Below are 54,908 nucleotides of genomic sequence, written 5' to 3' on the forward strand. Positions count from 1 at the left end.
GGATGTCGGTGAGGGTGGGCCCGGGCGGCGGCGGTTCGAGATCAGTAACGAACATATGTTCGACTATACACCATCTGAGCTGCGGAGACGGAAGGATCTGAACGGCCGGTGGGGTACTGGGGGAGGGAGGAGGCGCCCCAAGCTGTCGGACTACAGCGCCGGGAGTCCGACGAGGACGTCATGGCCACCCCGATCGACTTCGAGGTCTCCCACCAGCTCGGGCCCGGGTCGTCCTACACGCTGCGCGGCTTCCTCTACGAGCCCGCGGGCCAGGAGGGCTGCCGGACCTCGATCCTGCAGGAGTCGGGCATCTCCTTCCTGGCGCTGAACACGCTCGGCCACGGCCAGCCCGACCACCCGTACCGCAGCTCGGCCCGGCCCGACGGCTACCCGGTCACGGTCGAGGCGCTGGCCGACACCGGCCACCAGATCACCCAGCCGCTGCGCGCCGACGGCGACGAGCACGTCGGCCTGATCGGGCACTCCACGGGCAGCGAGGAGTCGGAGATGCACGCCGGGCTCGGGTCACCGAGGAGGCGATCGGTGCGAGCGTTCCGCGGAACACGGCCCCGGCCCATCGATCACCGAGCCGTAGCCCGTCCACGACGGCGGTGCCGGGCCGACAACGGTGCCGGGCCGACGACGGTGCCGGGCCGACGACGGGCACGCGGTCCCGGAGACCGTCGTCGGCCACCCAGACGGGGACCGGCGGCCGCGACCGGTCCACCGCCGCACCGGGGTCAGCCGGGGAGCTCCCCGGTGCACACCAGGTGTTCGGCGACCTCCACCAGCTTCACGTTCGCCGCCTGCGACGCCACCGAGAGCCGGGAGAACGCCGCGTCGGCGGTGAGCCGGTGCCGCTCGATGAGGATCCCCTTCGCCTGCCCGATCACGTCCCGCCGCCCCAGCGCCTCCCGCAGCTGCTCCTCCCGGCGGCTCTCCGCCATCGCCAGCACGGCCTGCGCGGCGACCGCCCTGGCGACGCTCGCGGCCCGGTCGTCGAACGCACCGGCCTCGGTCGCGTACAGGCTCAGCGCCCCCGGCCGGCGGGCGTCGAGGCGCAGCGGCAGGCACAGCATCGCGCCCACCCCCGCGGCGCGGGCCCCGGAGCGGAACTCCGGCCAGCGGTGGTCGGCCGACATGTCGTCGATGTGGACGGTGACCTGCCGGTGGGCGGAGGTGCGGCTGGGCCCGTGGCCGAGGCGCCGCTGCAGTTCGTCGAGCCCGAGGGGCACCGCCCCGGCCGCCGCCACCGGGGCGAGGTGCCGGTCGGTGCCGGCGACGGCGACGCCGGCGTGGGATGCGCCGGGGACGCACGCCACGGCGAGGGCGGGGATGGCCCCGAGTGCGCTGGACGGGTCGGTGGGTTCCGTCGTCGGCGGGCGGGGGACGCGGACCCGGTCCAGACCCGGGGGAGCGGTGAGCACCGCCGGTGGGTACCCGCTGCGGGATCCGGTATGCGTGCCCTGCACGGGTCCGCGACCTGGCCTACTGTCGGGTTCCGGCCCGCTGCCCCAGCGGCGCCACAGGTGCAGACAGGCGCCTCCCGCACGTCACCCTTGGAGCCGTCGTGCCCGCACAAAGCCCGCACGTCCGATGACCGCGCTCGTCGGGCCCGGCCCACGACCCGACCTCCGGCTGTTCCGGCCGCCGGGTGTCTACCGGGCGCAGAGCGACTCGGCGGTGCTCGCCGAGGTGATCCGCCGTGGCGGCCACGCGTCGGGCCGTCACGTGCTCGACGTGGGGACCGGCTCCGGCGCGCTCGCACTGGCCGCCTCGCGGGCGGGGGCGGCGTCGGTCACGGCGGTCGATCTGTCGCTGCGCTCGGTGCTGGCCACCCGGGTGAACTGCGCCCTGCACGGGGCCCGGGTCGCCGTGCGGCGCGGTGACCTCTTCGCCCCGGTCGCCGGTCGCCGGTTCGACCTGGTCGTGGCCAACCCGCCCTACGTCCCCGCCGAGACCGACGACCTGCCCCGGCACCGCAGCGCCCGCTGCTGGGACGGGGGCGTCGACGGGCGGCTGGTCGTCGACCGCATCTGCGCGGCCGTGGCCGACCACCTCTCCGCCGACGGGGTGCTGCTGATGGTGCACTCCGCGGTCAGCGGCCCGGGCGCCACGGTCGAACGGCTCGCGGCCGCGGGGATGACGGCCTCGGTGGTGCTGCGGACCTCGGTCCCCTACGGCCCGGTGATGCGCGAGCGGGCCGCCCTGCTGGAACGCCGCGGGCTCGCCGCACCGGGGGAGAGCGTCGAGGAGCTGGTCGTCGTGGAGGCCCGCCGTGCCCGCTGAGCGTCGCGAGGTCGTGCTGACCGAGGAGGGGCCGGTGCTGGTCTCCGGGCCCGTGGAGATCGTCCTGCCCGACGGGCGGCGCGTCACCGCCGACCGCCCCGTCAACGCGCTGTGCCTGTGCCGGCGCAGCCGCCGCTACCCGATCTGTGACACCAGCCACCGCACCCGGACCCGGGAGGACTCCTGATGCTCAGCGCCACCGTGCCGCCGCCCGTCACCTCCCCGTCGTTGCCCCGGCCGCGGGGGCCGGTCTCCGCCGCCGTCCTCGACGCGCTGCGCGGCGGCCCGGTGCGCGTCGACGTCTCCGGCGCCGACCCGTACGGCGACGACGTGCAGCTCGCGCTGCACTGCTGCTACGAGCTGCACTACCGCGGCTTCGACGGCGTCGACGACGACCTGGAGTGGGACCCCGCCCTGCTCGCGGTGCGCGGGGACCTGGAGCGGCTGTTCCTCGCCGCGTTGCGGGCCGACGTCGAGGCGGGGGCGGACGTGGCGGCCGAGGTCGACGCGCTGCTCGTCGAGCCGGTGGGCCCGGACGTCGGCGGGGTCTCCCACCACCTGCGCCGCGACGGCGAGCTGTGGCAGCTGCGCGAGTACGTCGTGCACCGCTCGATCTACCACCTCAAGGAGGCCGACCCGCAGGCCTGGGTGATCCCGCGCCTGCCAGGGCCGGCGAAGGCCGCGCTGGTCACCGTCGAGCACGACGAGTACGGCGGCGGCGACCCCGACCGCATGCACGCCCGCCTGTTCGCCGACATGATGCGCGAGCTCGGGCTCGACGACTCCTACGGGCACTACGTCGACTCGGTGCCCGCCGAGACGCTCGCCGAGGTCAACCTCATGTCGATGTGCGGGCTGCGGCGCAGCCTGCGCGGGGCGCTGGTCGGCCAGTTCGCCGCCGTCGAGCTGACGTCCTCGCCCGGCTCGCAGCGCCTGGTGCGGGCCATGCGGCGCCTGGGCTGCGGCCCGGCCGCGATCGCGTTCTACGACGAGCACGTGGAGGCCGACGCCGTGCACGAGCAGATCATCCGTCGCGGCGTGCTCGGCCCCCTGCTCGCCGCCGAGCCGGGTCTGGCCGCCGACGTCGTGTTCGGCATCCGCGCCTACCTGCACCTGGGCGACCGGCTCGGCGAGCGGCTGCTGGACTGCTGGTCCCGCGGCGCGTCGAGCCTGCGGGGGGATACCGTCGGGGCGTGATCGCCCGCTCCGTCGGCCTGTTCGTCGTCGCCGCGCTGTTGGAGATCGGCGGGGCCTGGCTGGTGTGGCAGGGCGTGCGCGAGAACCGGGGCTGGATCTGGATCGGGGCCGGGGTGATCGCACTGGGCGCCTACGGCTTCGTCGCCACCCTGCAGCCCGACGCGCACTTCGGCCGGATCCTGGCCGCCTACGGGGGCGTGTTCGTCGCCGGGTCGCTGGCCTGGGGGATGGTCGCGGACGGCTACCGCCCCGACCGTTACGACGTGGTCGGGGCGTTGGTGTGCCTGGCCGGGGTCGCGGTGATCATGTATGCACCGCGCCCCGGCTGACACCTCTCAGGCGCGCTGGGCCTGGTCGTTCGGCGCGACGGCGCGATCGGTGTCGGCGTCGTAGCTGCGGGCCAGCGCGGAGAGCTTCTCGGTGAAGTCGTGCGCGGCCACGGCGGGCTCGGCGGAGCGGCCGGCGGCCAGGCCGAGCAGGAACACCGTCTGCGCCGCGACGGCCCCGTCGACGTTGGTGCGGACGAGCGCGTCGAGCTCGGCCGCGGCGTCGAGGGCCTGCTGTCCCTCGGCGGCGTCCTCCAGGCCCAGCTCGGTGCGGGCGGCGGTGAGCCACTCGGCGGTGCGGGTCTCGGTCTCAGGCACGGGGTGCTCCCAGTTCGCGTTGGATGCCGTCGACGGTCTGGTTGCCGAGCTTCTCGAACTCCAGCTGCATCAACGGGCTGCCGAGCTTCGCGACGCCGTGCAGGACGACCGTCGCGTCGTAGGTGATCTCGGAGCCCTCCGCCGCGGGTCGGACGGTGATGACGTCGGTGGCGGTGGCGGTCTTGTTCTCCCCGACCAGCTCGATGCGCTCGGCGTCGAGGTGGGTCAGGCGGTACTCGAGCTCGGTGGTGGAACCGAGGATCTTCGAGGTGTTGTGCCAGGTCGCGCCGACCTGCACCGGGCCGGGGTCGACGCGCACGCAGGACTGCGTACCTGGGTCCCAGTCCTGCGCATGGGTGAAGTCGGCGAGGTAGTCGACGGCCCGGCGGGGGTCGGCGGTGACGGTGAACGTCCGTACGACGTGGACCATCAGGCCGTGCCGCTCGACGGCGCCGGCGGGGTGACCGACTGCGGGGCGGCGTCGACGTCGCCGCGCCAGCTGCCGCCGGTGCCGCCCGCCTCGATGAACTGCTTGAAGTTCTCCATGTCGCCCTTGATCCGGCGCTGCACGACGCCCAGCGCGTCCCCGGCCTTCTCGACGAGGCCCTCGGGCTCGTGGTCGAGCTGCAGGGTGACGCGGGTGGTGGTGTCGTCGAGGCGGTGGAAGGTGACGACGCCGGCCTGGTGCGTGCCGTTCTCGGTGGTCCAGGCGATGCGCTCGTCGGGGTGCTGCTCGGTGATCTCGGCGTCGAACTCGCGCTCGACCCCGGCGATGCGGGTCACCCAGTGGGTGCGGGTGTCGGTGAGCTGGTCGATGCGCTCGACCCCGTCCATGAACCGCGGGAACGACTCGAACTGGGTCCACTGGTCGTAGGCGGTGCGGACCGGGACGGAGGCGTCGATGCTGTGCGTGACATGAGTGCTCATGACGGTCGGTTGCCCGGGTGTCGACCGCGTCAAACCCGGTGCATCGCCGAACCGATGTGACGGGTCCGACGGCGTGGGGAGCCGGCCGGCCGCCGGTCCCACGACCCGTCCGCGCACCGCGGGGCCTACCGTGCGGGGGTGACCGGACCGGGATGGGTGCGACCGTGGGTGCAGCTCGTGGAGATCGCCTGTTCGGCACCGGTGGTGATCGCGTACCGGACCGTGGGCGTCGTGACCGGCGGCTGGCCGCCGAGTCCGGGGGCGCGGCGTGAGTACCGCCGGATGGTGCAGGAGAAGGCCGAGGGGTTCACCCGGGCCGCCGTGGTGGCGGTGACCACCCCGCCCGCCGACACCGCACGGTTCGCCGCCGCCGTCCTGGCCCCCGTCCACCGGCGGGTGGTGGCCAACCGCAGGCGGCTCACCCGGTAGCTACCGGCGTGGCGGCACCGGCACGCGCTGCAGGTCGTGCGCCACCACGACCTCCCCGTCGAACACCGCGGCGGCCTCCTCGCCGAAGCGGGCGGGGTCGGGGTAGCGCTGGGAGAAGTGGGTGAGCACGAGCGTGCGCACCCCCGCCCGCGCCGCGACCGCACCGGCCTGGCCCGCGGTGAGGTGGCCGTAGGCGTCGGCCAGGTCGGCGTCGGCGTCGAGGAAGGTCGACTCGATCACGAGCAGGTCGACGCCCGCGGCGAGCGCGTGCACGCCGTCGCACAGGCGCGTGTCCATCACGAACGCCACCTTCTGGCCCGGCCGCGGCTCGCTCACCTCCTCGAGCGTGACCGGACCGAGCGACCCGGTGCGCTGCAGCTCCCGGACGGCCGGGCCGTGCACGCCCGCGGCGGCGAGCCGGTCGGGCAGCATGCGGCGCCCGTCGGGCTCGACGAGCCGGTAGCCGTAGGACTCGATGCGGTGGTCGAGCCGGCGCACCTCCAGGTACGGGTCGGCGCAGACCGGCCCGTCGGCGGTGATCGGGTGCTCGCGCACGTCGAGGGTGTCGTGGAACGGGGTGGCGTGGCGCAGCCGGTCGAACCACACCCGTCCCGACGCCGGGAAGTGCGCGTGCACCGGGCGCGTCACGCGATCGAGCGAGAGGCGCTGCAGGACGCCGGGCAGGCCCAGGCAGTGGTCGCCGTGGAAGTGCGTCAGGCAGACGTGGGTGATCGCGCTGCTCGCGACCCCGGCCAGCGTCAGCTGCCGCTGGGTTCCCTCGCCCGGGTCGAACAGCAGGCCGTGGCCGTCCCAGCGCAGCAGGTAGCCGTTGTGGTTGCGGTGCCGTGTCGGCGCCTGGCTGGCGGTGCCCAGCACCACGAGCTCCCGCGCCGACACGGCGGTCACCCTAGCGACGCCCGGGGACCTCGCGCGCCGCGGCGAACCGCTCCGCGGCGTCGGCCCAGTTCACGACGTTCCACCAGGCGGCGACGTAGTCCGGCTTCACGTTCTTGTACTGCAGGTAGAACGCGTGCTCCCACATGTCGAGCATGACGATCGGCACGACGCCGACCGGCACGTTGGCCTGCTGGTCCCACAGCTGCAGGACGTGCAGGCGCTGCCCGAGCGGGTCGTAGGCGAGCACGCCCCAACCGGACCCCTGGATGGAGGTCGACGCGGCGGTGAACTGGGCCTGGAAGGCCTCGAACGAGCCGAAGGTGTCGTCGATCGCGGCCGCCAGGTCGCCCGTGGGCCTGCCGCCGCCGTCGGGGGAGAGATTCGTCCAGAACAGCGAGTGGTTGACGTGCCCGCCGAGGTGGAACGCCAGTGCCTTCTCCAGGCCCACGATCGCGCCGAACTCGCCGCTCCCACGGGCGGCGGCCAGCTTCTCCAGGGTCTCGTTGAGGCCGTTGACGTAGGTCTGGTGGTGCTTCGAGTGGTGCAGCTCCATGATCTCGCCCGCGATGTGCGGGGCCAGTGCGCCGTAGTCGTAGGGGAGGTCGGGAAGCGTGTAATCGGCCACAGAATTGCTCCTTCACATAGTTCTCCGGTGCCGCCATCTTGCAGTAAGGGGCGGATGCGCGCAGTGGCACCCGCCACGCCGGGTCGCGGTGTCCGGGCCGGGTGAGCAGACTGCCCGGATGAGCCGCTTCTCTGCGACCACTGAGTCGGAGGCCGTCGTCGCGGCCGAGCGTTCCCGGATCTGGGCGGTACTGACCGATCCCGTGCTGCTGCCGCGGCTCACGCCGCTGCTGAAGAAGATCGAGACCGACGGCGCGAGCTGGCGCTGGCACCTCGTCGGCCTCTCGGTGCTGGGGGTCGGGATCAGCCCGGTGTTCACCGAGAAGATGACCTTCGACGCCGGTGACGGCGACGGCCACCGCATCGACTACACCCACGCCCCGCCCCCCGGGGTGCGGGAGAGCACCGGTGCCGAGGGCTGGTACGTCCTGACCGACGAGCCCGGGGGCACGCGGCTGGCCATCAGCCTCGGGCTGAGCGTGGAGCTGCCGCTCCCGCGGCTGGCCGCCCCGGCCGTCACCGCGGTGATGAAGGAGACGATGCAGCGGATGGGCGACCGGTTCTCCGCCAACCTGCTCCGCCACCTCGGGGTGCCGGCCCGGTAGGTTGGCCGGGACGTGAACGGGCGCCGACGCCCCGCTGTCGGGAGGCGAGGTGCGTGGTGGCCGGGCTCCTCGCCGCGCTCGAACGGCGGATCGTCGGAGCCCTGCAGGTCGACGGGCGCGCGCCGTGGGAGCGGATCGCCGCGGTCCTCGGTGAGCCCGAGGGCGCCGTGGCCCGGCACGGTCCCGCGCTCCTCGCCGAGGGCGGGGTGCAGGTCGTCGGCGTGCCCGCCCCGCAGGCCGGCACCGTGGTGCACCTGCGCTGCGGGCCGGGCCAGGAGCGGGTGGCCGCCCTCGCGCTGGCCCGCCGCGCCGACACCCACTGGGTGCACCTGCTGGCCGGACCCGCCGGCGCGGTCGCCGAGATCGGCTGCCCGCCCGAACGCCTGGCGCGCCTGGTCGGCGACGAGCTGCCGCGTTTGCCCGGGCTCGTCGAGGCCGCCGCGAGCACGGTGCTGCGCCACGTCCGCACCGAGGACGAGTGGCGGCCCGGACTGCTGGGCCCCGAGGAGTCCGAGGCGCTGACCGAGCACCTGCCCCCGCCGGGGGACGCGCCGCTGGGCGAGGTCAAGACGCTGGGCCCGGCCGACCGCATGCTGCTCACCGCCCTGCAGTTCGACGCCCGGCGCGGCGACGACGAGCTGGCCGAGGTCACCGGGCTCTCGCGCAGCGCCGTCCCGCGGCGGATCGACCGGCTGCGCCGCGACGGACGGCTGCGCATCCGCGTCGTCGTCGACCCGGCCCGGCTCGGGTTCGGGGTGCGCGCCGTGCTCCGGGCGTCGGCCGCGCCGCGTGACGTCGCGGCCGTCGCCGCCGGGCTGCGCCGCGAGCCGTGGGTGCTGCGGGCGTGCCGGGTCACCGGTGACCGCCCGCTGCTGGCGGAGGTCGCCGTCCCCGGGGTCGACGCCCTGCACGACCTCACCACCGACGCCGCCTGGCTCGACCGCGTCACCGCCCTCGACACCGCCGTCGTGGTGGGCACGCTCAAGGACGGCGGCCTGTTCACCCCGCCGGACTGACGGGGTCGTCCGCTACTAGGTTCGTCGGCGATACCCAACTCACGGGGGAGTGCGGATGACGGACGCGGACACGCCGGTGGTGGAGGGGCGCGTGCACGTCGCCGCCCCGCCGGAGCGGGTGTGGGAGCTGGTCAGCGACATCCACCTCATCGCCTCGATCAGCTCCGAGCTGCAGGAGGTGTCCTGGCTCGGCGACGTGGCCGAACCGGCCGTGGGATGCCGGTTCCGGGGCCGCAGCCGGCACCCGGCCGTCGGCGAGTGGACCACCACCTCGCACGTCGTCGCCTGCGAAGCGCCGCGGGTGTTCGGCTGGGACGTCGGGCTGCCGGAGCGCCCGACCGCGAGCTGGTGCTTCGAGCTCACGGCCCGCGACGGCGGCACCGAGCTGCGCCAGTGGGCGCGGATGGGCCCCGGACCGTCGAACCTCGACGCGGCGATCGCGGCGATGCCGGAGAAGGCGGAGCGGATCGTCGCCGGGCGGCTGCGCGAATGGCAGGCCGGGATCGACGCGAACCTGGTGGCGATCAAGGAGCGGGCCGAGCGCCGGTGAGGACCGCGACGACGGTCGAGGCGTCGGGCGGCGACTGGCGCGAGACCGTCGAGTTCGTGGTGGAGGCCGAGCGCATCGGCCTCGACATGTGCTGGGTCGCCGAGGCGTGGGGGTCCGACGCGCCGTCCGCACTGGGGTACCTCGCCGCGCGCACGTCGCGGATCGGGCTCGGGTCCGGGGTCGTGCAGGTCGGCACGCGCAGTCCCGTGCTGCTCGCGCAGACCGCGCTGACGCTGGCCGACATGTCCGGCGGCCGGTTCGTCCTGGGCCTGGGCAGCTCCGGGCCGCAGGTGATCGAGGGGCTGCACGGCGTCCCGTTCGCGCACCCGCTGGGGCGCACCCGCGAGACCGTCGCGGTGATCCGGTCGGTGTTCGCGGGGGAGCGGGTGGCCCACGACGGGCGACACGTCCGCATCCCGCTGCCCGGCGGCGACGGGCGCCCGATGCGCACCTCCACGGCGCCGAACCCGGACATCCCGATCTACCTCGCCACGCTGTCGCCGCGGATGCTGGAGCTCACCGGGGAGGTCGCCGACGGGTGGCTGGGCACCAGCTTCGTGCCCGAGGGCGCCGCCGCCTACCTCGACCCGCTGCGCGCCGGGGCCGCCGCGGCCGGCCGGACCCTCGCCGACCTCGACCTCTGCCAGGGCGCGGAGGTGGCCTTCGCCGCCGACGAGCGCGAGCTGGCCGCGATGGTCGACGCCCGGCGCCCCGGCCTGGCCTTCAGCCTCGGCGGCATGGGCACGGCGACGTCGAACTTCTACTTCGACGCCTACCGCCGGCAGGGGTGGGGGGAGCGGGCCGACCGCGTCCGTGCGCTGTGGCTGGCCGGTGACCGCGCGGGCGCCGCCGCGGCCGTCGACGAGGAGATGGTGCTCGGCACCACGCTGATCGGCACCGAGGACGGCGTGCGCGCCCGGCTCGCGGCGTGGCGCGACGCCGGCGTCACCACGGTGCGGCTCTACCCCGCGGGCGACACCCTCGACGCCCGCCTGGAGACCCTCGGCCGGGCCGTCGACCTGGTGCGGGCGCTCTGACCGGTCCGCGACCCGGGACGGGGGACTCGCGCGCGGGGGACGGGGGACTCGCGCGCGTGGGACGGGGGACTCGTGGGGTCAGCGGCCGGGGTGCACCACGTGGATCTCGGCCCACGTCGCGCGGTCCGGCGGGGCGCCGGTGGGCACCCGGACCAGGCCGTCGGCGTCGGGGGCGGGCGGGTCGGGCGGGTGCGGGAGGCGGTCGGCCAGGCGCGCCAGCGCGGCCCGGTAGAAGCGGAGCTGGGTGTGCCGGCCGAACATCGAGAACCCGGCGCGGAAGAGCGGGTTGCGGATCTCGGACCGCCGCGAGTAGGCGTCGATGCGGAACTCGACGCGGCCCGTCGTCAGGTCCTTGACGATCTCGTAGGTCAACCGGCCCTGTTCCAGGTGCCCGTCCAGGGTCTGGTACGCCCACCCGACGACGCGCTCCGGACCGTCGGCGCCCGCCCGCACCTCGTCGAGCTCGGCGGTGATGCGCACGCCCATGTGGAACCGGAACATCGCGAACCTGCCCTGCAGCAGCATGTCGCGGCCCACCACGTCGGCCGGGTGGCGGTAGGCCGCGCGCAGCAGTGCGGGGTCGGTGAACTCGTAGCCGTTCACCAGCGCGTCGGCGGCCGCGACGATCCCGTCGGGCTCGGGTTCGCCGGGGGCCTCGTGCCCCAGCACCACCGTCCAGCGGTCCTGGTGCCAGCCGTCGGTGACGTGCGGGGGTGCGAGTGCCTCGTCGTAGTTCACGGAGCGGGTGGCCAGGTCGTCGACGACGGCCGCGAGGTCGGGGGCGTTCAGCGCGGGGCTCCGGTGGATCTCACGCGGAACGGGTACCCCGTACATCGTGTTCCTACTCGGCCGGCCCGCGCCCGGCACCCACCTGCACCGCGTCGACCATCTGCTGCGCTGGCCACTCGGTATCGCCCGGGTCCTGGCCTACCGGATCCCCGGCTACGGCCCCCCGCTGACCCGCACCGAGGCCGCGGGCGACGCCGGGGACCTGCCCGCCCCCGTGCCGCCGGAGGTCCGCGCCGCCGACGTCCAGTACGTGGCCGACGGGACGGGGGCGCTGCTGCACCGCCGCTACTCCGTGGTCGTCGACGGCGCCGACCGCGGTCCGGAGGTGCTGATGGCCGAGCTGTCGCGCGACCCGAACTGCGCGGTCCCCGACGCCGCGGTGTTCCAGCGCAGCGTGGGTGCCGACGGGCCGATGCGGCTGCGCGACGAGTGGCTGATCCGGATGCCCGCTCCCTGGGACGGGCCGGTGCGCGTCATCGCGGTGACCCCGTCGTCGTTCCGGTTCGCCACGCTGGAGGGGCACCTGGAGGCGGGCCAGATCGAGTTCCGGGCCGCGGTCCGCCCCGACGGCGCGCTGTCGTTCGAGATCGAGTCCTGGGCCCGCCCCGGTGACCTGGCGGCCCACCTGCTCTACAACCGGCTGCCGCTGGCCAAGGAGATCCAGCTGATGGTGTGGGCGCGCACCTGCACCGCGGTGGCCGAGCTGGTCGGCGGCACGCCGCGCGACGGGGTGACGGCGGCGACCCGCGTCGTCGACGGAGCGGCACTCGACGCGCTCCCGCCGGGGGTCTAGGGAAGGCTGGGGCCGTGCTCGCCACCGCTCTGGACACCCTGCTCGACCGCACCGTCGTCCCCGGCTACTCGCGGCTGGGCTACCTCGCCCGCTCGGCGACGTGGTCCGGTCCGCGGGCCGACCCGGCGCCCGGTGCCCTGGCCGGGCGCGTCGCACTGGTCACGGGCGGGGGCGGCGGGCTGGGGCTCGCCACCGTCACCGGGCTGGCGCGCCTGGGCGCCACCGTGCACCTGGTCGTGCGCGACGAGGGACGCGGCGCGGCCGCCCGCGACCGGGTCGAGGCCGCCGTGCCCGGGGCCGACCTGCACCTCACCCGGTGCGACGTCGCCGACCTCGACGACGTGCGCCGCGCCGCCGACGTGCTCGCCGCCGCCCGCCCCGACCTGCTGGTGCACAACGCCGGCGTGCTGCCGCCCGCGCGGACGGTGACCCCGCAGGGCCACGAGCTGTGCCTCGCCACGCACGTCCTGGGACCGCACCTGCTCACCCGGCGGCTCGCCGGGGCCCTGCGCGAGCGGGGCGGCCGGGTGCTGTGGATCTCCTCGGGCGGCATGTACGCCCAGCGGCTGAGGGCCGACGAGCCGGTGCCCTACGACGGCACCACCGCCTACGCCCGCACCAAGCGGATGCAGGTGGTGCTGTCCGGGCTCTGGGCGCGCGAGCTGGACTCCCACGCCGTGCACCCCGGCTGGGCCGACACCCCGGGGCTGGCCGAGTCGCTGCCCGCCTTCGGTCGGTTGCTCGGCCCGGTGCTGCGCACCGCGGAGCAGGGCGCCGACACCGCCGTCTGGCTGGCCGCGGCCCCCGCCGCCGTCGCGGGGACCGGGCGGTTCTGGCACGACCGCCGCCCGCGCCCGGAGCACTACGTGCCCTGGACGCGGGAGACCCCCGCGGACCGTGACGCCCTGTGGGCCCGCGTCGAGGCGCTCACCAGCTGAGCAGCAGCTCCTCCGGCCCGCGGACCAGCGCGCCCGTGCGCCACGGCACGTCGGCGGGGTCGACGGCCAGGCGCAGGTCGGGGAACGCGGCGAGCAGCGAGCCGACCGCCTCCTGCAGCTCCATGCGGGCCAGCTGGGCGCCCAGGCAGTGGTGCAGCCCGTGCCCGAACGCGACGTGGCGGTTCTCGGCGCGGTCGAGCACGAGCGTGTCGGGGTTCTCGAACGCCTCGGGGTCGCGGTTGGCCGCGGCGACCGACACCACCACGGCGTCGCCCGCGCGCACCGTGCCCCCGGCCAGCTCGACGTCCTCGGTCGCGATCCGCGGGAACCCCGCGGACGCGCCGAGGGGCAGGTAGCGCAGCAGCTCCTCGACCCCGCGGGCCACGGCACCGGGCCCGGACCGCAGCGCCTCCCCGCGGTCGGGGCGGGTGAGCAGCGCGAACACGATGTTGCCGATCATGTTCATGGTGGTCTCGTGCCCGGCGACGAGGATGCCGACGCCGAGCCCGACCAGCTCGCGCTCGCTGAGCGCGTCGCCGTCGTCGCGGGCGACGACCAGCGCGCCGAGCAGGTCGTCGGTCGGCTCCTCCCGGCGGCGGGCGACGAGCCCGGCCATGTAGGCGAGCAGCGCGTCGCGGGCCCGCGTGCGCTGCGCGGGCGACATGCCGGTCGTGGACAGCGCGGCGTCGGCCCCGGCGCGGAAGACGTCGCGGTCGGCCACCGGCACCCCGAGCAGCTCGCAGATGATGGTGACGGGCAGCGGGACCGACAGGTGCGCCACCAGGTCGGCCGGGGGCCCCGCGGCGCGCATGCCGTCGAGCAGCTCCGCGGTGAGCGCGGCCGCCCGCGGGCGCAGCGCCTCGACCCGGCGCACGGTGAACGCCCTGGCCACGAGCTTGCGCAACCGGGTGTGCTCGGGGGCGTCCATGTTGAGGATCGACGCCGGCTCGTGGTCGATCTCGGGACGCACGCGCGGCACGTCGGCCCCGACGGTCGCCGCGCGGCTGAACCGCGGGTCGGCCAGCACGGTGCGGACGTCGTCGAGGCGGGTGGCCAGCCAGGCCTCGCCGCCGTAGGGCAGGGCGACGCGGGCGAGCGGCTCCTCGCGCCGCAGGCGCGCGTAGCGCGGGTCGAACGTCAGGCCGTCGGGCTCGGCGAACGGGTAGGTCGTGGTCATCTCGCACCCCCGTAGTAAGCAGTCGCTTACTACGCAACGCTAACCATGTGGGGCCGGTGGGTCAACCGTCGAGCAGCGCGCGGGCCCCCCGCAGGACGTGGGCGACGACGGCCGCGTCCGAGGCGCCGATCTCCGCGCGGGTCTGGCTCAGCCCGAGCAGCCAGGCGAGCAGCAGCGAGGCGCGCAGCTCGGCCTCGACGGGGTCGGCGGTGCCCGCGAGGGCGGCGAACGCGGCCCGGTAGGCGGTGCCCAGCTCGGTGCGCACGGCCTCGGCCGCCCGCCCCTCCGAGCGCAGCACGGCGAAGAACATCGCCGAGCCGGGGGCGTCGTCGAACATCGTCGCGAGGATCCGCTCCAGCAACGTCTCCGGCGGGCCCTCCGACAGCGGGGCCAGCGCCTGCTCGGTGACGGCCTCGGCGAACAGCGCCTCCTTGTTGCCGAAGTAGCGGAACAGCAGCGCCTGGTTCACCCCGGCCCGGTCGGCCACGCCGCGCACGGTCGTGCCGTCGTAGCCGCGCTCGGCGAACAGCTCGCGCGCGGCGCGGAGCAGGGCTCCGCGGGTGGCGGCGGCGTCACGGGGGCGCGGGGCGGACGTCATCGGCGGCTCGCAGTCGTCGGGTCGGCCGATCAGACCACACCGGTGCCGCGTGTGGGCCACGGCTCCCCGGGGTAGGCACCCGCATGCCCGATTTCGACGACCAGTCCGCCGCCCCCGACCTGGGCGCCGCGGTGCAGCTCGACAACGCCGAGACCCTCGAGGGCGCCGCGGGCGGCCCCGACGCCCTCGACGCCGGGTACGTGCCGCCGGACCGTCCCTACGCCCTCGACGACGACGCCCACGAGACCCTCGACGAGCGCCTCGCCGCGGAGCGTCCCGAGGACTCCGCCGACGCCCAGGCCGACCGCACCGGGCGGCTGACCGCCGCGGCCGGGGGCGACGACACGGCCGCCACCGACGTCGGCGTCGACGGCGGCGCGGCGTCCGCGGAGGAGGCGGCGGTGCACGACGTCGCGGCCGACACCCGGGTCGACGGCGAGCCGTCGGTCGCGGCCGACCCGTCGCTCGTCGACCCCGAGGTGGACGCCGAGATCGCCGACGCCGAGGACGCGAGGGTCCGGCGCGAGGCCACCCGCGACGCCGCGGCCACGCTCGACGACGCCGCGGCCACGCTCGATGACGCCGTGGACGGGTCCGCCGTCGGGGCGTCGGGGCGCACGGACGCGGGCCCGTCCACCGGTCTGTGATTCCCGCCCGCGTCACGGCGCCGGGCCGCGCGGAGGAGGACGATGGGGTCATGACGATGCGCCGGCCCGGTCCGCTGTGGTGGCTCTGGTACGCCATGGGCGGCGGGCTGCCCACCCGGTACCGCGACTGGGTGCTGCACGACGTCTCGACGCGGACGTGGGCGCTGCGGCAGCTGGCGCGCTCGGTCGTGCAGGTGGTGCCCTTCGGCATCGTGCTGGTGCTGGTGGTGCCCGGGGAGCTGTGGGTCCGGCTGGTGGCCGTGCTCGGCGGGGCGCTGGTGGGGCTGATCTACGCGGCGTCGTTCGTCCATCTGACGACCGAGCACCGTTCGGTCAAGGCGGGCTGGGAGCCGGGCCGGGCCGAGGCGGAGCGGGAGCGGCGTACGGCCCCCGAGCGGGAGGCCGCGGCGCGGCGCTACGAGGAGCGCTACCGCTGACCTACTCGGCGTCGGCGGTGAGCTTGGCGATCTCCACGTCCAGGTCCATCCGGCCCTCCTCGTCACCGAACGCGACCAGCTCGTCGGTGGCCTCGACGAAGTGCCGCAGCAGGTCGCGGTCGACCTCCAGGACGGCGCGGCCGTCGGTGGAGCGGATCTCGATCTCGACGATGTCGTAGCCCTGCACCGTCTGCGGGCTCATCCGGATGTCGCCCTCTCCGGTGGCCTCGTCCAGCGCGTCGCGCACCAGGTCGCGCGCGACCAGCCACTCGACCCAGCGGTCGGCCCTGGTCCGGACGGCGAGGGTGACGGCGAACGGGTCGGCGGCGTCGTAGCTCCAGCGCGTCACGACGGGAGCGGGCTGGCCGTGGAGCACGGTGAACATGTCCTGCGAGACCGTGTCGATGGCGTCCATGGTGGCCCCCTGGGGTCCGGGTGTCCGCCGCTGCTGCGACGGTGTCAACGAACAGATCGCCGGTCGGGCCGCCGACGCTTCACTTCCGGCCGCTGTTCACCCGAACAAGTGAGCCGGTCGCCGTCCGTCACGCCGGGGTGTCGGCGGTGACCACCCAGATGCCGCCGGCGTCGGTGCGGCCGGGCTGCTCGACGGTCAGGACGTGGCGCGCCCCGCCGGGCCCGGTGACCTCGACGGAGCCGTCCGACGCGGTCGCCGTGGCGTCGGTCCAGCCCAGCGCCGCGGCGGCGTAGGAGCGCGCGACCTCGGCGGGGTCGAGCAGCCACGGCTGCGCCCCGCCGTCGGCGGCCTCCTGGAGGCCGGCGGCCTCCGCGTCGCTGCGGGCGGGCCACGGCAGTTCCACCGCGGCCGCCGGGGCTCCGGAGGGGGCGGGCGGTGCGGGCGGGGAGGTCGACGGGGCGGGGCCGGTGGGGGAGCCGCAGCCGGCCAGCAGGGCGCAGGCGGCCACCGACGTCACGAGGATGCGGCGCAGGATCACGGGCCGGACGCTAGCCCGGCGGGCCGTCCCGGCCGCCGGCGTCCGCGCGGCGCGTCCGGGTGGCCCCGGCCCTCCGGTGGGACGGGGAGCGGCCGCGTCCGCCGATCACCTAGGGTTCGTCACCGGCAGAGCGGCTACTTCACGAGGTGAGCAGATGACCGGGTCGGCAGAGGCCTTCTACGCGGCGCGCGCGTTCCTGCAGGAGCACCGGACCGACTACGACACGGCCTACCGCGACTTCGCCTGGCCGGAGATCGACGAGTTCAACTTCGCGCTCGACCACATCGACGCCGTCGCGGCCGACCCGCAGCGCGGGGCGCAGCGGGCGCTGTGGATCGTCGAGGGCGACGGGTCGGAGGCGCACTGGACCTTCGCGGAGCTCTCGGAGCGGTCGAACCGGGTGGCCAACTGGCTGCGCGCCCAGGGCGTGGCCCGCGGCGACCGGATCATCCTCATGCTCGGCAACCAGGTCGAGCTCTGGGAGACCATGCTCGCAGCCATGAAGCTGGGCGCCGTCGTCATCCCGGCCACGACGCTGCTCACGGCGTCGGACCTGCGCGACCGGCTCGACCGCGGCGCGGCCCGGCACGTCGTGGTGGGCGGGGCGGACGCGGCCAAGTTCGACGACGTCGAGGGCGACTACACGCGGATCGCCGTGCGCGGCGCACCCGAGGGCTGGCTCGACTACGCCGCCGCCGCGGACGCGCCCGCCGAATTCACCCCGGACGGGGTGACCCGGGGCAGCGACACGCTGCTGCTCTACTTCACCTCCGGCACCACCGCGAAGCCCAAGCTCGTCGAGCACACCCACGCCAGCTACCCCGTCGGGCACCTGTCCACGATGTACTGGATCGGGCTGGAGCCCGGCGACGTCCACCTCAACATCTCCTCGCCGGGCTGGGCCAAGCACGCGTGGAGCAACGTGTTCGCGCCGTGGATCGCCGAGTCCTGCGTGCTCGTCATGAACTACGCGAAGTTCGACGCCCAGAGCGTGCTCGACGTGCTCGACCGCTGCGGCGTCGACAGCTTCTGCGCCCCGCCCACCGTGTGGCGCATGCTCATCCAGGCCGACCTCTCGGGCCTGGCGAACCCGCCGCAGAAGGTCGTCGGCGCGGGGGAGCCCCTCAACCCCGAGGTGATCGAGCAGATCGAGAAGGCGTGGGGCGTCCGGATCCGCGACGGGTTCGGGCAGACCGAGTCGACCGTGCAGATCGGCAACCCGCCCGGGCAGACCGTCAAGCCCGGCTCGATGGGGCGCCCGATCCCCGGCTACCCGATCGTCCTGGTCGACCCGGCCACCGGCGAGGCGGGCGTCGAGGAGGGCGAGATCTGCATCGACCTGGCGCGGCGCCCGCTCGGGCTGATGGTCGGCTACGCCGGTGACCCGGAGCGCAACGCCGAGGCGATGGCCGGCGGGTACTACCACACCGGCGACGTCGGCTCCCGCGACGCGGACGGCTACATCACCTACGTCGGGCGCGCCGACGACGTGTTCAAGGCCTCGGACTACCGGATCTCGCCGTTCGAGCTGGAGAGCGTGCTCATCGAGCACCCGGCGGTGGCGGAGGCGGCGATCGTGCCGTCGCCCGACCCCGTCCGGCTCGCCGTCCCGAAGGCCTACGTGGTGCTGGCCGCGGGCTACGAGCCCACCGAGGAGACCGCGCGGGACATCCTGCAGTTCGCCCGCGAGTACCTGGCCCCCTACAAGCGGATCCGGCGCCTGGAGTTCTTCGAGCTGCCCAAGACGATCTCGGGCAAGATCCGCCGCGTCGAGCTGCGCGGGCGCGAGGGCGAGCTGCACGCCCAGGACGGCGCGACCCCACCCGGCGAGTTCACCCTCTAGTACGGGTACCCGCGGGAGCGGGAACCCGTCGGGCACGACACCATGGGACACGACCACTGAAACGGTTCCGGTACGCGGGGCGAACGCCCGGCGCCACCGGAACCGGCGGCGACGAGGGGGACTCGTGGACGTGACCCAGAAGTCCGGGCTGGCCGGCGAGATGGCCGCGATGCCGCACGTGTGGCGGCGGCTGCTCGCCGCCCACGTGCCCGACCGGCTGGGCCGCTGCACCTCGTGCCGGCACTCCAGCGGCTCGGGGGAGAAGTGGCCGTGCAACCTGCACCGGGTGGCCGCGGAGGCCGAGCGGCTCTACGACCTGCAGCTCGGTCAGGCGGTGGGTGCCGAGTAGTGCCCGGGCCAGTCCCGGTAGCGGATGCGGGTGATCTCCAGGAGCTCGCCGACGGTCGACCACTCGTCGCGGCCGAGGCGGGCCAGCGGGCGCAGCCGGTCGATCCGGGGCAGGCCGCCGTCGTGCGGGTCGCCGTCGAACACGTCGGTGCGCACCGAGGCGTGCACGACCCGGCCGATGACGACGGTCGAGTCCCCGAGCGTCAGGGCCTGCTCCAGGCGGCACTCCAGCGCCACCGGTGACTCCGCCACCCGCGGCGGTGCCACCCGCTCGCTCGGCTCGGCCGTCAGCCCCACCGCGGCGAACTCGCTGACGCCCGCCGGGAAGTCCGTGCCGGTGGCGTTGACCTGCTCGAACAGCGGCTCGGTCGCCAGGCACACGACGAACTCGCCGGTCTCGCGCGCGTTGGTCAGCGAGTCCTTCACCCCCACGCTGGTGAACTGGACCATCGGCGGGTCGACGCAGGCGACGGTGAAGAACGAGTGCGGGGCCAGGTTGTCGACGCCCGCGGCCGAGCGCGTGCTCACCCAGGCGATCGGGCGGGGCACGACCACGGAGGTCAACAGGCGGTAGAAGGGCCCGGCGCCCAGCTCGGTCGGGTCCAGGTCGGTGCGCATGCCCGCGATCATGCCCCGGACGCCGCGGCGCCGCGCGGCCCGTCGTAGGTTCGCGGCGTGAGATCGCGCGCAGCCGGGCTGCTGCTGGGGGTCCTGGCCGACGCCGCGTTCGGCGACCCGCGCCGCGGCCACCCCGTCGCCGGGTTCGGCACCGTCGCCGCGGCACTGGAGCGCCGGGTCTACGCCGACGGCCGCCTCGCCGGGGCCGGGTACACCGCGCTGCTGGTGGGGGCCGCGGCCGGGCTCGGGCTGCTCGCCGAGACCGCCGGGCGCCGGCGTCCGGTGCTCGGGGCCGCGCTGACGGGGGCGGCGACGTGGGCGGTCCTCGGGGGTGCGTCGCTGGCCGGGCACGGGGCGGCGCTGGCGCGGGAGCTGGGCGCCGGACCGTCGCCGGCCCACCGGGGCCCGGTGGGCCCGGGGCCGGACCTGGCCGCGGCGCGGCGGCGGCTGCCCTCGCTGTGCGGGCGCGACCCGGAGTCGCTCGACGCCGCCGGGATGGCCCGGGCCGGGGTGGAGTCGCTGGCCGAGAACACCTCCGACGCCGTGGTGGCCCCCCTGTTCTGGGGCGCGGTCGCCGGGGTGCCCGGACTGCTCGGGTACCGCGCCGTCAACACGCTGGACGCGATGGTCGGCTACCGGTCGCCGCGGTACCGGCGGTTCGGGTGGGCCGCGGCCCGGCTCGACGACGCCGCGAACCTCGTCCCGGCCCGGGTGTGCGCGGCGCTGTGCACGGTGCTGGCCCCCGCCGTCGGGGGCTCGCCGTCCGACGCCGTGGCCGCCTGGCGCCGGGACGCGGGCGGGCACCCGTCGCCCAACGCCGGACCGGTCGAGGCCGCCGCGGCCGGGGCGCTGGGCGTCGGGCTCGGGGGACGGACGGTGTACGCGCACGGGGTCGAGGAGCGGCCCCGACTCGGCTCCGGCCCGCCGCCCACCCCGGACGACCTGCACCGCGCGGCCCGCCTGTCCCGGCTGGTGGGCGCGGCGGCGGCGGCGGTGCTGGCGGTCGCGGTGGCCGCCCGGAACGGCCCCCGGACGCCGCGGCGACCGCTCAGCGGGCGAGCGGGGCCTCGTCGTCCTCGCCGGACAGGGCGCGGCGCAGGGCGGAGCGGTCGGGCCGGCCGCGGCGCTGCAGCAGCTCCAGGCGGATGAAGTAGCCGAGCGCGACCAGGGCGATGATGCCGAAGGTGATCCACTGCAGGGCGTAGGACAGGTTCGTGAACGGCGCGCCGCCGCTGGGGGGCAGCACCGGCAGCGGGGTGAGCACGCCCGGCTCGCCCGCGGCGAGCTGCAGCCGCCCCGGTTCGAGCGCGAGACCGGTGGCGGTGGCGAGCAGGCGCGAGTCGGCGACGTAGAGCTGCCGGAACCCGGCCTCGTCGAGCACGCGGCCCTCGGGGTCGGTCTGGTCGACGCGCAGCCGCCCGGTGAGCGTCACCTCGCCCGCGGGCGGTGGCGCGATCTCGGGGGTGACCGAGCCGCTGGAGGTCTCGACGGTGCCGCGCGCGACCGTCAGCAGGCGCCCGTCGGTGGTGCGGAACGGGGTGAGGACCTCGACGGCGGGGCGGCCGTCGACGACGCGGAGGCGGACCAGGCCCTGGTCGTCGGGCAGGTAGGTGCCGGTGACCTGCGCCTGGCGCCACTCGACGTCGGGGGTGACGCCGAACGGGGTGATCGTGCCGATCGGGGCAGGCGGGGTGGCGGAGGCGGCGTCGATGGCCTGCTGCTGGGCCTCCCGCTCGGCCTCCCGGCCGAACTGCCACGGCGCCAGGAACGTGTAGCAGGCCACCACGAACGCGAGCACCGCGAGGACGAGGGCCAGCCAGCCCGGACGCAGGAGGAACCGCACGCCCCTACGGTAGTCGGCGTGCGCGGAGGACTGCTGGTGGCCGGGACGACGTCGGACGCGGGCAAGAGCGCGCTCGTCGCCGGGATCTGCCGGGTGCTGGCCCGGCGTGGGGTGCGGGTCGCGCCGTTCAAGGCGCAGAACATGAGCAACAACTCAGTGGTGACCCCCGACGGCGGCGAGATCGGCCGGGCCCAGGCGATGCAGGCCCACGCCTGCGGGCTCGCGCCGAGCACGGCGTTCAACCCGGTGCTGCTCAAACCGGGCAGCGACCGCAGCTCCCAGGTGGTCGTGCTGGGCCGGGTCGACGGGACGGTGAGCGCCCGGTCCTACTACGACCGCAAGGCCGCGCTGCTCGACGTCGTCGTCGACACCCTCACCGACCTGCGGCGCCGCTACGACGTGGTGGTCTGCGAGGGCGCCGGCTCACCCGCGGAGATCAACCTGCGGGGCTCCGACATCGCCAACATGGGGCTGGCGCAGGCCGCCGACCTGCCGGTCGTCGTCGTCGGCGACATCGACCGCGGCGGGGTGCTCGCCCACCTGTTCGGCACCCTCGCCGTCCTCGACGCCGCCGACCAGGCCCGCATCGCCGGGTTCGTCATCAACAAGTTCCGCGGCGACCCGGGGCTGCTCGCGCCAGGGCTCGACCAGCTCCGCGCCCTCACCGGACGCCCGACGCTCGGCGTCGTCCCCTGGGCCGACGGGCTGTGGCTCGACGCCGAGGACTCGCTCTCGGTCGTCTCCGACGGCGTGCTCGGCCGTCCGGCCCCGCCGCACGGCGACGCCTGGCTGCGGGTCGCGGTCGTCCGGTTCCCGCGGATCTCCAACGCCACCGACGCCGAGGCGCTGGCCTGCGAGCCGGGTGTCGCGGTGCGCTACGTCACCGAGGCCTCGCGGCTGGCCGACGCCGACCTGGTCGTGCTGCCCGGCTCGAAGTCCACCGTCGCCGACCTCGCCTGGCTGCGCCGCACCGGGCTCGCCGACGCCGTCGCCGCGCACGCCCGCGCCGGGCGCCCGGTGCTCGGGATCTGCGGGGGCTACCAGATGCTCGGGCGGCGGATCGCCGACCCGCACGGCGTCGAGACCGGCGACGCCGTCGGGCTGGGGCTGCTCGACCTGGAGGTCGAGTTCGACGTCGACAAGCACCTGGGCAACCCCACCGGCACCGCATGGGGCGAGCCGGTGCGCGGGTACGAGATCCACCACGGGCGGGTGGTGCGGTCCGGGGACCCGGGGCTGGTCGGCCCCGAGGGGTCCGAGCGGGGACACGTGTGGGGCACCCACTGGCACGGCCTGCTGGAGAACGACGGCTTCCGGCGCCGGCTGCTGGAGCGGGTGGGCCGCGCGGGGTTCGTCGCGGCGCCCGACACCTGCTTCGCCGACGAGCGCGAACGCCAGCTCGACCTGCTCGGCGACCTCGTCGAGCAGCACGTCGACACCTGCACACTTGAGCATGTGATCAGTCACGGTGCGGGCCCGGACCTCCCGACGGTGACCTCCGGTCTGGCAGGGTCCCGTCCGTGACCCAGGTGCAGTTCCCGTTCTCCGCCGTCGTCGGCCACGACGACCTCCGTCTCGCGCTGCTGCTCAACGCCGTGCACCCGGGCGTCGGCGGGGTGCTCGTGCGGGGGGAGAAGGGCACCGCCAAGTCGACGGCCGTGCGTGCGCTGGCCGCGCTGCTCCCCGCGCTGGACGTGGTGCCGGGGTGCCGCTTCGGCTGCTCGCCGTCGGCGCCGGACCCCGGCTGCCCCGACGGCCCGCACGGCGGCGGGCCCGCGGAGACCCGCCCCGCGCGCCTGGTCGAGCTGCCCGTCGGCGCCACCGAGGACCGGCTCGTCGGCTCCCTGGACCTGGAGCGCGCGCTGTCCCACGGCGTCCGCGCCTACCAGCCGGGCCTGCTCGCCGACGCGCACCGCGGCGTGCTCTACGTCGACGAGGTCAACCTGCTGCACGACCACCTCGTCGACCTGCTCCTCGACGCCGCCGCGATGGGCCGCGCGCACGTCGAGCGCGACGGGGTGTCGGTGTCGCACGCGGCGCGGTTCCTGCTGGTCGGGACCATGAACCCGGAGGAGGGCGAGCTGCGGCCGCAGCTGCTGGACCGCTTCGGGCTCGCGGTCGAGGTGCGGGCGTCGCGCGAGGTCGGCACCCGGGTGGAGGTCGTGCGACGGCGGATGGCGTTCGAGGACGACCCGGCGGCCTTCGCCGCCGGGTGGAGCGCCGCCGAGGCGGAGACCGCGGCCCGGATCGTCGCGGCGCGCGCCCGGGTCGGCGCGGTCGCGCTGCCCGACGCCGAGCTGCGCCGCATCGCCGCGGTCTGCGCCGCGTTCGACGTCGACGGGATGCGCGCCGACCTGGTCATCGCCCGCGCCGCGGTGGCGCACGCCGCGTGGCGCGGGGCGGAGGCGGTGGAGGAGCAGGACGTGCGCGTCGCCGCCCGCCTGGCCCTGCCGCACCGCCGCCGTCGCGACCCGTTCGACGAGCCCGGCATGGACGAGAACGCCCTCGACGACGCGCTGCGCGACGCCGCCGGGCAGGACGGCCCCGGCCAGGACGACCCCGGGAACGGCGGCTCGGGCGATGGCGGCCCCGGCGATGGTGGCCCCGAGGACGGTGGCCCCGAGGACGGCGGCCCCGAGGACGGCGGCCCCGGCGATGGTGGCCCCGACGACGGCGGCCCCGACGACGACGGCCCCGGGGGCGGCGGCCCCGACGGGGGCGGGAGCCCGGATCCCGCCCGGGCGAACGGCACCGTCACCCGACCGGACCGGGCGAACGGCCCGCTCGCGCCGGCGCGGGAGGGCCCCGGCTCCCCGCACGCCGACGCGCCCGCCCCGCCGGCCACCGCGACGTTCCGGGCCCGCCGGCTCGAGGTCCCGGGCGTCGGCGAGGGCGCGCCGGGCCGGCGCTCGCGTGCCCGCACCGACGCCGGGCGGGTGGTCCGCGCGGGCGCCGGGGCACCCACCCGCGCCGCGGACGTCCACCTGGCCGCCACCCTCGCCGCCGCCGCGCCGCACCAGCGCTCCCGCGGTCGCCGCGGACCGGGCCTGGTCCTGCGCCCCACCGATCTGCGCCGCACCGTGCGGGAGGGGCGGGAGGGCAACCTCGTGCTCTTCGCCGTCGACGCGTCGGGCTCGATGGCGGCCCGGACGCGGATGTCGGCGGTGTCGGGGGCGGTGCTGTCGCTGCTGCGTGACGCCTACCAGCGCCGCGACAAGGTCGGCCTGGTCACCTTCCGCGCGGGCGGCGCCGAGCTGGTGCTGCCGCCGACCTCCAGCGTGCCCGCGGCGCATGCCCGGATGGCCGGGATGCGGACGGGCGGGCGCACCCCGCTGGCCGAGGGCCTGCTGCGCGCCCGCGAGGTGCTGCGCGTCGAGCGCCTGCGCGACCCGCGTCGCCGCCCGCTGCTCGTGCTGCTCACCGACGGGCGGGCGACCGTCGGCGTGTCCGGCGACCCGGTGGCCGACGCGTGCCGGGCCGCCGCCCTGCTCGCCGCCGACGGCGTCGCGACCGTCGTCGTCGACTGCGAGAGCGGGCCGGTCCGCCTCGGGCTCGCCGCCCGGATCGCGGCGGCCGCCGGGGGCGAGCTCGTCGGCATCGGAGAGCTGAGCGCCGACCGGGTCACCGGCGTCGTCCACGCGGCGAGGGCGGCCTGATGCCGCAGGGCAGGGTGGAGCACACCCCCGACGACGGGCTCACGACCCGCCAGCGCCGCAACCGGCCGCTGCTCGTCGTCCACACGGGGACGATGAAGGGCAAGTCGACCGCGGCGTTCGGGCTGGCGCTGCGCGGGTGGAGCCAGGGCTGGTCGATCGGGGTGTTCCAGTTCGTCAAGTCGGCGAAGTGGAAGGTCGGCGAGGAGGCGGCGTTCCGGGCGCTGGACCGCGTCCACGCCGAGACGGGCGAGGGCGGGCCCGTCGAGTGGCACAAGATGGGGGAGGGCTGGAGCTGGGCGCGCAAGCCCGGCACCGAGGCCGACCACGCGGCCGACGCGCTGGAGGGCTGGCGCGAGATCCGCCGGCGGATCGAGGCCCAGACCCACGAGGTCTACGTCCTCGACGAGTTCACCTACCCGCTCAAGTGGGGGTGGGTGGACGTGCACGAGGTCGTCGAGGTGCTGGCCGCGCGGCAGGGCCGCCAGCACGTGATCGTCACCGGGCGCGACGCGGCGCCGGAGCTGATCGCCGCCGCCGACCTCGTCATGGAGACGACGAAGATCAAACATCCGATGGACGCCGGCCAGAAGGGCCAGCGGGGAATCGAGTGGTGATGCAGCAGATCAGGTTGGGCAACACCGGGTTGCAGGTCTCGCGGATCTGCCTGGGGATGATGAGCTACGGGTCGCCGGACTGGCGCGACTGGGTGCTCGACCTCGACGCCTCGCGCCCGCTGGTGCGCGCCGCCGTCGACGCCGGGATCACCTTCTTCGACACCGCCGACATGTACTCGCTGGGCGCGAGCGAGGAGGTGACGGGCACGCTGCTGCGCGAGTGCTTCGCCGACCGCGAGGACTACGTGCTCGCCACGAAGGTGTTCATGCCGATGAGCGACCGCCCCAACGCCGGCGGCCTGTCGCGCAAGCACGTCCTCGCCTCGATCGACGCGTCGCTGCGCCGGCTGGGCACCGACCACGTCGACCTCTACCAGATCCACCGGTGGGACCCCGGGACCCCGATCGAGGAGACGATGGAGGCGCTGCACGACGTCGTGCGCGCCGGGAAGGCCCGCTACATCGGGGCGTCGAGCATGTACGCCTGGCAGTTCGCGAAGGCCCAGCACACCGCCGACCTCGGCGGCTGGACGCGGTTCGTCTCCATGCAGGACCACTACAACCTGATCTACCGCGAGGAGGAGCGGGAGATGCACCCGCTGTGCCTCGACCAGGGCGTCGGGGTGATCCCGTGGAGCCCGCTGGCCCGCGGGCGGCTGACGCGGCTGCCCGAGCAGGCCACCACCACCCGCGCCGGCAGCGACCCGATCGCCGACCGCATGTACGGCGAGGCCGACGACGCCGTGGTGCGCGCCGTCGCCGAGGTGGCGAAGGCCCGCGACCTGCCGATGGCGCGGGTGGCGCTGGCCTGGATGCTGCACCGCGAGACCGTCACCGCGCCGATCGTCGGAGCGACGAGGGCGGGACACATCGAGGACGCGGTCGCCGCGGTGGACGTGGAGCTGGGCGACGACGAGATCGCGGCGCTGGAGGCCCCGTACGTGCCGCACCCGGTGCTCGGGCACACGTGACCGTCGGGGTCCCCGGCCCCCGCCGGCCGTGACCGCGCGGGCGCTGGTCGTCGGGGCGCCGTCGTCGGGCTCGGGGAAGACCACCGTCGCGACCGGGCTGATGGCCGCGCTGCGGCGCCGGGGCACCGTCGTCGCGCCGTTCAAGGTCGGGCCCGACTACATCGACCCCGGCTACCACACGCTCGCCGCGGGCCGGCCCGGCCGCAACCTCGACCCGGTCCTCGTCGGCGAGGACCGGATCGCCCCACTGGCGCGGCACGGTGCGGCGGGGGCGCAGGTGGCCGTCGTCGAGGGCGTGATGGGCCTGTTCGACGGCCGCCTGGCCGACGGGGCCGGGTCCACCGCGCACGTCGCGGGGCTGCTCGGGGCTCCGGTCGTGCTGGTCGTCGACGTGCGGGGTCAGTCGCGCAGCCTCGCCGCCGTCCTGCACGGGTTCCGCTCGTTCGACCCGGGCGTGCGCGTCGCCGGGGTCGTGCTCAACCGGGTGGGGAGCCCGCGCCACGAGGACGTCCTGCGGGCCGCGGCCGAGGAGGTCGGGCTCCCGGTGCTCGGTGCCCTGCCGCGGCGCGACGCGCTGGCCGTCCCGTCGCGCCATCTCGGGCTGGTCACCGCCGCGGAGCACGGGGCCGCCGCGCACGGCGCCGTCGACGCGATGGCCGATCTGGTGGCCGCCCACGTCGACCTGGACGCGGTGCTCGCGCTGGCCACGCCGCTGCCGGCCGGGCCGGTGTGGGACCCGGTGACGGAGATCGGGGGACTCGCGGACGGAGAACGGGGGACTCGCGGGCGCAGGACGGGGGACTCGCGGGTGGTGGGGGTGTTCGGGGGCGCGGCGTTCACGTTCGGGTACGCCGAGCACGTCGAGCTGCTGGCCGCCGCGGGGGCCGAGGTGGTGGTGGTCGATCCGCTGCGCGAGGAGGCGTTGCCGCCGGGGACGGGTGCGCTCGTCGTCCCGGGCGGGTTCCCCGAGGAGCACGCCGCCGCCCTGGGCGCCAACGCCGCGCTGCGGGCGGCGGTCCGGGAGCTGGCCGCGTCCGGGGTGCCGGTGCACGCGGAGTGCGCGGGGCTGCTCTACCTGTGCGCCTCGCTCGACGGCGCCCCGATGTGCGGGGTCCTGCCGGCGACGGCGGCCATGACCGACCGGCTGACGCTGGGCTACCGCGACGCCGTCGCCCCCGGGGGATCGGTGCTGTGGGCGGCGGGGGAGCGGGTCACCGGGCACGAGTTCCACCGGTGCGCGGTGGCCCCGCGGGCGGGCGCGGACCCGGCATGGGTGTGGCGGGGCGCCGAGCCGGAGGGCTGGCTGGTCGGCGGGGTGCACGCCTCGTTCCTGCACACCCACCCGGCCGGCGATCCCGCGGCGGTCGGGCGATTCGTCTCCCGCTCACTCTCCGTGGGGGCTACTGTGGAGTAGGTCACTCGACGAGGAGGACGCATGGTGGAGCGACTGTCGCCGCTGGACTCCTCGTTCCTGTTCATGGAGGGGACCACCACCGCCATGCACGTGGGCGGGCTGATGACCTTCGAGCCCACGGGTGGCCACGGCCCGGCCGACTTCGACGCGTTCATCGGGCTGATCGGTGAGCGTCTGGCCGCGGTGCCGCGCTACCGGCAGAAGATCCGCGAGGTCCCCGGGCGGCTCGGGCTCCCGGTCTGGGTCGACGACCCCGACTTCGACCTCGGCTTCCACGTCCGCCGCTCCGCGCTGCCCGCGCCGGGCACGCCGGAGCAGCTGCGCGAGCTCGTGGGGCGGCTGCAGGGCCGCCAGCTCGACCGCTCCCGCCCGCTGTGGGAGATCTACCTGGTCGAGGGCCTGGAGGACGGCGGGTTCGCGATCGTCACCAAGACCCACCACGCCATGGTCGACGGCCTGTCCTCGATCGACATCGGCGCGGTGCTGCTCGACCTCACCCCCACCCCGCGCCCGTCCGAACCCGACGACTGGCGGCCGCGGCGCGAGCCGTCGTCGGTGGAGCTGGCCGTCGACGCCGTGCTCGACCAGCTCCGCCGCCCCCAGCACCTGCTGGGCACCGCGCGCCGCGCCGTCGCCGACGTGCGGACCGCGGCCACCGCCGTCGCGCAGACGGCGGGGGCGGTGCTCGCGACCGTCGGCACCACCCGGCCCGCACCCTCGCACCCGCTCAACGCCGCCATCGGCCAGCAGCGCCGCTACGGCACCACCGCCGGCCTGCTCGACGACCACAAGGCCATCCGCAAGGCGCACGGCGGCACCGTCAACGACGTGGTGCTGGCGGTGGTCGCGGGCGGGCTGCGGCGCTGGCTCGCCACCCGCGGGGAGGACGTCCGGCCGGGGGCGACGGTGCGGGCGATGGTGCCGGTGAGCGTCCGGGCCCCCGGGGCGCAGCTGGGCAACCAGATCTCGGCGCTGTTCGTCGACCTGCCGGTGGGGGAGCCTGACCCGGTCGCCCGGCTGGAACGGATCACCGCGGCGATGCTGGCGCACAAGCGCGGCGGGCAGGCGATCGGGGCGGGGGCGCTGGTCGGGCTGGTCGGGCTCACCCCGCCCACGCTGCACAGCCTCGGCGCGCGGCTGTCCAGCTCGCTGTCGGCGCGGGTGTTCAACGTCGTCGTCACCAACGTCCCCGGTCCGCAGTTCCCGCTCTACGCGATGGGCGCGCGGATGCGCGACATGTACCCCGTGGTGCCGCTCGCGAAGGGCCAGACGGTCTCGATCGGTATCACCTCCTACGACGGCGGCGTCTTCTACGGACTCAACGCCGACCGCGACGCGATGGGCGACGTCGACGTGCTGGCCGCGTCGATCGGTGAGGCACTCGACGAGTTGAGGGGGACGGTCTGATGCGCACAGGACTCGTGCTCGGCGCAGGCGGCATCCTGGGGTCGGCGTGGATGGCCGGCGCGCTGTCCGCGCTGGCCCCGCGGCTGGACCGCCCGCTCGGCGACCTCGACCTCGTGCTGGGCACCAGCGCGGGCAGCGTCCTGGGCGCGGCGCTGCGCTGCGGCATGACGCTGCCGGAGCTGCTGGCCCACCAGCACGGCATGGCCCCGGCCCAGATCGCCGCCGACCTCGACGGCGACCTGCCCGACATGCGCACCCTGGAGCGCGAGTCCGGCGACGGCCTGCCGCCGGTCCCGCTGCCCTGGATCGGCTCGCCGCGGCTGCTGGCCTGCGCGGTGGCGCGCCCGCGGTCGATCAACCCGTGGGTGGCCGCGTCGGGGCTGCTGCCGGCCGGGCGGGGCCGGATGGGCTCGCTGGCCACGATGGTGGGCGCGCTGCAGACGCGGCTGGGCGTCACCACCGACGGCTGGGTGCCCGGGCCGCCGCTGTGGATCGCGGCCGTCGACTACGACTCCGGGCGCCCCGTCGTGTTCGGGCGTGCGGGCGCCCCGCCGTCGACGATCGGGGAGGCGGTGCTGGCGTCCTGCTCGATCCCCGGCTGGTTCACCCCGCAGGTGATCGGCGGGCGCCGCTACGTCGACGGCGGGGTGGCCTCCAGCACGTCGCTGGGCCTGCTGGCCGGGCCCGACGCCCCCGAGCTCGACGAGGTGTACGTGCTGGCGCCGATGGCCAGCCACGTCTACGACCGCCCGCGCGACCCGCTCTCGGTCGCCGAGCGCGGCGTCCGGCGGGTGTTCACGCGCTGGCTCGACGCCGAGGTGCGCGCGGTCCGCGAGGCGGGCGTGCGGGTGCACGTGCTCACCCCCGGGCCCGAGGACCTCGCCGCGATGGGCGGCAACCTGATGAACCCGCGCCGCCGCGAGCGGGTGCTGGAGACCTCCCTGGTCACCTCCGCCGCGGCGCTGGCCGCGCCGGAGGCGGGCAGCAGCGCGGCGTAGGCGGTGCGTCCGGGCTCACGCCCCCGAGCGGCCCCGGTGCGCGGTCCGTGGGTGACACTGACCCCGTGAAGAACGGACGTGTCTCCTTCGTCGGCGCCGGTCCCGGTGCGGCCGACCTCATCACCCTGCGCGGTGCGCGGCGCATCGCCGAGGCCGACGTGGTGGTGTGGGCGGCGTCGCTGGTGATGGAGGAGTGCGTCACCGAGCACGCCCGCCCCGGCGCCGAGCTGGTCGACTCCTCGCAGATCGCCCACGACGACGTCCTCGCGCTCTACCGCCGCGCCGCCGCCGAGGGGCTCGCCGTCGCCCGGGTGCACTCGGGCGACCCGTCGCTGTGGGGGGCGGTGCAGGAGCAGTACGACGCCGCCGTCGAGATCGGGCTGGAGGTCGAGATCGTGCCCGGGGTGTCGGCGTTCGGGGCCGCCGCGGCGGCCGCGGGCCGCGAGCTGACCATCCCCGAGGTGGCGCAGTCGGTGGTGCTGTGCCGGCTGGAGGGCGGCAAGACCCCGATGCCCGAGCGCGAGAAGCTGCGCGAGTTCGCCCGGCACGGCACCACGATGGCGATCTTCCTGTCCGCGGCGCGCACCTCCCAGATGGTCGACGAGCTGCGCGCGGGCGGGTATCCCGAGGACACCCCGGTCGTGGTCGCCTACCGCACCACCTGGCCCGACGAGCTGACGATCCGCTGCCGCCTCGACGAGGTCGTCGCGGTGTGCCGGGAGCGCAAGCTGTGGCGCCAGACGCTGTTCCTGGTCGGGGCCGCGCTCGGCGCCTCCGGCACCCGCTCGCACCTCTACCACGCGGGCCACTTCCACACCTTCCGCAAGCCCGACGCGGAGGCCCGGCGCGCCCTGCGCGCCGCCCGCTCCGCCACGCCGTGACCGGACCGGCGGCCGCTGACCGCCCCCCGCGTGCACCGATCACCGGGGCGGCGGTGTGCTGACCGTCGTCGGGGTCGACGGCGGGCCGCTGCCGCCGGGGGCGGTCGAGGCGCTGGCCCGGGCGCAGGTCGTCACCGGCGCAGGCCGTTACCTGCACCTCGCCCCGGACACGGCGCAGCGGGTCGAGATGGGGCCGGTCGACCCCGCCCTCGACGCGCTGGCCGGCCGCCGCGGGGTCGTGCTGGCCAGCGGGGACCCGGGGTTCTTCGGCATCGTCCGGCTGCTGCGCGCCCGCGGGCACACCCCGGTCGTGCTGCCGGCGTGCTCGGCGGTGCAGCGGGCGTTCGCGCGGATCGGGCGGCCCTGGGACGACGTCGCCGTGGTCAGCGCGCACGGTCGCGCGCTCGGCCCGGCCATCAACGTCTGCCGCGCCCGCGCCGCCACCGCCGTGCTCACCGCGCCCGGCGCCGGCCCGGCCGAGATCGGGGCGGCGCTGACGGGGTGGCGGCGCACGCTGGTCGTCGCCGAGGACCTGGACGGGCCGCACGAGCAGGTCACCACGGTGACCCCGGAGCAGGCGGCCGCCCGCACCTGGCGCGACCCGAACGTCGTGCTGTGCCTGCGCGACCCCGATGCGGTCCCCGGGGCGGGCTGGCTCGCCGGGGGCGGGTGGGCGCAGGGTGCGGACGGGTGGGCGCTGCCCGAGCCCGCCTTCGCCCACCGGGACGGGATGATCACCAAGTCGGAGGTGCGGGCGCTGGCGCTGGCCCGGCTCGCCCCGGCGCCGGGACGGCTGATCTGGGACGTCGGCGCGGGTTCCGGCTCGGTCGCCGTCGAGTGCGCCCGCCTCGGCGCGGCGGTGATCGCCGTGGAGCGCCGCCCCGACGACGCCGACCGGATCCGGGCCAACGCCGCTGCCCACGACGTCGACGTCCGCGTCGTGCAGGGGGCCGCCCCGGCCGCGCTGGCGGACCTGCCCCGGCCCGACGCGGTGTTCGTCGGCGGGGGTGGTCCCGACGTGGTCGCGGCGGTGGTCGGGGCGCCGCGGGTCGTCGTCGCCCTCGCCGCGCTGGACCGCCTCGCCCCCACCCGCCACGCCCTGCGCGGCCACCGCGTCGACGGGGTCCAGCTCGCCGCGTCCCGGCTCGCGGAGCTGCCCGACGGCACCGTCCGCCTCGCCGCCACCAACCCGATAATCCTGCTCTGGGGAGAAGCCACATGATCGCGCTGTTCGCCGTCACCGACGCCGGGCGCCGGGCCGCCGCCGAGCTCGCCCCCGCACTCGGGGCGCAGCTCCGGACGCTCGACGAGCTGCCCGCGCTGTGGCCCGAGCTCGACGGCGCCGTGTTCCTCCTCGCCGCCGGCGCCACCGTCCGGCTGGTCGCGCCCCTGCTCGCCGACAAGCACACCGATCCCGGGGTGGTCTGCGTCGACGAGGCGCGCCGCTTCGCCGTCGCCCTGTGCGGTGGCCACGAGGGCGGGGCCAACGCGCTCGCCGTCCGCGTCGCGGCGGTGCTCGGCGCCGAGCCGGTGGTCACGACCGCCTCCGACGCCGCCGGGTCCACCGGTCTCGACGAGCTCGCGGCGGTCCTCGACGCCGAGATCGACGGCGACGCGGCCGCCGCGGGCACCGCCCTGCTCGACGGCGCCGCGCTCGTCGAGAACCCGCTCGGCTTCCCGCTGCCCCCGCTCCCGCCGCTGACCGGGGAGCCCCGGCACACCATCACGATCAGCGACCGCGCCGCCCCCGGTGCCGCCCCGGCGTGGACGGTGCTGGTGCCCAGGACGCTGGTCGTGGGCATCGGGAGCGCCCGCGGGGTGCCCGCGGCGGCGGTCGCGGAGACGCTGCGCCGCGTCGAGACCGAGCTCGGCTTCGACCTGCGGGCGGTGCGCGCGGTCGCGTCGGTCGACCTCAAGGCCGACGAGGCCGGCATCCTCGCCGCGATCGCGCCGCACGAGCTGCACACCTACCCGGCCGACGTGCTCGCGGCCGTCGAGGTGCCCAACCCCAGCGAGGTCGTGCGGGCCGAGGTCGGCACGGCCAGCGTCGCCGAGGCCGCGGCGCTGCACCACGCGGGCCCGGGGGCCGAGCTGGTCGTCGAGAAGATCAAGGGCGACAACGTCACCGTCGCCGTCGCCAGGGTGCGCCCCCGTGGGCGCCTGGCGATCGTCGGGCTGGGCCCGGGCGCGGCCGACCTGCGGGTGCCCCGCGCCGACGCCGAGCTGCGGCGGGCGTCGATCGTGGTGGGGCTCGACCAGTACGTCGACCAGGTGCGCCACCTGCTGCGCCCCGGCACCGAGCTGCGGATCAGCGGGCTGGGCGAGGAGGAGCAGCGCGCCGCCGACGCCGTCGCACTGGCCGCGAAGGGGCACGCGGTCGCCCTGATCGGCTCCGGCGACGCCGGGATCTACGCGATGGCCAGCCCCGCGCTGGAGGGGGCGGGCGCCGACATCGACGTCGTCGGGGTGCCCGGGGTGACCGCGGCGCTGTCGTCGTCGGCGCTGCTCGGGGCGCCGCTGGGCCACGACCACGTGCTCATCTCCCTGTCGGACCTGCACACCCCGTGGCCGGTGATCGAGCAGCGGGTGGCCGCCGCGGCCGCGGCCGACCTCGTCACCGTCTTCTACAACCCGCGCAGCCGCGACCGGCACTGGCAGCTCGGCGCCGCCCTCGACGCCTTCCGCGCGCACCGGCCGCCGACCACGCCGGTGGGGGCCGTGCGGCAGTCCGGGCGGGCCGGGCAGCGGGTGTGGACGGCGCCGCTCGCCGAGTTCGACCCGGCCGAGGTGGACATGCTCACCACCGTGGTCGTCGGGTCGTCCACCACCCGGATGGTGGCGGGGCGGATGGTCACGCCGCGGGGATACCGCTGGAGCTGATCGCCCGGCCCGAACCTGTCGGCCCCCTCACGGTCCGCGTCACCGCACCGGACCCCGGGTTAGGGTGGCCGCCGGACCGCGCGGGAACCCGGTGCCACTCCGGGGCGGTCCCGCCACTGTGACCCCTGACCGAGGGGGAGCCAGACCCCGCGCGTCGCCACCACCACCCACCGCACCGGGCGAGGAACCCGGGGAGGAGCCAGCGTGCGCACCGTGCACCCCATCGAGACCGAGTCGTACGCGATCCTGCGCACCCGGCTCGACACCGCCGACCTCCCGCCGCTCACCCGCGCGGTCGTCGAGCGGATCGTGCACACCACCGCCGACCCCACCTGGGCGGGCGACCTGGTCTGCGACGAGGACGCCCTGCGCGCCGGCCGCGCGGCCCTGCTGGCGGGCGCGCCGTTGATCGCCGACGTACGGATGGTCGCCGTCGGGATCACCGCCCGCCCGTCGACGGTCGCGCTCGATCTCGCCCCCGTCGCCGAGCAGGGGCTGACGCGCTCGGCCACCGGCATCCGCCGGGCGGCGCAGAGCCACCCCGACGGCGCCGTCTGGGTGATCGGCAACGCGCCCACCGCGCTCGACGAGCTGCTGCGCACCGGCGTGCGGTCGCCACTGGTGATCGGCCTGCCGGTCGGGTTCGTCGGGTCGGTCGCCGCGAAGGCCGCGCTGCGCGACGCCGGGTGGCCGGCGATCTCGAACCGTTCCGAACGCGGGGGCGCCGCCGCGGCGGCCGCCGCCGTCAACGCCCTGCTGTACTGCGAGGAGTCCGCATGAACCCCCCACTGATGCTCGCCGGCCACGGCACGGTCGACGCCGCGGGGGTGGCCGAGTTCGTCGCCTTCACCGAGCGCCTGCGCGCCCTGCTGGCCCCCGAGGACGTCGACGTCGACGGCGGGTTCATCGAGCTGTCGCAGCCCACCGTGCACGAGGCGTGGACGCGGCTGACCGAGCGCGGGCACACCCACCGCGCCGCCGTGCCGATGGTGCTGGTCGGGGCCGGGCACGCGAAGGGCGACATCCCCGCCGCGCTGGAGCGCGAGGTGCGCCGCGAGCCCGGCACCAGCTACGTGTTCGGCCGCCCGCTGGGCCCGCACCCGGTGCTGCTGGAGATCCTGGAGACGCGGATCGCCGAGGTCGCCCCCACCGAGGGCACCGCGGTGCTGCTGGTCGGCCGCGGCTCGACCGACCCCGACGCGAACGCCGAGGTCGCGAAGGTCGCGCGGCTGCTGCAGGAGGGCCGCGGGTACGACTTCGTCGAGCCCGCGTTCGTCTCGCTGGCCCGCCCCGACGTCGCCACCGGGCTCGCCCGCTGCCGGGCGCTCGGCGCGACCCGCGTCGTCGTCGCCCCCTACTTCCTGTTCGACGGCGTGCTGCCGCGCCGGGTCCGCGACCAGGCCGCCGCGTTCGCCGCCGACCACCCCGACGTGGACGTCCGCAGCGCGGGCTATCTCGGTGACACCGACGCGCTGGCCGGGCTGGTCGTCGAGCGCTACCGGGAGGCGCTGCACGGCGACATCCGGATGAACTGCGACACCTGCGCCTACCGCGTGCTGCTGCCCGGGTTCGAGGACAAGCTCGGCGCGCCGCAGACCCCGCACCACCACCCCGACGACCCGTCGACCGGCCACGGCCACGGCCACGCCCACGGGCACGCCGGGTGATCACCGTGGACCCCTACCTCGCCGGGCTGGTGCTCGCCGGCCGCCGGGTCGTCGTGGTCGGCGGCGGCACCGTCGCGCAGCGCCGGATCACCGGGCTGCTGACGGCCGGGGCCGACGTCCTCGTCGTGGCGCCGCAGGTCACCCCGGCCGTGGAGGGCATGGCGACCGCCCGGGAACTGACCTGGGAGGCCCGCGGCTACCGCGAGGGCGACCTCGACGGCTCCTGGTACGCGGTCACCTGCACCGACGACGCGCAGGTCAACGCGGCCGTGGCCGCGTCGGCGGAACGGCTCCGCGTGTTCTGCGTCCGCGCCGACGACGCGACCGGCGGCACCGCCGTCACCCCGGCCGTCGGGCACCACGACGGGATCACCGTCGGTGTGCTCGCCGGCCGCCGCCCGCGCCGCTCCGCCGCCGTGCGCACCGCGCTGGTCGAGGCGCTCGCGACAGGGCTCGTCGACGACACCGCCGAGCCCGTGACGCCGGGCGTCGCGCTGGTCGGCGGGGGCCCGGGGGACCCGGAGCTGATCACCGTGCGCGGGCGGCGGCTGCTGGCCCGCGCCGACGTCGTGGTCACCGACCGGCTCGGCCCCCGCGACCTGCTCGACCACCTCGACCCGCACGTCGAGGTCGTCGACGCCTCGAAGATCCCCTACGGCCGGGCGATGAACCAGGCCCGGATCAACGAGCTGCTGATCGAGCACGCGCGGGCCGGGAAGTTCGTGGTGCGGCTCAAGGGCGGCGACCCCTACGTCTTCGGCCGCGGCTTCGAGGAGGCCCTCGCGTGCGCGGAGGCGGGGGTGCCGGTCACCGTCGTCCCCGGCGTGACCAGCGCGTTCGCCGCGCCCGCCGTCGCCGACGTGCCCGTGTCGCACCGCGGGGTGGCGCACGAGATCGTGGTGGTGTCCGGGCACGTCGCCCCCGACGACCCGCGCTCGCTCGTCGACTGGCCGGCGCTGGGCCGGCTGCGGGGCACGATCGTGCTGCTCATGGCCGTCGAGCGGATCGGGCACTTCGCCTCGGCCCTGATCGACGGCGGGCGCCCGCCCGACACCCCCGTCGCGGTCGTGCAGGACGGCACCATGCGCATCCAGCGCTCGGTGCGCGCCACGCTGGCCACCGTCGCCGACGTGGTGCGCGACGAGGGCATCAGCCCGCCCGCCGTGGTCGTGGTCGGGCCGGTGGCGGGGCTGGCCGAGCAGATCACCGGCCCGCCCGCGACCTGACCGGGCCCGCCGCGGTGGGCGGGCCCGGCCGGCTCGGGTCCCTGCTCGCCGGCTCGGATCAGAGCGAGAGCAGGCGGTCGAAGAAGCTGCGGTAGCGGCGCAGGGCCAGGCGCAGGTCCTCGGTGGAGGTGTCGTCGGTGTCGAGCCCGTGCTCGAGCCCGGCCCGCTGCTCGCGGAACAGCCGCTCCAGCTCGTCGAGCACCTCACCGACCAGCGCGTCGGCCTGGCGGACGGCCTGGCGCGGCTCGTCCACGAACGCCCCCTTCACCGCGTCCCAGCGCGCGCCGTACTCCTGGGCGCGCGGCTGCGGGAACAGCCGCTCCCGGCCGCTCGCGTCGTCACCCATGGCGGGGGTGCCGTGGGGCGCGGCGCCGTGGGAGGGGTCCGGCCCCGCCGCGGACGGTGCGGGCCCGGCGTGCGCCGGTCCGCCGGCGTTCCGCCCGTCGGTGGCGGCGGCGTGGCCGTCGGCCGGCCGGTCGCCACCGGCCCACCGGTCGTCGGCCCGCCGGTCCCCGGTGGCCGCCGCGGGGGCGACCCCGGCCGCCGCGGCGGCGCCCGCCCCGGCGGCCCCCGGTCCGGCCGTACCCGGTCCGGCCACATCCGGTCCCGGAGCGCTCGTCCCGGTACGGGGGTGGACGGGGGCGGGACCGTCGTGCGGCTGCTCGGGACGGGCGGGGGCGCCGTGTCCCTCCCGGTTCGGGGGACCGCCGACCGGCGCGGTCTGCGCCGGGGCCTGGCCCTGCGGCGCACCTGCGGGCGCGCCGGGGGCGGCCTGCGGGCCGGGTGCTACGGGGGGCGCGCCGTGCGCGGGCGGCGGGGCGTCACCGGCCGGGGGCGCCTGCCCGGCGCCCGCGCCCGGTCCGGGCACGGGCTGGGTCAGGCCGTCCGCGTCCCCCGGGGCCCGGGTGCCGTCGGGATGGCGGCCGTCCACGTGGCCGCCGTCCACGTGGCCGCCGTCCCCGTGGCCGCCGTCCCCGTGGCCGCCGTCCCCGTGGCCGCCGTCCATCTGGCGGGTGTCCCCGTGCCGGGCACCGGCGTGCGGGTCCTCCTCGTGGCGGCCCAGCAGGTCGTCGATGACGCCGCGGACGCCGCCGCGGGGCCGGTCGGCGTGGTGGTCGTCGGGGCGGTCGGGGGTGCTCATCGCGTCGGCTCCTCGGTGGTGCTGCGGTGGGTGCGGTGGCGGCCGTTGGAGTGCGGGTCGCCGGCGTGCGGGTCGCCGTGACGGGTGTCGTGCCCGAGCAGGGCCTCGACCAGCGAGCGGTAGGAGGTGACGGCGTGGCGCTGCTGCTCGGTGTCGGCGCGACCGTGCTCGGTGGCGTCGCGGACGGCGCGGGCCTCGCGGTAGTGGGCCACGACGTCGGGGTGCTCGACGGAGATGTCCTCGGCCCGCTGCTCGAAGTCGTCGACCGGGTAGCCGCGGGTGCGCATGATCTCCACGACGAGGACGTCGGCCTGGCGCACGGCGTGCACCGGGTCGTCGACGAACCCGCGCTGGATCTCGACCCACGACGCGTCGAACCGGTCGCGCTCCTCGGGCCGCAGGTCGCGGACGTCGAGCGAGCGGTGGCGCTTCTCGCGCTCGACGAGGCGGGCCTCGGTCTCGCGCGGGTCGCCGGTCTCGGCCAGCGTGCGGTCGTACTCGGAGCCGTAGCGCTCCTGGAGGCGCTCGGAGCGCCGCCGTCGGGACAACAGGGCTCCGGCGACGCCGAGGGCGATCACGAGCACCACGACGACGACGATCAGGACGATGACGGTGGGTTCCACCGGACACCTCTCTGTCTCTGGGGGACGATTCCGTGTGGCGGACGCCACACTCGATCGAGTGAACCGTTGTGCAGGGGTGCCCGAAGGTCGGTCGTCGCTAAACCCCGCCGGTGGGTCACCTCTCGTTGACCCCCGGCCGTCGCATGTGGTCCTGTGTGCTCGACGGCAGTGGAGGAAGTCGGTGCGAGTCCGACGCGGTCCCGCCACTGTCACCGGGGAGCGGGTGCCCAGCCGTCGTGACCACTGCCGTGAGGCGGGAAGGTCGGGCGCGCCGCAGCGATCCGGGAGCCAGGAGACTCGCTGCCGTCATCACCCCGAGTCGAGGGCGCGGACCCTCGGAGGAGGAGCCCGAAGATGGCGCCCGTCGTCCTGCTGCTGTCCACCGCCGACACCGAGCTGCTGGCCGCACGCGGCTCCGGTGCGCTCTACCGCACGGCGAACCCCGCGCGCGTCGAGCCGGAGGGGCTGACTGCGCTGCTCGACGGCGTCGACGTCGTCGTGCTGCGCCTGCTCGGCGGTCGGCGCGCCTGGCCGCAGGGGGTCGACGCGCTCGTCGCCTCGGGCCGCCCGGTCGTGCTGCTGGGCGGCGAGTCGGCCCCCGACGCCGAGCTCATGGCCGCGTCCACCGTGCCCGCGGGCGTGACGGCGGAGGCACTGGCCTACCTGGCCGCCGGGGGCACGACGAACATGGCGGAGCTGCACCGCTTCCTGTCCGACACCGTCCTGCTCACCGGCGAGGGGTTCGCCGCACCGGAGCCCACGCCGGAGTTCGGCGTGCTGGGTGCCCGGCCGCGCGACCCCGCCCGGCCCACGGTCGGCGTCGTCTTCTACCGGGCGCACGCCCTGAGCGGCAACACCGCGTTCGTCGAGACGCTGTGCGACGCGATCGAGGAGCGCGGCGCCAACGCGCTGCCGGTGTTCTGCGCGTCCCTGCGCCAGGCCGACACCGACCTGATGGCGCTGCTCTCGGGCGTCGACGCGCTGGTCACCACGGTGCTCGCGGCGGGCGGCACCGTCGCGTCCGCGGCCTCGGCCGGGGGCGAGGAGGACGCCTGGGACGCCGGTGCGCTCGCCACGCTCGACGTCCCCGTCCTGCAGGGCCTGTCGCTGACGACCTCGCGCGCGACCTGGGAGGAGTCCGACGCGGCGCTGTCGCCGATGGACGCCGCCATGCAGGTCGCCATCCCCGAGTTCGACGGCCGGCTGATCACGGTGCCGTTCTCGTTCAAGGAGACCGCGCCGGGCGACGATCTGCCCGTCTACCGCGCCGACCCCGAGCGCGCCGCCCGGCTCGCGGGGCTCGCGGTGCGGCACGCGTCGCTGCGGCGCACGCCCGTCGGGGAGCGGAAGCTCGCCGTGGTGCTGTCCAGCTACCCGACGAAGCACTCCCGCGTCGGCAACGCCGTGGGGCTGGACACCCCCGCGTCGGCCGTGGTCCTGCTGCGCGCGCTGCGCGACGCCGGGTACGCGGTGGGGGAGTTCCCCGAGGACTCCGACGAGCTGATCCACACCCTGATCGCCGCGGGCGGGCACGACGTCGAGTGGCTGACCGAGGAGCAGCTCTCCGCCGCCCCCGCGCGGGTGCACCTGGCGGACTACCGCCGCTGGTTCGACGCGCTCCCGGCCGCCCTGACCGACGGCATCCGCGAGCACTGGGGGGAGGCGCCCGGCTCGCTCTACGTCGACGGCGACGACATCGTCCTGGCCTCGCTCACCTTCGGCAACGTCATGCTGATGATCCAGCCCCCGCGCGGGTTCGGGGAGAACCCGATCGCGATCTACCACGACCCGGACCTGCCGCCCTCGCACCACTACCTCGCCGCGTACCGCTGGCTGGAGGCTGGTGTCGAGCAGAACGGCTTCGGCGCCGACGCCGTGGTGCACCTGGGCAAGCACGGCACGCTGGAGTGGCTGCCGGGCAAGGGGCTCGGCCTGTCCGCCGACTGCGCGCCGGACGCGGTGCTGGGCGAGCTGCCCCTGGTGTACCCGTTCATCGTCAACGACCCGGGCGAGGGCACGCAGGCCAAGCGCCGCGGGCACGCCGTGGTCGTCGACCACCTCGTGCCGCCGATGGCCCGCGCCGACACCTACGGCGAGATGGCGAAGCTGGAACAGCTCCTCGACGAGTACGCGACCGTCCAGGCGATGGACCCGGCGAAGCTGCCCGCGCTGCGCGCCCGGATCTGGGAGGTGGTGCAGGCGGCGCAGCTGCACCACGACCTGCACGTCGACGCCGCACCCGACGAGGACGACTTCGACGACTTCATCCTGCACATCGACGGGTACCTGTGCGAGGTCAAGGACGTCCAGATCCGCGACGGCCTGCACGTGCTCGGCGGCGTGCCGGAGGGCGAGCCGCAGGTCAACCTCGTACTGAGCATCCTGCGTGCCACGCAGGTGTGGGGCGGCGAGCGGGCCCTGCCCGGCCTGCGCGCGGCGCTGGCGGCGTGGGCGGGGTTGGACGAGCAGGCCCTGCTGGCGGATCCGGGGGCGCCGGTGGCCCCCTCTGCTCTGCACACCGATACGCACCGCGATGCGTCCGGGTGCGCAGAGCAATGGGGGGCGGGCGACCCACGCGAGCGGCTGGTCCGCCTCGCGGGCGGGCCCGCCCGGACCGGGGCCGATCTCGTCGACGTGCTCGAGGGCGTCGCCCGGGCGCTGGTCACCGGCGTGCAGGAGCGGGGCTGGTCCGGTGGTGCGTCGGTGTGCGCAGAGCTGCTGGGCGAGGAGGTCCCCGACGTCGTCGCCGTGCTGGAGTTCGGGTGCGCCGAGGTCGTGCCGCGGCTGGACCGCACCACCGACGAGGTCACCGGCGTGCTGCACGCCCTCGACGGCGGGTACGTCCCGGCCGGGCCGTCCGGCTCGCCGACGCGCGGGCTGGTCAACGTCCTGCCGACCGGGCGCAACTTCTACTCCGTCGACCCGAAGGCGATCCCCTCGCGCAGCGCCTGGGAGATCGGGTCGATGCTGGCCGACTCGCTCATCGCGCGGCACCTGGCCGACACCGGCGCGTACCCGCGGTCGGTCGGCCTGACCGTGTGGGGCACCTCCGCCATGCGCACCCAGGGCGACGACCTCGCCGAGATCCTCGCCCTGATCGGCACCCGCCCCGTCTGGGACGACGCCTCGCGCCGGGTCACCGGATTCGAGATCGTGCCGCGCGAGGAGCTGGGCCGCCCCCGCATCGACGTCACCGTCCGCATCTCGGGCTTCTTCCGCGACGCGTTCCCGCACGTCATCGCCCTGCTCGACGACGCGTTCGCCGCCGTCGCCGAGCTCGACGAGCCGGACAACTTCCTGCGCGAGCACGTCGAGGAGGACGTGGCCGCGCACGGCGACCGCCGCCGCGCCACCGCCCGCATCTTCGGCTCCAAGCCCGGCGCGTACGGCGCGGGCCTGCTCCCGCTGATCGACGCCCGCAACTGGCGCAGCGACGCCGACCTCGCCGAGGTCTACGCCGTCTGGGGCGGCTACGCCTACGGCCGCGGACTCGACGGGCGGGAGGCCCGCGCGGACATGGAGCAGTCCTTCCGGCGCATCTCCGTGGCGGCGAAGAACCAGGACACCCGCGAGCACGACATCGTCGACTCCGACGACTACTTCCAGTACCACGGCGGCATGGTCGCCACCGTCCGCGCGCTGACCGGGCGCACCCCGGCCGCCTACGTGGGCGACTCCGCCGTCACCGACGCCGTGAAGACCCGCACGCTGGCCGAGGAGACCAAGCGGGTCTTCCGCGCGCGCGTCGTCAACCCGAAGTGGATCGCCGCCATGCAGCGGCACGGCTACAAGGGCGCGTTCGAGCTGGCCGCCACCGTCGACTACCTCTTCGGCTACGACGCCACCGCCGGCGTCGTCGACGACTGGATGTACACCCAGCTCGCCGAGAGCTACGTGTTCGACGAGACCAACCGCGCGTTCATGGAGAAGTCGAACCCCTGGGCGCTGCGCGGGATCACCGAACGCCTGCTGGAGGCGGCCGACCGCGGCATGTGGGCCAAGCCCGACGACTCGGTCCTCGACCGGCTCAGGCAGAGCTACCTGGAGCTGGAAGGGGACCTCGAGGGATGAACACTCTCGTGGGGGTCGGCGTCGGCCCCGGTGACCCCGATCTCGTCACCGTCAAGGCGGCGAACCTGCTGGCCAAGGCCGACGTCGTGTTCGTGCCCGTCGCCGACTCCGGCGAGACCGGCCGAGCCGAGCAGACCGCGCTGTTCTACGCCGAGGCCTGGCGCGTCGAGCGGGTGGTGTTCGCGCTGCACGACCGCGAGCACACCGCCCGCCGCGAGCACGCGTGGGACGCCGCGGCCGCGCAGGTGGCGCGCTGGTTCGCCGCGCACCCCGACGGCACCGCGGCGTTCGCCACCATCGGCGACCCGTGCGTCTACTCCACCTTCACCTACCTCGCCGCCACCGTCCGCGACCTGGTCGGCGAGCTCGACGTGCAGCTGATCCCCGGCATCACCGCGATGCAGGACCTCGCCGCCCGCAGCGGCACCCCGCTCGTCGAGGGCCGGGAGACGCTGTCGCTGTTCCCGATGACGGCGGGCGCCGACCGGTTCCGCGAGGCCCTGAACCGTGGCGACGCCGTCGTCGCCTACAAGTTCGGCCGGATGCTCCCCGAGACCCTGGCGGTGCTGCGCGAGACCGGGCGGCTCGACGGCGCGGTGTACGGGGCCGGGCTCGGCCTGGTCGAGGAGGACGTGCGCCCCGCCGCCGACCTCGACCCGGACACCCCCGGCCCGTACCTGTCGACGCTGATCGTGCCCCCCGCCCGCACCGGCCGCGGGGGCGCGCTGTGAGCCTGCTCGACGACACCCTCGCCGCGATCGTGGCGCCCGACGCCGCCGCGCGCGCCGCCGCCGCCGACCGGCTCGACCGGATGACCAAGCCCCCCGGCTCGCTGGGGCGCATCGAGGACCTGGCGGTCACGCTGTGCGGCATCGCGGGTGCCTGCCCGCCGCCACCGCCGGACCCGGCCGTCGTCGTCGTGTGCGCGGGCGACCACGGCGTCCACGCGCAGGGCGTCACGCCGTGGCCGCAGGAGGTGACGGCGCAGATGGTCGCCAACTTCGCCGCCGGCGGGGCCGTGGTCAACGCCTTCGCCCGGGCGGCGGACGTGCAGGTCCGGGTGCTCGACGTCGGCGTGGCCGTCCCGCTGCCCGACCTCGACGGCGTGCTCGCCCGGCGCGTCGCCGACGGCACCGCCGACCTCACGCTCGGCCCCGCGCTGACCCGGGCGCAGGTGGTCGCCGCCGTCGAGGCCGGGATCGCGGCGGTCCCCGCGAGCGGGTGCGTGCTCACCGGCGACATGGGCATCGCCAACACCACCGCCGCCGCGCTGCTGATCTGCGCGTTCACCGGCGCCGACCCCGAGCGGGCCACCGGCCGCGGCACCGGCGTCGACGACGCGACGCTCGCCCGCAAGACCGCCGTCGTCCGCGACGCGCTGGCCCGCCACCGCCCCGACCCGGCCGACCCGCTCGGGGTCCTGGCCGCCTTCGGGGGGCTCGAGCACGCGGCGATCGCCGGGCTGGTGCTCGGCGCCGCGGCGCGGCGGATCCCGGTGCTGCTCGACGGCGTCAGTGCCGGGGCGGCCGCACTGGTCGCGGCGGCGCTCGCACCGCAGGCCGTGGGGTACTGCGTCGCCGGGCACCGCTCCGCCGAGCCGGGGCACCGCCTCGCACTGGGGCATCTGGGCCTGGACCCGCTGCTCGACCTGGGCATGCGTCTGGGCGAGGGCACCGGGGCCGTGCTGGCGCTGCCGCTCCTGCGGGCCGCGGCGCAGGCCCTGCACGACGTCGCCACCTTCGGCGACGCCGGCGTCACCGACGCGGCCCACGAGCCGGTGTAACGCCACGGGTGGGCCCCGGCGAGTACGTCTCCGGGTCGGGACCCGTGACGAGGTGGATCGATGACGCGACGGCGGGCCCGGCCGGTGCGGGTGACGCCCGACGTCACCTGGTTCCCGCCGTCGGACGGCGGGGTCGGGGCGCTGCTGCGGTTGGCCGACGGCGTGCCGGAGGAGGCCGTCCGCCAGATCCGGGACACCGGTGTGGGCGGGCTCCTGCCGATCGGCAACGTGTTCGTGCGCGACGGCGCGGTCTGGCTGCGGACCCCGCAGCCCTCCGGCCCGACCATCGACGACCTGACGACCGGCACCGGGCTGGGCACCGAGGACGCGGTCGCGGTGCTGGGCGGCATCGCCCGGGTCGTGCGGGCACTGCACGCCCGCGGCCTGCACCACGGCCGGATCGCCGGGGACACCGTCCTGCTGGACCCCTCGGGTGCGCCGCTGCTGGTGATGGTCCGTCCCGGGCCGCACGACCGGGCCCGCGACGAGCGGTGCCTCGCCGCGCTGGCCCGCACCCTCGCCGCCGCCTGGTGCGACGCCGACGGGGCGGCGCTGCTGCACCGGTTCGCCGGGCGGCTGGTGCTCGACGGCCTCGACGAGGCGCTGCCCGCCCTGCCGCGCGCGGCGCCCCCCGGCCCGGCCCGGCTGGCGGTGGTCCGGCGCTGGTCGCGCCGATCCTGATCAGGCGAGGCTGATCAGGTGAGGCTGATCAGGTGAGACTGCCCAGGGGGTCGGCGCGGGTCAGCGCCGGGTCGTCGGCGGGGAACGTGCGTGCCCGGCCCGGGCCCGTCGAGCGGGTCTCGAACCGCACGGTGACGCGCCCGTGCCCGGCGCCCTGCACCCACCCGTGGCCGTGCGCGGCGTGCCTGACGTCGTCGCCGGGCCGCCACGGCCGGTCGGCGTCCGGCGCGGGCTCGTCGGTGACCGCGGGGAGTTCGGGGACCTCGCCTGCGACCGGCGCGGACCGCGGCGGCGCGAACAACGCGGGCGGTGGGTCGTCGCCCAGCCCGGCCAGCGACACCCCGATCAGCCGGACGCCGCCCTCGGGCACCGCGGCCCGGGCGAGGCGCTGCGCCACCGCGGTGAGCTCGCCCAGGTCCGTGCTGGCCACGGCGGCGGTCTCGGACCGGGTGTGGGTGGTGAAGTCGGCGCTGCGCACCTTGACGGTGACGGTCCGCGCCGCCCGGCCGGACCCCACGAGCCTGCGGTGCGCCGAGGCGGTGATCCGCGCGACGGCCTCGTGCACCGCGCGCATCGCGGTGAGGTCGGCGTCGAAGGTCGTCTCGGCGCTCACCTGCTTGGCCGCGCCGCGCGGCGCCACCGGCCGCTCGTCGACGCCGCGGGCCAGGCGGTGCAGCTCGGTGCCGACGGCGGTGCCGAGCAGGCCCGTCAGCTCGCGCAGGTCCATCGCGGCGAGCGCGCCGACGGTGCGGACGCCCAGCCGGTGCAGCCCGGCCTCGGCCACCGGACCGACCCCGGACAGCGCGCGCACCGGCAGCGGCGCGAGCACCGCCTCCTGCTCGTCCGGGCCGACGACGCGCAGCCCGTCCGGCTTGGCCAGCTCGGAGGCGATCTTCGCCAGCTGCTTGCCCGACCCGGCCCCGACCGACGCCGGGAGCCCGGTGGCCGCGCGCACCGCCGCGCGCAGGTCGCGGGCGAACCGTTCGACGGCGTCGGCCGCGGCCCCGGCCAGCGCGGGCGGCTCCAGGTAGGCCTCGTCGACCGACACCGGCTCCAGCACCGGGGCCGCCTCCGCCAGCACGGCCATCACCTGCTCGGACAGCGCCTGGTAGAGCACGAACCGCGGCGGCACCGTCACCGCGTGGGGGCACCGGCGCCGGGCCTGGCCCATCGGCATCGCCGACCGGACCCCGAACACCCGCGACTCGTAGCTCGCCCCGGCCACCACCGCCCGCGGTCCCAGGCCCCCGACCAGCACCGGCCGCCCGGCCAGGGTGGGGCGGGTCAGCTGCTCGGCGGAGGCGAAGAAGGCGTCCATGTCCAGGTGCAGGACCCAGCGGCCGGCGTTCATCGGGTGCGCAGCAGGGCGTTCCCGTCCGCCTCGACCACCTCCGGCGGTACGGCGCCGGGCCCGGCGAGCGCGGCCGGGTGGCCGGGGGCGGGCGCGAGGTCGTGCAGCCAGGCCTGCCGCCCGGCCCAGCGCACGGCGCCGTCGGCGGCCAGCGTGATGTCCGACATCGGCGTCGACAGGCCCTCGCCGGTCGACTTGAGCAGCGCCTCCTTGCGCGTCCAGAGCCGGAAGAACGCGGCCTCGTCGCCGACGGTCTCGGTGGGGGAGCAGGCGTGCGCGGCCATCCCGGCGAGGTCGGGCAGCGGGCGGGCCTGTTCGACGTCGAGGCCGACCGGTCCGTCGTGCACGGCGACGCCGACCAGGTCGCCCGCGTGGGTCAGCGAGAAGCCCGGCCCGTCGCCGTCGAGCCGGGGCTTGCCGTGCGGGCGGCCGCAGCGGCAGGTGCGGTCGAACACCAGCGCGGCGGGATCGGCGTCCAGGCGCGCGCCGAGCGCGAGGCGGGTCAGGGCGTGGGCGGCGAGGTAGCGGGCGGCGTCGACCTCGCGGCGGAAGCGGTCGAGCCGTTCGCGCTCGTGCGCGTCGAGGATGCCGACGAGGCCGGGCGCGTCGCCGGGTGTCAGCGGCGCGGCCCACCAGACCGTGCAGGTGCCCACGTCGCGATCGTAGGCGCCGCCGGTCCCGTGGCCGCGGTGCAGCAACGGGACCGGCGGCGCGGCACGCCGCGGATCAGGCCGAGCGGCGGATCGGGCTGATCCGGCGGCCTTGGGCGGGCCGGGCGGGTGCCGCCGGGCCGCGGTGGCGGACGGCCGGGGGCACCGGTTCGGTGCGCGTCCCGCGCCGGGCGGCGCGGTTGGCGGGCGGGTTCGGGTTCGGGTTCGGTTCACGCATGCGGGACTCCTGAGGCAGCACGGGGCCGGACACGGCCGGACCGGCCGGTGGACGGGGACGGGGCGGCGGGGACCGGAGGGGTCGACCGGCCGCGGGGGCCGCGTGGTCGCGGCGGCGTCTCAGTTGCGCATGGACGGGACGGTAGCCGCGGGCCGCCCGCCCGCGCGAGCGGATTTCCTACAGTGGGGCCGTGCCTGACGGAGCGGTGGCCGACGTGGTGGTGATCGGGGGCGGCATCGCCGGGGCGTCGGTGGCCTACGAGCTGGCCGCCGACCGGTCGGTGCTGCTGCTGGAGGCCGAGGACGCCCTCGGGACGCACTCGACCGCCCGCTCGGCGGCGGTCTACGTGCCCGGGCACGGCGCCCGGGAGGTGCGGGAGCTGGTCGAGCGCAGCGGGCCGCGGTTCGCCGCGCTCGCCGACGAGCTCGGCACCCCGCCGCTGCTCACTCCGCGCCCGGTGCTCTGGGTCGGCTGCGACGAGCCGGGCGAGCGGGCGCTGGTCGCGCTGCTCGCCGAGCGTGCGGGCGAGCCCGACGCCCCGGCCCCGCTGGCCGCCGCCGACGCGCACCGGCTCTGCCCGACCCTCGTCCCCGGCGTCGTCCGGGCCGCCGCGCTCACCGCGGGCGCGGCCGACGTCGACACCGACGCGCTGCACCAGGGCTACGTCCGCGGTCTGAAGGCCCGCGGGGGCGCGGTCCGTACGGGCGCCCGGGTCACCGCGGTCGCCCGCGACGGCGACGGCTGGCGGGTCACGGCGGGCGGTGCGGTGCTGCGTGCCGGGGAGGTCGTGGACGCCGCGGGGGCCTGGGCCGACGAGGTCGCCGCGCTCGCCGGCGTCCCGCGCCTCGGGCTCGCGCCGCTGCGGCGGACCATCGCGGTGGCCCGGGTGCCCGACCCGTCGCGGCTGAGCCGCCCGATGGTGATCGACGCCGCGGAGCGCTTCTACTTCAGGACCGACGGGGACCTCCGGGCCGGCAGCGCCGACCTGCTGGTCTCCCGCGGCGACGAGACCCCCGCCCCGCCCGGCGACGCCCGCCCCGCCGAGGTGGACGTGGCGCTCGCGCTGGAGCGCGTCGAGGCCGTCACGGGGCTGGGGCTGCGCTCGGTCCGCACGAGCTGGGCGGGGCTGCGCTCGTTCGTGCCCGACCGGCGCCCGGTCGTCGGCGCGTGGCCGGAGCATCCCGGCTTCTGGTTCGTCGCGGGGCAGGGCGGGTCGGGCATCGAGTCCGCGCCCGCGCTGTCGGTGCTGGCCGCGGCGGTGGTGCGCGGGGCGCCCGCTCCGGCCGGCCTGGCGCCGTCCCGGCTTCACGTAAGCTGACGCTTACATCAGCGATGGGAGCCCCGTGACCACCACCCACGACGACCCCGCCACCCTGTTCGACGGCGCGTTCTGGTCCGACCCGTACCCGCTCTACGCGGCGCAGCGCTCCGGTGCCCCGGTCTGCCGGGTCCAGCAGCCCGACGGCCCGGTCTGGATGATGTTCGACCACGCCGACGTGCGGGCCGCGCTCACCGACCCCCGGCTGAGCAAGGACTGGCGGTACACGCTGCCCGCCGAGGCCCGCGAGGGACAGCCGGCCACCCCGATCCCGATGATGATCCTGATGGACCCGCCGGAGCACACCCGGCTGCGCAAGCTGGTCTCGCGCACCTTCACCGTGCGCCGGATGGAGGAGCTGCGCCCGCGCGTCGCGGAGTACGCGAACCGGCTGATCGACGACCTGCCCGCCACCGGGCCCGTCGACCTCATGGCCTCCTACGCCTTCCTGCTCCCGGTCTTCGTCATCTGCGAGCTGCTCGGCGTCCCCGCGCAGGACCGCGACGACTTCGCGGCCTGGTCGAACGTCATGGTCGACGAGTCGACGCAGGACCAGTCGATGGAGGCGGCGGGCAAGCTGCACGCCTACCTGTCGACCCTGATCGACGCCAAGCGGGAGAACCCCGACGACGCGCTGATCAGCGGGCTGATCGCGGTGGCCGACGACGGCGACGTGCTCGCCCAGGACGAGCTGGTCGCCATGGCGATGATGCTGCTCATCGCCGGGCACGAGACCACCGTCAACCTCATCGGCAACGGTGTGCTGGCCCTGCTCACCCACCCGGAGCAGCGGGCGCTGCTCGCGGAGCGGCCCGAACTCATCGGCCCCGCGGTCGAGGAGTTCCTGCGCTGGGACTCCCCGGTGCACAGCGCCCCGGCCCGGTTCGCCGCCGAGGACGTCGTGTACTCGGGGGTGACGATCCCGGCCGGCTCGGTCGTGTCGCTCTCGCTGGCCTCGGCCAACCGGGACGACAAGCGCCTCCCCGACGCCGCGGACCTGCGGATCGACCGCGACGCGAGCGGCCACACCGCGTTCGGCCACGGGCTGCACCACTGCCTGGGTGCCCAGCTCGCCCGGATCGAGGGCCAGGAGGCGATCGGGCTGCTGCTGGCCCGGCGTCCGGAGCTGGCTCTGGCCGTCGACCCGGCCGAGCTGGTCTACCGCCGCAGCACGCTGATCCGCGGCCTGCGCACCCTCCCGGTGCACCCCGGCGCGCCCGCCTGAGCCCCCGTACCCGCCGGGTGAACGGCACGTTCGCACAATGGCGTCGGGCGGACGTGCCGTTCGCCCGACGACCGGGAGGTGTGCGTGACGCGCGGAGCGCTGTTCGACCCGCTGTTCGGGGGTGACCGGGTCGCCGCCCGGCTCGACGACACCGCCTGGGTGGCGGCGCTCGTCGCCGTCGAGGTGGCGCTGGCCCGGGCCGCGGCCGCGCACGGCGTCATCCCGGCCGCACACGCCGAGGCGATCGCGGCCGTCGAGCTCGACCTCGACCCGGCGGCGCTCGGGCGCGCGGCCGTCGAGGGGGGCAACCCGGTGATCCCGCTGGTCCGCGCGTTGCGCGCGGCCGTCGGGCCCGAGGTGGCCCCCTCGGTGCACCCGGGGGCGACGAGCCAGGACGTCCTCGACACCGCCGCGATGCTGCTCACCGGCTGGGCCGGGGAGATCCTGCTCGACGACCTGCGCGGGGCCGCCGACGCCGCCGCCGGCCTCGCCGCGGCCCACCGTGACACCCCGACGACGGCCCGCACGCTGGGCCAGCAGGCGCTGCCCACGACGTTCGGCCTCGTCGCCGCGGGCTGGTGCGCCGGGCTCGACCGCGCCCGCACCGGGCTCGCCTCCGTCCTGCGCGGGCTGCCGGTGCAGCTCGGGGGCCCGGCGGGCACGCTCGACGGCCTGCCGCTGCCCGTCGCCGCCGACCTGGCGGCGGGCCTGGGCCTGGCCGACCCGGGCGTCCCGTGGCACACCGAGCGCACCCGCGTGGGCGAGCTGGCGGGAGCGCTCGGCGTCGCCGCCGGTGCGTGCGCGAAGCCCGCCACCGACGTCGTGCTGCTCGCCGGCACGGAGCTGGGGGAGGTGAGCGAGGCCGCGCCGGGGGACTCGTCGTCGATGCCGCACAAGCGCAACCCGATCGCCGCCGTCACCGCCCGCGCCGCGGCGCGCCGGGCGCCCGGGCTCGTCGCGGTGCTGCTCGCGGCGATGGACGGCGAGCACCAGCGGGCGGCGGGGGCGTGGCACAGCGAGTGGGAGACCCTGGCCGACCTGCTGCGCGCCACCGGCGGGGCGGCGGCGCGGCTGCGCGTCAGCCTGGAGGGGCTGGCGGTGCATCCCGATCGCATGGTCGCGGGCCCTCCGGACGTGGGCCGCGCACCCGAGCTGGTGGACCGGATCCTCGGCGGCCGTCCCCCGTCATGATCACCGGTCGGGCGCGTTTCCGGCGGGATGTCGCCGGTAACGCGCCCAGACGGTGATCATGGACGGTTCGACGCGGTCAGCGGCGGGCGAGCAGGCTGCTGGCCTCCTGGGCCGCGGCGCCCTCGGTCTCCAGGTGGGCCAGGGCGGGGCTGAGCTCCTCGCCGCGGTGCCGCACGGTCTGGGCGTAGAGGCGCCCGGCCCGGTACGACGAGCGCACCAGCGGCCCGGCCATCACCCCGGCGAACCCCATGGCCTGCGCGGCCTCGGAGTGCTCGACGAACTCCTCGGGCTTGACCCAGCGCTCGACCGGGTGGTGCCGCGCGGAGGGCCGCAGGTACTGGGTGATCGTGATGATCTCGCAGCCGGCCTCGTGCAGGTCGCGCAGCGCGGAGACGACCTCCTCCGGCGTCTCGCCCATGCCCAGGATCAGGTTGGACTTGGTGACCAGCCCGGCCGCGCGGGCCTTCGTGATCACCTCCAGCGAGCGGTCGTAGCGGAACGCGGGCCGGATCCGCTTGAAGATCCGCGGCACCGTCTCCAGGTTGTGCGCGAGCACCTCGGGACGGGTGGCGAAGACCTCGTCGAGCTGGGCGTCGACCGAGTTGAAGTCCGGGATCAGCAGCTCGACGCCGGTGCCCGGGTTCAGCTCGTGGATCAGCCGGACGGTTTCGGCGTAGAGCCAGGCGCCGCCGTCGGGCTGGTCGTCGCGCGCGACGCCGGTGACGGTGGAGTACCGCAGGCCCATCTGCCGCACCGACTCGGCGACCCGGCGGGGCTCGTCGCGGTCGAGATCGGCGGGGCGGCCGGTGTCGATCTGGCAGAAGTCGCAGCGCCGCGTGCACTGCTCGCCGCCGATGAGGAAGGTGGCCTCGCGGTCCTCCCAGCACTCGTAGATGTTGGGGCAGCCGGCCTCCTCGCACACCGTGTGCAGGCCGCCGGAGCGCACCAGCGACTTGAGTTCGGTGTACTGCGGGCCGGTGCGGGCCTTCGTCCGGATCCACGGCGGTTTGCGCTCGATGGGGGTCTCGCTGTTGCGGACCTCCAGGCGCAGGAGCTTGCGACCCTCGGGTGCGCCCCCGATCATCTGGGCTGTCACACCGGCCAGGCTACGCCGGATCCGGGGACACGCCCGTCTCGGCGGCGGTGACCTCCCACAGCCGGGCCGCCAGCGCGGCGTCGCGGGCCGCGCCGCTGCGCCGGGCCGGGGCCGGGAGACCGCGGGACTCGCCCGGACCGCCCGGGCCGACGTAGTCACCCCCGTCCACCTGCGGGGACGTCGCCGCGTAGAGCTGCGGCAGCATCCCGCGCTCCACCCGCTGCGTCACCACCGCGTTGACGGCCCGGGCCAGCGGGAGCACCAGCCGGGCCCCGGCACGCGCCCGCACCGACGTCGACAGCAGCGCGGTGTCGGTCAGCCCCGGGTGCGCCGCGACGGAGATCACGTCCGCGCCCGCCGCCCGCAGCCGCCGGTCGAGCTCGGCGGCGAACAGCAGGTTGGCCAGCTTGCTCTGGCTGTAGGCGCGGGCGCCGGTGTAGGCGCGGCGGGCGAAGTGCAGGTCGTCGACGTCGAGGCCGGGCCCGCGGTGCGCGAGGCTCGACAGCGTCACCACCCGGGCCGCGCCGGCCCCGCGCAGCGCGGGCATCAGCAGCCACGTCAGCGCCGCGTGGCCGAGGTGGTTGGTGCCGATCTGGGTCTCGAACCCGTCGACCGTCACCCCCGGCGGCAGCCCCATCACCCCGGCGTTGTTCATCAGCACGTGTAGAGCGTCGCCGGTGCGTTCCCGCACGTCGGCGGCGGCCCGGCGGACCGAGTCGAGGTCGGCCAGGTCGAGCTCGACCGGCTCGCCACCCTGTACCTGCGCCACCGCCGCCCGGCCGCGGTCCGGGTCGCGCGCCCCGAGCAGCACCCGGGCCCCGGCCCGGCCCAGCGCCGTCGCCGAGGCGAGTCCGAGCCCGGACGTGGCGCCGGTCACCAGCACCGTCCGTCCGGTCTGGTCCGGTAGGTCCGAGATCGTCCACCCCATGTCCCTATCCTCGACGGGTGGACTTCCGGATCTTCACCGAGCCCCAGCAGGGCGCCGACTACGACGACCTGCTCCGGGTCGCCCAGGCCGCCGAGGCGGCAGGCTACGACGCCTTCTTCCGCTCCGACCACTACCTCGCGATGGGCGACGCCTCCGGCGAGCCCGGCCCCACCGACGCGTGGCTGACCCTCGCCGGGCTCGCCCGCGAGACCTCCCGCATCCGCCTCGGCACGCTCGTGTCCTCGGCGACGTTCCGGCTGCCCGGCCCGCTGGCGGTGTCGGTGGCCCAGGTCGACCGCATGTCGCGCGGGCGCGTCGAGCTGGGACTGGGCTCGGGCTGGTTCGACGCCGAGCACGCCGCCTACGGCATCCCGTTCCCGCCGCTGGGGGAGCGCTTCGACCGCCTCGCCGAGCAGCTGGAGATCGTCACCGGCCTGTGGGGGACGCTGCCCGGCGAGCGCTACTCCTTCGACGGTGCGCACTACACCGTCACCGACTCCCCGGCGCTGCCCAAGCCGGTGCAGCAGCCGCGCCCGCCGATCGTCGTCGGGGGCCGGGGGAAGCGGCGCACCCCGGAGCTGGCCGCGCGGTTCGCGAGCGAGTTCAACGTCCCCTTCTCCGATGTCGACGTCGCCGCGGAGCAGTTCGGGCGCGTCGACGCCGCGTGCCGGGCGGTCGGCCGCGACCCCGCGGAGCTGGTGCGCTCGGTGGCGCAGGTCGTGTGCGTGGGCCGTGACGACGCCGAGATCGCCCGCCGCGCGCTGACCCTGGGCCGCGAGGTCGACGAGCTGCGCGCCAACGGCCTCACCGGTACCCCGGCCGAGGTCGTCGACCGCATCGGCACCTGGCGGGAGAAGGCCGGGGTCACGCGGCTGTACCTGCAGCTCATGGACCTCGACGACCTCGACCAGATCGACCTGATCGCCTCCGACGTCGCCGGGCGGCTCTGACGTGCTGCGCTGGAACCCGACCCTGATCCGGGCGACCGCCGCCGCGGCGGTGGCGGCGCTGGTGCTCACCACGGTGGTGGGCGCGTTCCAGCTGCCCGGCCTGGCGCTGGTCTCGATCGTGGTGATCGGTGTCGGGGTCGCGGTGGCGGCGGTGCTGGTGTCGGCGCGGGGCCGGAAGAACTAGCGCAGGGTCGGGTGCAGGTGCAGGTCGAGCCCGGCCGGTTCCGGCGCCCGGGCCACCGGGTGCTCGGTGACCGGCAGCGCCCCGTCGAGGGCGTCGAGGACGGCCGCGGTGACGTCGTCCACGACGGAGGCGACCGGCACCGCGCGGCCCAGCTCGGCCGACAGGGAGCTGACCCCGGCGTCGGCGATCCCGCACGGCACGATCCGGTCGAACGCACCGAGGTCGGGGTCGCAGTTCAGGGCGAACCCGTGCAGCGTCACGCCGCCCTGCACGCGCACCCCGATGGCGCCCAGCTTGCGCTCGGGCCCGCGGTCGTCGGCGGGCAGCCACACCCCGCTGCGCCCCTCGACCCGCCCGGCCGCGGTGACGCCGAGCCCGTGCACGACGTGGATCAGGGCCTCCTCCAGCCGCCGCACGAAGTCGACGACGTCCAGCGGCTCGGCGAGCCCGACGATCGGGTAGCCGACCAGCTGGCCCGGCCCGTGCCAGGTGATCCGGCCGCCGCGGTCGACGTCGACGACGGGGGTGCCGTCGGTGGGCCGGTCCTGCGGCTGGGTGCGCTTCC

Annotated in this window: 60 protein-coding genes and 2 riboswitches (1 of these 62 running past the window's edge); of the genes, 38 read left to right on the forward strand and 22 right to left on the reverse strand. The window is 76.3% G+C overall.

Annotated elements, in window-relative coordinates:
* Positions 1-150 precede the first annotated feature (150 nt).
* Together PHY01_RS19255 and PHY01_RS19260 are read right to left on the reverse strand one after the other, a co-directional pair.
* Positions 151-483 (reverse strand): hypothetical protein, encoded by a 333-nt coding sequence (locus PHY01_RS19255; protein WP_170183888.1) that lies wholly within the window; start codon positions 481-483, stop codon positions 151-153.
* Between the two features lie 257 nt (positions 484-740).
* A complete protein-coding gene (locus tag PHY01_RS19260) occupies positions 741-1,427 on the reverse strand; it encodes a GAF and ANTAR domain-containing protein (protein WP_141280424.1) in 687 nt (228 codons plus the stop codon).
* Positions 1,428-1,596: 169 nt separating this feature from the next.
* Between PHY01_RS19260 and PHY01_RS19265 the strand changes: the two genes are divergently transcribed.
* From PHY01_RS19265 to PHY01_RS19280, 4 genes are read left to right on the forward strand one after another with little or no spacing between them, the layout of a single operon-like run.
* Positions 1,597-2,289: a HemK2/MTQ2 family protein methyltransferase gene (locus tag PHY01_RS19265; protein ID WP_141280425.1), complete on the forward strand. Its 693-nt coding sequence runs from the start codon at positions 1,597-1,599 to the stop codon at positions 2,287-2,289.
* Positions 2,279-2,476 carry a CDGSH iron-sulfur domain-containing protein gene (locus tag PHY01_RS19270; RefSeq protein WP_141280426.1) on the forward strand — a complete coding sequence of 66 codons (198 nt, stop codon included), beginning with the start codon at positions 2,279-2,281 and terminating at the stop codon, positions 2,474-2,476. The genes PHY01_RS19265 and PHY01_RS19270 overlap by 11 nt, the downstream gene beginning before the upstream one ends.
* A complete protein-coding gene (locus PHY01_RS19275; protein WP_141280427.1) occupies positions 2,476-3,486 on the forward strand; it encodes an iron-containing redox enzyme family protein in 1,011 nt (336 codons plus the stop codon). Before PHY01_RS19270 ends, PHY01_RS19275 begins: the two co-directional genes overlap by 1 nt.
* The gene (locus PHY01_RS19280; protein ID WP_141280428.1) at positions 3,483-3,815 is read left to right on the forward strand and encodes a YnfA family protein; all 333 of its coding nucleotides are present in this window, start codon (positions 3,483-3,485) and stop codon (positions 3,813-3,815) included. The genes PHY01_RS19275 and PHY01_RS19280 overlap by 4 nt, the downstream gene beginning before the upstream one ends.
* Positions 3,816-3,821: 6 nt before the next feature.
* Here PHY01_RS19280 and PHY01_RS19285 read toward each other — a convergent pair whose 3' ends face one another.
* The 3 genes from PHY01_RS19285 to PHY01_RS19295 are packed head-to-tail and all read right to left on the reverse strand — an operon-like array spanning position 3,822 to position 5,057.
* Entirely contained in the window at positions 3,822-4,130 is a 309-nt protein-coding gene (locus PHY01_RS19285) for a DUF6457 domain-containing protein (RefSeq protein WP_141280429.1), read from the reverse strand.
* A complete protein-coding gene (locus tag PHY01_RS19290; protein WP_141280430.1) occupies positions 4,123-4,560 on the reverse strand; it encodes an SRPBCC family protein in 438 nt (145 codons plus the stop codon). The genes PHY01_RS19285 and PHY01_RS19290 overlap by 8 nt, the downstream gene beginning before the upstream one ends.
* Positions 4,560-5,057 carry an SRPBCC family protein gene (locus tag PHY01_RS19295; RefSeq protein WP_141280431.1) on the reverse strand — a complete coding sequence of 166 codons (498 nt, stop codon included), beginning with the start codon at positions 5,055-5,057 and terminating at the stop codon, positions 4,560-4,562. Before PHY01_RS19295 ends, PHY01_RS19290 begins: the two co-directional genes overlap by 1 nt.
* Positions 5,058-5,195: 138 nt before the next feature.
* Between PHY01_RS19295 and PHY01_RS19300 the strand changes: the two genes are divergently transcribed.
* Entirely contained in the window at positions 5,196-5,486 is a 291-nt protein-coding gene (locus tag PHY01_RS19300) for a hypothetical protein (protein ID WP_141280432.1), read from the forward strand.
* Here PHY01_RS19300 and PHY01_RS19305 read toward each other — a convergent pair whose 3' ends face one another.
* Both PHY01_RS19305 and PHY01_RS19310 read right to left on the reverse strand, forming a co-directional pair.
* Positions 5,487-6,383: a ribonuclease Z gene (locus PHY01_RS19305; protein ID WP_141280433.1), complete on the reverse strand. Its 897-nt coding sequence runs from the start codon at positions 6,381-6,383 to the stop codon at positions 5,487-5,489.
* Between the two features lie 10 nt (positions 6,384-6,393).
* Positions 6,394-7,008: a superoxide dismutase gene (locus PHY01_RS19310; RefSeq protein ID WP_141280434.1), complete on the reverse strand. Its 615-nt coding sequence runs from the start codon at positions 7,006-7,008 to the stop codon at positions 6,394-6,396.
* Between the two features lie 118 nt (positions 7,009-7,126).
* Between PHY01_RS19310 and PHY01_RS19315 the strand changes: the two genes are divergently transcribed.
* The 4 genes from PHY01_RS19315 to PHY01_RS19330 are packed head-to-tail and all read left to right on the forward strand — an operon-like array spanning position 7,127 to position 10,215.
* Positions 7,127-7,612, forward strand: coding sequence for an SRPBCC family protein (locus PHY01_RS19315; protein WP_141280435.1), 486 nt, complete (start codon positions 7,127-7,129; stop codon positions 7,610-7,612).
* A gap of 56 nt (positions 7,613-7,668) precedes the next feature.
* On the forward strand, positions 7,669-8,628 hold the full coding sequence (locus PHY01_RS19320; protein ID WP_141280436.1) for an Lrp/AsnC family transcriptional regulator: 960 nt from the start codon (positions 7,669-7,671) through the stop codon (positions 8,626-8,628).
* A 55-nt stretch (positions 8,629-8,683) separates the two neighbouring features.
* Entirely contained in the window at positions 8,684-9,178 is a 495-nt protein-coding gene (locus PHY01_RS19325; protein WP_141280437.1) for an SRPBCC family protein, read from the forward strand.
* Positions 9,175-10,215 carry an LLM class flavin-dependent oxidoreductase gene (locus tag PHY01_RS19330; RefSeq protein ID WP_141280438.1) on the forward strand — a complete coding sequence of 347 codons (1,041 nt, stop codon included), beginning with the start codon at positions 9,175-9,177 and terminating at the stop codon, positions 10,213-10,215. Before PHY01_RS19325 ends, PHY01_RS19330 begins: the two co-directional genes overlap by 4 nt.
* Positions 10,216-10,293: 78 nt before the next feature.
* Here the strand turns inward: PHY01_RS19330 and PHY01_RS19335 are convergent, their stop codons facing one another.
* Entirely contained in the window at positions 10,294-11,049 is a 756-nt protein-coding gene (locus PHY01_RS19335; protein WP_141280439.1) for a DUF1990 family protein, read from the reverse strand.
* 1 nt (position 11,050) lies between these two features.
* On the opposite strand from PHY01_RS19335, the gene PHY01_RS19340 reads away from it, so the two are divergent.
* Both PHY01_RS19340 and PHY01_RS19345 read left to right on the forward strand, forming a co-directional pair.
* Positions 11,051-11,797 carry a DUF1990 family protein gene (locus tag PHY01_RS19340; protein ID WP_246086014.1) on the forward strand — a complete coding sequence of 249 codons (747 nt, stop codon included), beginning with the start codon at positions 11,051-11,053 and terminating at the stop codon, positions 11,795-11,797.
* Between the two features lie 14 nt (positions 11,798-11,811).
* Positions 11,812-12,735, forward strand: a complete 924-nt coding sequence (locus PHY01_RS19345) for an SDR family NAD(P)-dependent oxidoreductase (protein ID WP_141280440.1) — start codon at positions 11,812-11,814, stop codon at positions 12,733-12,735.
* Here the strand turns inward: PHY01_RS19345 and PHY01_RS19350 are convergent.
* Both PHY01_RS19350 and PHY01_RS19355 read right to left on the reverse strand, forming a co-directional pair.
* Positions 12,725-13,912 (reverse strand): cytochrome P450, encoded by a 1,188-nt coding sequence (locus PHY01_RS19350; protein ID WP_141280441.1) that lies wholly within the window; start codon positions 13,910-13,912, stop codon positions 12,725-12,727. The genes PHY01_RS19345 and PHY01_RS19350 overlap by 11 nt on opposite strands.
* A gap of 61 nt (positions 13,913-13,973) precedes the next feature.
* A complete protein-coding gene (locus PHY01_RS19355) occupies positions 13,974-14,510 on the reverse strand; it encodes a TetR/AcrR family transcriptional regulator (protein ID WP_141280442.1) in 537 nt (178 codons plus the stop codon).
* Between the two features lie 83 nt (positions 14,511-14,593).
* On the opposite strand from PHY01_RS19355, the gene PHY01_RS26640 reads away from it, so the two are divergent.
* Positions 14,594-15,157 carry a DUF5709 domain-containing protein gene (locus PHY01_RS26640; RefSeq protein ID WP_170183890.1) on the forward strand — a complete coding sequence of 188 codons (564 nt, stop codon included), beginning with the start codon at positions 14,594-14,596 and terminating at the stop codon, positions 15,155-15,157.
* Between the two features lie 50 nt (positions 15,158-15,207).
* The gene (locus PHY01_RS19365; protein WP_141280443.1) at positions 15,208-15,594 is read left to right on the forward strand and encodes a DUF5313 family protein; all 387 of its coding nucleotides are present in this window, start codon (positions 15,208-15,210) and stop codon (positions 15,592-15,594) included.
* Position 15,595: 1 nt separating this feature from the next.
* Here the strand turns inward: PHY01_RS19365 and PHY01_RS19370 are convergent, their stop codons facing one another.
* Together PHY01_RS19370 and PHY01_RS19375 are read right to left on the reverse strand one after the other, a co-directional pair.
* The gene (locus PHY01_RS19370; RefSeq protein ID WP_141280444.1) at positions 15,596-16,009 is read right to left on the reverse strand and encodes an SsgA family sporulation/cell division regulator; all 414 of its coding nucleotides are present in this window, start codon (positions 16,007-16,009) and stop codon (positions 15,596-15,598) included.
* Between the two features lie 127 nt (positions 16,010-16,136).
* Positions 16,137-16,547: a hypothetical protein gene (locus PHY01_RS19375; protein ID WP_141280445.1), complete on the reverse strand. Its 411-nt coding sequence runs from the start codon at positions 16,545-16,547 to the stop codon at positions 16,137-16,139.
* Between the two features lie 154 nt (positions 16,548-16,701).
* Between PHY01_RS19375 and PHY01_RS19380 the strand changes: the two genes are divergently transcribed.
* Both PHY01_RS19380 and PHY01_RS19385 read left to right on the forward strand, forming a co-directional pair.
* Positions 16,702-18,390 (forward strand): AMP-binding protein, encoded by a 1,689-nt coding sequence (locus PHY01_RS19380; RefSeq protein ID WP_141280446.1) that lies wholly within the window; start codon positions 16,702-16,704, stop codon positions 18,388-18,390.
* A 124-nt stretch (positions 18,391-18,514) separates the two neighbouring features.
* Positions 18,515-18,739: a hypothetical protein gene (locus PHY01_RS19385; RefSeq protein WP_141280447.1), complete on the forward strand. Its 225-nt coding sequence runs from the start codon at positions 18,515-18,517 to the stop codon at positions 18,737-18,739.
* Here PHY01_RS19385 and PHY01_RS19390 read toward each other — a convergent pair.
* The gene (locus PHY01_RS19390) at positions 18,718-19,356 is read right to left on the reverse strand and encodes a flavin reductase family protein (protein WP_141280448.1); all 639 of its coding nucleotides are present in this window, start codon (positions 19,354-19,356) and stop codon (positions 18,718-18,720) included. The genes PHY01_RS19385 and PHY01_RS19390 overlap by 22 nt on opposite strands.
* A 57-nt stretch (positions 19,357-19,413) precedes the next feature.
* Here PHY01_RS19390 and PHY01_RS19395 point away from each other — a divergent pair, with 57 nt between their 5' ends.
* Positions 19,414-20,505: a cobalamin biosynthesis protein gene (locus PHY01_RS19395; RefSeq protein ID WP_141280449.1), complete on the forward strand. Its 1,092-nt coding sequence runs from the start codon at positions 19,414-19,416 to the stop codon at positions 20,503-20,505.
* On the opposite strand, the gene PHY01_RS19400 is transcribed toward PHY01_RS19395, so the two are convergent.
* The gene (locus PHY01_RS19400) at positions 20,405-21,199 is read right to left on the reverse strand and encodes an SURF1 family cytochrome oxidase biogenesis protein (RefSeq protein ID WP_141280450.1); all 795 of its coding nucleotides are present in this window, start codon (positions 21,197-21,199) and stop codon (positions 20,405-20,407) included. The two genes, PHY01_RS19395 and PHY01_RS19400, sit on opposite strands and share 101 nt — an antisense overlap.
* A gap of 18 nt (positions 21,200-21,217) precedes the next feature.
* On the opposite strand from PHY01_RS19400, the gene PHY01_RS19405 reads away from it, so the two are divergent.
* The 13 genes from PHY01_RS19405 to cobA all read left to right on the forward strand — a co-directional run bounded on the left by PHY01_RS19405 (position 21,218) and on the right by cobA (position 36,913).
* Positions 21,218-22,723 carry a cobyric acid synthase gene (locus PHY01_RS19405; protein ID WP_141280451.1) on the forward strand — a complete coding sequence of 502 codons (1,506 nt, stop codon included), beginning with the start codon at positions 21,218-21,220 and terminating at the stop codon, positions 22,721-22,723.
* Positions 22,720-24,855, forward strand: coding sequence for a putative cobaltochelatase (locus PHY01_RS19410; protein ID WP_141280452.1), 2,136 nt, complete (start codon positions 22,720-22,722; stop codon positions 24,853-24,855). The genes PHY01_RS19405 and PHY01_RS19410 overlap by 4 nt, the downstream gene beginning before the upstream one ends.
* Positions 24,855-25,469, forward strand: coding sequence for a cob(I)yrinic acid a,c-diamide adenosyltransferase (gene cobO / locus PHY01_RS19415; RefSeq protein WP_141280453.1), 615 nt, complete (start codon positions 24,855-24,857; stop codon positions 25,467-25,469). Before PHY01_RS19410 ends, cobO begins: the two co-directional genes overlap by 1 nt.
* Positions 25,469-26,440: an aldo/keto reductase gene (locus tag PHY01_RS19420; protein WP_141280454.1), complete on the forward strand. Its 972-nt coding sequence runs from the start codon at positions 25,469-25,471 to the stop codon at positions 26,438-26,440. Before cobO ends, PHY01_RS19420 begins: the two co-directional genes overlap by 1 nt.
* 28 nt (positions 26,441-26,468) lie before the next feature.
* Complete coding sequence (locus PHY01_RS19425; protein WP_141280455.1) at positions 26,469-27,854, forward strand: cobyrinic acid a,c-diamide synthase CobB; 1,386 nt, start codon at positions 26,469-26,471, stop codon at positions 27,852-27,854.
* A 21-nt stretch (positions 27,855-27,875) separates the two neighbouring features.
* Complete coding sequence (locus tag PHY01_RS19430) at positions 27,876-29,261, forward strand: WS/DGAT/MGAT family O-acyltransferase (RefSeq protein WP_141280456.1); 1,386 nt, start codon at positions 27,876-27,878, stop codon at positions 29,259-29,261.
* Entirely contained in the window at positions 29,261-30,259 is a 999-nt protein-coding gene (locus PHY01_RS19435) for a patatin-like phospholipase family protein (RefSeq protein WP_141280457.1), read from the forward strand. The genes PHY01_RS19430 and PHY01_RS19435 overlap by 1 nt, the downstream gene beginning before the upstream one ends.
* A 65-nt stretch (positions 30,260-30,324) precedes the next feature.
* A complete protein-coding gene (cobM, locus tag PHY01_RS19440; protein ID WP_141280458.1) occupies positions 30,325-31,140 on the forward strand; it encodes a precorrin-4 C(11)-methyltransferase in 816 nt (271 codons plus the stop codon).
* Positions 31,141-31,195: 55 nt separating this feature from the next.
* Positions 31,196-32,362 (forward strand): precorrin-6y C5,15-methyltransferase (decarboxylating) subunit CbiE, encoded by a 1,167-nt coding sequence (gene cbiE / locus PHY01_RS19445; RefSeq protein ID WP_141280459.1) that lies wholly within the window; start codon positions 31,196-31,198, stop codon positions 32,360-32,362.
* On the forward strand, positions 32,359-34,020 hold the full coding sequence (cobJ, locus tag PHY01_RS19450; protein ID WP_141280460.1) for a precorrin-3B C(17)-methyltransferase: 1,662 nt from the start codon (positions 32,359-32,361) through the stop codon (positions 34,018-34,020). Before cbiE ends, cobJ begins: the two co-directional genes overlap by 4 nt.
* An 81-nt stretch (positions 34,021-34,101) precedes the next feature.
* Positions 34,102-34,170, forward strand: a riboswitch (cobalamin riboswitch).
* A 54-nt stretch (positions 34,171-34,224) separates the two neighbouring features.
* On the forward strand, positions 34,225-34,800 hold the full coding sequence (locus tag PHY01_RS19455) for a precorrin-8X methylmutase (RefSeq protein WP_141280461.1): 576 nt from the start codon (positions 34,225-34,227) through the stop codon (positions 34,798-34,800).
* Positions 34,797-35,687 carry a sirohydrochlorin chelatase gene (locus PHY01_RS19460; protein WP_141280462.1) on the forward strand — a complete coding sequence of 297 codons (891 nt, stop codon included), beginning with the start codon at positions 34,797-34,799 and terminating at the stop codon, positions 35,685-35,687. The genes PHY01_RS19455 and PHY01_RS19460 overlap by 4 nt, the downstream gene beginning before the upstream one ends.
* Positions 35,684-36,913, forward strand: a complete 1,230-nt coding sequence (cobA, locus tag PHY01_RS19465; protein WP_373865363.1) for a uroporphyrinogen-III C-methyltransferase — start codon at positions 35,684-35,686, stop codon at positions 36,911-36,913. The genes PHY01_RS19460 and cobA overlap by 4 nt, the downstream gene beginning before the upstream one ends.
* A 58-nt stretch (positions 36,914-36,971) precedes the next feature.
* On the opposite strand, the gene PHY01_RS19470 is transcribed toward cobA, so the two are convergent.
* Both PHY01_RS19470 and PHY01_RS19475 read right to left on the reverse strand, forming a co-directional pair.
* Entirely contained in the window at positions 36,972-38,054 is a 1,083-nt protein-coding gene (locus PHY01_RS19470; protein WP_141280463.1) for a hypothetical protein, read from the reverse strand.
* Complete coding sequence (locus PHY01_RS19475; RefSeq protein ID WP_174824137.1) at positions 38,051-38,677, reverse strand: hypothetical protein; 627 nt, start codon at positions 38,675-38,677, stop codon at positions 38,051-38,053. The genes PHY01_RS19470 and PHY01_RS19475 overlap by 4 nt, the downstream gene beginning before the upstream one ends.
* A 146-nt stretch (positions 38,678-38,823) precedes the next feature.
* Positions 38,824-38,996, forward strand: a riboswitch (cobalamin riboswitch).
* A 35-nt stretch (positions 38,997-39,031) separates the two neighbouring features.
* Here PHY01_RS19475 and cobN point away from each other — a divergent pair.
* The 4 genes from cobN to PHY01_RS19495 are packed head-to-tail and all read left to right on the forward strand — an operon-like array spanning position 39,032 to position 45,212.
* Positions 39,032-42,748 carry a cobaltochelatase subunit CobN gene (gene cobN, locus PHY01_RS19480; protein ID WP_141280464.1) on the forward strand — a complete coding sequence of 1,239 codons (3,717 nt, stop codon included), beginning with the start codon at positions 39,032-39,034 and terminating at the stop codon, positions 42,746-42,748.
* Positions 42,745-43,479, forward strand: coding sequence for a precorrin-2 C(20)-methyltransferase (gene cobI, locus PHY01_RS19485; protein ID WP_141280465.1), 735 nt, complete (start codon positions 42,745-42,747; stop codon positions 43,477-43,479). The genes cobN and cobI overlap by 4 nt, the downstream gene beginning before the upstream one ends.
* Positions 43,476-44,531: a nicotinate-nucleotide--dimethylbenzimidazole phosphoribosyltransferase gene (gene cobT, locus PHY01_RS19490; protein ID WP_218030233.1), complete on the forward strand. Its 1,056-nt coding sequence runs from the start codon at positions 43,476-43,478 to the stop codon at positions 44,529-44,531. The genes cobI and cobT overlap by 4 nt, the downstream gene beginning before the upstream one ends.
* 60 nt (positions 44,532-44,591) lie before the next feature.
* Positions 44,592-45,212: a hypothetical protein gene (locus PHY01_RS19495; RefSeq protein WP_141280466.1), complete on the forward strand. Its 621-nt coding sequence runs from the start codon at positions 44,592-44,594 to the stop codon at positions 45,210-45,212.
* 28 nt (positions 45,213-45,240) lie between these two features.
* Here PHY01_RS19495 and PHY01_RS19500 read toward each other — a convergent pair whose 3' ends face one another.
* The 3 genes from PHY01_RS19500 to PHY01_RS26645 form a co-directional block, all read right to left on the reverse strand.
* Positions 45,241-46,563, reverse strand: a complete 1,323-nt coding sequence (locus PHY01_RS19500) for a DNA polymerase IV (RefSeq protein WP_141280467.1) — start codon at positions 46,561-46,563, stop codon at positions 45,241-45,243.
* The gene (locus PHY01_RS19505; protein ID WP_141280468.1) at positions 46,560-47,216 is read right to left on the reverse strand and encodes a 4'-phosphopantetheinyl transferase family protein; all 657 of its coding nucleotides are present in this window, start codon (positions 47,214-47,216) and stop codon (positions 46,560-46,562) included. Before PHY01_RS19505 ends, PHY01_RS19500 begins: the two co-directional genes overlap by 4 nt.
* A gap of 73 nt (positions 47,217-47,289) precedes the next feature.
* Positions 47,290-47,451: a hypothetical protein gene (locus tag PHY01_RS26645; protein ID WP_170183891.1), complete on the reverse strand. Its 162-nt coding sequence runs from the start codon at positions 47,449-47,451 to the stop codon at positions 47,290-47,292.
* Positions 47,452-47,641: 190 nt separating this feature from the next.
* Here PHY01_RS26645 and PHY01_RS19510 point away from each other — a divergent pair, with 190 nt between their 5' ends.
* The 3 genes from PHY01_RS19510 to PHY01_RS19520 all read left to right on the forward strand — a co-directional run bounded on the left by PHY01_RS19510 (position 47,642) and on the right by PHY01_RS19520 (position 51,185).
* Positions 47,642-48,769: an NAD(P)/FAD-dependent oxidoreductase gene (locus PHY01_RS19510; protein WP_170183892.1), complete on the forward strand. Its 1,128-nt coding sequence runs from the start codon at positions 47,642-47,644 to the stop codon at positions 48,767-48,769.
* Positions 48,770-48,794: 25 nt separating this feature from the next.
* Positions 48,795-49,994 (forward strand): cytochrome P450 family protein, encoded by a 1,200-nt coding sequence (locus PHY01_RS19515; protein WP_141280470.1) that lies wholly within the window; start codon positions 48,795-48,797, stop codon positions 49,992-49,994.
* An 84-nt stretch (positions 49,995-50,078) separates the two neighbouring features.
* A complete protein-coding gene (locus tag PHY01_RS19520) occupies positions 50,079-51,185 on the forward strand; it encodes a lyase family protein (protein WP_246086015.1) in 1,107 nt (368 codons plus the stop codon).
* A 76-nt stretch (positions 51,186-51,261) separates the two neighbouring features.
* On the opposite strand, the gene lipA is transcribed toward PHY01_RS19520, so the two are convergent.
* Both lipA and PHY01_RS19530 read right to left on the reverse strand, forming a co-directional pair.
* The gene (gene lipA / locus PHY01_RS19525) at positions 51,262-52,269 is read right to left on the reverse strand and encodes a lipoyl synthase (RefSeq protein ID WP_370467366.1); all 1,008 of its coding nucleotides are present in this window, start codon (positions 52,267-52,269) and stop codon (positions 51,262-51,264) included.
* 22 nt (positions 52,270-52,291) lie between these two features.
* Positions 52,292-53,209, reverse strand: a complete 918-nt coding sequence (locus tag PHY01_RS19530) for an oxidoreductase (RefSeq protein ID WP_141280472.1) — start codon at positions 53,207-53,209, stop codon at positions 52,292-52,294.
* A gap of 17 nt (positions 53,210-53,226) precedes the next feature.
* On the opposite strand from PHY01_RS19530, the gene PHY01_RS19535 reads away from it, so the two are divergent.
* Positions 53,227-54,159 (forward strand): LLM class F420-dependent oxidoreductase, encoded by a 933-nt coding sequence (locus PHY01_RS19535; protein ID WP_141280473.1) that lies wholly within the window; start codon positions 53,227-53,229, stop codon positions 54,157-54,159.
* Between the two features lies 1 nt (position 54,160).
* A complete protein-coding gene (locus tag PHY01_RS19540; RefSeq protein WP_141280474.1) occupies positions 54,161-54,343 on the forward strand; it encodes a hypothetical protein in 183 nt (60 codons plus the stop codon).
* On the opposite strand, the gene lipB is transcribed toward PHY01_RS19540, so the two are convergent.
* Positions 54,340-54,908: the 3' portion of a lipoyl(octanoyl) transferase LipB gene (gene lipB / locus PHY01_RS19545; protein WP_141280475.1), read on the reverse strand. The gene runs 175 nt beyond the window's last position; 569 of the gene's 744 nt are visible here — the last part of the coding sequence; the start codon falls outside the window, past its right edge; the stop codon is at positions 54,340-54,342. The genes PHY01_RS19540 and lipB overlap by 4 nt on opposite strands.

The organism is Pseudonocardia hydrocarbonoxydans (assembly GCF_006539565.1).
In the GTDB taxonomy this organism is placed as follows: Bacteria; Actinomycetota; Actinomycetes; order Mycobacteriales; family Pseudonocardiaceae; genus Pseudonocardia; species Pseudonocardia hydrocarbonoxydans.

Bases quoted from the DNA above. Each gene is read 5' to 3' on its own strand.
- PHY01_RS19265 (WP_141280425.1), top strand. From the start codon at position 1,597: ATGACCGCGCTCGTCGGGCCCGGCCCACGACCCGACCTCCGGCTGTTC.
- PHY01_RS19275 (WP_141280427.1), top strand. From the start codon at position 2,476: ATGCTCAGCGCCACCGTGCCGCCGCCCGTCACCTCCCCGTCGTTGCCC.
- PHY01_RS19290 (WP_141280430.1), bottom strand. From the start codon at position 4,560: ATGGTCCACGTCGTACGGACGTTCACCGTCACCGCCGACCCCCGCCGG.
- PHY01_RS19295 (WP_141280431.1), bottom strand. From the start codon at position 5,057: ATGAGCACTCATGTCACGCACAGCATCGACGCCTCCGTCCCGGTCCGC.
- PHY01_RS19315 (WP_141280435.1), top strand. From the start codon at position 7,127: ATGAGCCGCTTCTCTGCGACCACTGAGTCGGAGGCCGTCGTCGCGGCC.
- PHY01_RS19325 (WP_141280437.1), top strand. From the start codon at position 8,684: ATGACGGACGCGGACACGCCGGTGGTGGAGGGGCGCGTGCACGTCGCC.
- PHY01_RS19335 (WP_141280439.1), bottom strand. From the start codon at position 11,049: ATGTACGGGGTACCCGTTCCGCGTGAGATCCACCGGAGCCCCGCGCTG.
- PHY01_RS19350 (WP_141280441.1), bottom strand. From the start codon at position 13,912: ATGACCACGACCTACCCGTTCGCCGAGCCCGACGGCCTGACGTTCGAC.
- PHY01_RS19355 (WP_141280442.1), bottom strand. From the start codon at position 14,510: ATGACGTCCGCCCCGCGCCCCCGTGACGCCGCCGCCACCCGCGGAGCC.
- PHY01_RS26640 (WP_170183890.1), top strand. From the start codon at position 14,594: ATGCCCGATTTCGACGACCAGTCCGCCGCCCCCGACCTGGGCGCCGCG.
- PHY01_RS19365 (WP_141280443.1), top strand. From the start codon at position 15,208: ATGACGATGCGCCGGCCCGGTCCGCTGTGGTGGCTCTGGTACGCCATG.
- PHY01_RS19370 (WP_141280444.1), bottom strand. From the start codon at position 16,009: ATGGACGCCATCGACACGGTCTCGCAGGACATGTTCACCGTGCTCCAC.
- PHY01_RS19380 (WP_141280446.1), top strand. From the start codon at position 16,702: ATGACCGGGTCGGCAGAGGCCTTCTACGCGGCGCGCGCGTTCCTGCAG.
- PHY01_RS19390 (WP_141280448.1), bottom strand. From the start codon at position 19,356: ATGCGCACCGACCTGGACCCGACCGAGCTGGGCGCCGGGCCCTTCTAC.
- cobO (WP_141280453.1), top strand. From the start codon at position 24,855: ATGCCGCAGGGCAGGGTGGAGCACACCCCCGACGACGGGCTCACGACC.
- PHY01_RS19420 (WP_141280454.1), top strand. From the start codon at position 25,469: ATGCAGCAGATCAGGTTGGGCAACACCGGGTTGCAGGTCTCGCGGATC.
- PHY01_RS19430 (WP_141280456.1), top strand. From the start codon at position 27,876: ATGGTGGAGCGACTGTCGCCGCTGGACTCCTCGTTCCTGTTCATGGAG.
- PHY01_RS19435 (WP_141280457.1), top strand. From the start codon at position 29,261: ATGCGCACAGGACTCGTGCTCGGCGCAGGCGGCATCCTGGGGTCGGCG.
- cobJ (WP_141280460.1), top strand. From the start codon at position 32,359: ATGATCGCGCTGTTCGCCGTCACCGACGCCGGGCGCCGGGCCGCCGCC.
- PHY01_RS19460 (WP_141280462.1), top strand. From the start codon at position 34,797: ATGAACCCCCCACTGATGCTCGCCGGCCACGGCACGGTCGACGCCGCG.
- PHY01_RS19470 (WP_141280463.1), bottom strand. From the start codon at position 38,054: ATGAGCACCCCCGACCGCCCCGACGACCACCACGCCGACCGGCCCCGC.
- cobN (WP_141280464.1), top strand. From the start codon at position 39,032: ATGGCGCCCGTCGTCCTGCTGCTGTCCACCGCCGACACCGAGCTGCTG.
- cobI (WP_141280465.1), top strand. From the start codon at position 42,745: ATGAACACTCTCGTGGGGGTCGGCGTCGGCCCCGGTGACCCCGATCTC.
- PHY01_RS19495 (WP_141280466.1), top strand. From the start codon at position 44,592: ATGACGCGACGGCGGGCCCGGCCGGTGCGGGTGACGCCCGACGTCACC.
- PHY01_RS19500 (WP_141280467.1), bottom strand. From the start codon at position 46,563: ATGAACGCCGGCCGCTGGGTCCTGCACCTGGACATGGACGCCTTCTTC.
- PHY01_RS26645 (WP_170183891.1), bottom strand. From the start codon at position 47,451: ATGCGTGAACCGAACCCGAACCCGAACCCGCCCGCCAACCGCGCCGCC.
- lipA (WP_370467366.1), bottom strand. From the start codon at position 52,269: ATGATCGGGGGCGCACCCGAGGGTCGCAAGCTCCTGCGCCTGGAGGTC.
- PHY01_RS19530 (WP_141280472.1), bottom strand. From the start codon at position 53,209: ATGGGGTGGACGATCTCGGACCTACCGGACCAGACCGGACGGACGGTG.